At 70.6% G+C, this 57,671-nt stretch carries 47 protein-coding genes (2 of these 47 running past the window's edge); 30 read left to right on the forward strand and 17 right to left on the reverse strand.

The features are described 5' to 3' along the window. From OG870_RS16865 to rbsD, 5 genes are all read left to right on the forward strand, one after another. On the forward strand, window positions 1-664 hold the 3' portion of the coding sequence (locus tag OG870_RS16865) for a LacI family DNA-binding transcriptional regulator (RefSeq protein ID WP_266584400.1). 392 nt of this gene lie to the left of the window's left edge; only the last 664 of its 1,056 coding nucleotides appear in the window; the start codon falls outside the window, past its left edge; the stop codon is at window positions 662-664. Next, complete coding sequence (locus OG870_RS16870) at window positions 661-2,190, forward strand: sugar ABC transporter ATP-binding protein (protein WP_266584398.1); 1,530 nt, start codon at window positions 661-663, stop codon at window positions 2,188-2,190. The genes OG870_RS16865 and OG870_RS16870 overlap by 4 nt, the downstream gene beginning before the upstream one ends. Then, window positions 2,180-4,129: an ABC transporter permease/substrate-binding protein gene (locus OG870_RS16875; RefSeq protein WP_266584396.1), complete on the forward strand. Its 1,950-nt coding sequence runs from the start codon at window positions 2,180-2,182 to the stop codon at window positions 4,127-4,129. Before OG870_RS16870 ends, OG870_RS16875 begins: the two co-directional genes overlap by 11 nt. Window positions 4,130-4,305: 176 nt before the next feature. Next, window positions 4,306-5,208 (forward strand): ribokinase, encoded by a 903-nt coding sequence (locus OG870_RS16880; protein ID WP_266584394.1) that lies wholly within the window; start codon window positions 4,306-4,308, stop codon window positions 5,206-5,208. Continuing rightward, a complete protein-coding gene (rbsD, locus tag OG870_RS16885; RefSeq protein ID WP_266514844.1) occupies window positions 5,205-5,594 on the forward strand; it encodes a D-ribose pyranase in 390 nt (129 codons plus the stop codon). Before OG870_RS16880 ends, rbsD begins: the two co-directional genes overlap by 4 nt. A gap of 300 nt (window positions 5,595-5,894) precedes the next feature. On the opposite strand, the gene OG870_RS16890 is transcribed toward rbsD, so the two are convergent. Genes OG870_RS16890 through OG870_RS16900 form a run of 3 tightly spaced genes read right to left on the reverse strand, consistent with a single transcriptional unit; the run spans window position 5,895 to window position 9,027 of the window. After that, window positions 5,895-6,692, reverse strand: a complete 798-nt coding sequence (locus OG870_RS16890; protein ID WP_266927670.1) for a sugar phosphate isomerase/epimerase family protein — start codon at window positions 6,690-6,692, stop codon at window positions 5,895-5,897. A gap of 29 nt (window positions 6,693-6,721) precedes the next feature. Next, window positions 6,722-7,873: a dihydrodipicolinate synthase family protein gene (locus OG870_RS16895; protein ID WP_327691057.1), complete on the reverse strand. Its 1,152-nt coding sequence runs from the start codon at window positions 7,871-7,873 to the stop codon at window positions 6,722-6,724. After that, entirely contained in the window at window positions 7,870-9,027 is a 1,158-nt protein-coding gene (locus OG870_RS16900) for a Gfo/Idh/MocA family protein (protein ID WP_266584388.1), read from the reverse strand. Before OG870_RS16900 ends, OG870_RS16895 begins: the two co-directional genes overlap by 4 nt. Window positions 9,028-9,335: 308 nt before the next feature. Between OG870_RS16900 and OG870_RS16905 the strand changes: the two genes are divergently transcribed. The 3 genes from OG870_RS16905 (at window position 9,336) to OG870_RS16915 (ending at window position 12,464) form a co-directional block, all read left to right on the forward strand. After that, window positions 9,336-10,382, forward strand: a complete 1,047-nt coding sequence (locus OG870_RS16905; RefSeq protein WP_266514856.1) for a LacI family DNA-binding transcriptional regulator — start codon at window positions 9,336-9,338, stop codon at window positions 10,380-10,382. A 337-nt stretch (window positions 10,383-10,719) separates the two neighbouring features. Continuing rightward, window positions 10,720-11,652 (forward strand): bifunctional helix-turn-helix transcriptional regulator/GNAT family N-acetyltransferase, encoded by a 933-nt coding sequence (locus tag OG870_RS16910; protein WP_266584386.1) that lies wholly within the window; start codon window positions 10,720-10,722, stop codon window positions 11,650-11,652. Window positions 11,653-11,663: 11 nt separating this feature from the next. Further along, the gene (locus OG870_RS16915; RefSeq protein WP_266514862.1) at window positions 11,664-12,464 is read left to right on the forward strand and encodes a sugar phosphate isomerase/epimerase family protein; all 801 of its coding nucleotides are present in this window, start codon (window positions 11,664-11,666) and stop codon (window positions 12,462-12,464) included. Between the two features lie 125 nt (window positions 12,465-12,589). Here OG870_RS16915 and aroA read toward each other — a convergent pair whose 3' ends face one another. Then, a complete protein-coding gene (aroA, locus tag OG870_RS16920) occupies window positions 12,590-13,852 on the reverse strand; it encodes a 3-phosphoshikimate 1-carboxyvinyltransferase (protein ID WP_266840289.1) in 1,263 nt (420 codons plus the stop codon). Window positions 13,853-14,434: 582 nt separating this feature from the next. Here aroA and OG870_RS16930 point away from each other — a divergent pair. Continuing rightward, on the forward strand, window positions 14,435-16,228 hold the full coding sequence (locus OG870_RS16930) for a glycoside hydrolase family 3 protein (protein ID WP_266840288.1): 1,794 nt from the start codon (window positions 14,435-14,437) through the stop codon (window positions 16,226-16,228). A 140-nt stretch (window positions 16,229-16,368) separates the two neighbouring features. After that, window positions 16,369-17,004, forward strand: coding sequence for a hypothetical protein (locus OG870_RS16935; protein WP_266840286.1), 636 nt, complete (start codon window positions 16,369-16,371; stop codon window positions 17,002-17,004). Window positions 17,005-17,044: 40 nt separating this feature from the next. On the opposite strand, the gene OG870_RS16940 is transcribed toward OG870_RS16935, so the two are convergent. Beyond that, a complete protein-coding gene (locus OG870_RS16940; protein ID WP_266584378.1) occupies window positions 17,045-18,475 on the reverse strand; it encodes a S28 family serine protease in 1,431 nt (476 codons plus the stop codon). A gap of 117 nt (window positions 18,476-18,592) precedes the next feature. Continuing rightward, window positions 18,593-18,985, reverse strand: coding sequence for a hypothetical protein (locus OG870_RS16945; protein WP_266584376.1), 393 nt, complete (start codon window positions 18,983-18,985; stop codon window positions 18,593-18,595). A gap of 192 nt (window positions 18,986-19,177) precedes the next feature. Here OG870_RS16945 and OG870_RS16950 point away from each other — a divergent pair, with 192 nt between their 5' ends. Then, window positions 19,178-20,671: an eCIS core domain-containing protein gene (locus OG870_RS16950; protein ID WP_266584374.1), complete on the forward strand. Its 1,494-nt coding sequence runs from the start codon at window positions 19,178-19,180 to the stop codon at window positions 20,669-20,671. Between the two features lie 4 nt (window positions 20,672-20,675). Here OG870_RS16950 and OG870_RS16955 read toward each other — a convergent pair whose 3' ends face one another. The 3 genes from OG870_RS16955 to OG870_RS16965 form a co-directional block, all read right to left on the reverse strand. Beyond that, entirely contained in the window at window positions 20,676-24,422 is a 3,747-nt protein-coding gene (locus OG870_RS16955) for an ABC transporter ATP-binding protein (RefSeq protein ID WP_266514883.1), read from the reverse strand. Window positions 24,423-24,570: 148 nt separating this feature from the next. Continuing rightward, window positions 24,571-25,632 carry an esterase-like activity of phytase family protein gene (locus OG870_RS16960; protein WP_266840282.1) on the reverse strand — a complete coding sequence of 354 codons (1,062 nt, stop codon included), beginning with the start codon at window positions 25,630-25,632 and terminating at the stop codon, window positions 24,571-24,573. Window positions 25,633-25,685: 53 nt separating this feature from the next. Further along, window positions 25,686-26,540 (reverse strand): serine hydrolase, encoded by an 855-nt coding sequence (locus tag OG870_RS16965; protein WP_327691058.1) that lies wholly within the window; start codon window positions 26,538-26,540, stop codon window positions 25,686-25,688. 235 nt (window positions 26,541-26,775) lie between these two features. Between OG870_RS16965 and OG870_RS16970 the strand changes: the two genes are divergently transcribed. Both OG870_RS16970 and OG870_RS16975 read left to right on the forward strand, forming a co-directional pair. After that, the gene (locus tag OG870_RS16970) at window positions 26,776-29,019 is read left to right on the forward strand and encodes an ArnT family glycosyltransferase (protein ID WP_327691059.1); all 2,244 of its coding nucleotides are present in this window, start codon (window positions 26,776-26,778) and stop codon (window positions 29,017-29,019) included. A gap of 207 nt (window positions 29,020-29,226) precedes the next feature. Continuing rightward, complete coding sequence (locus OG870_RS16975; protein WP_266514895.1) at window positions 29,227-30,033, forward strand: endonuclease I family protein; 807 nt, start codon at window positions 29,227-29,229, stop codon at window positions 30,031-30,033. Window positions 30,034-30,177: 144 nt separating this feature from the next. Here OG870_RS16975 and OG870_RS16980 read toward each other — a convergent pair whose 3' ends face one another. Beyond that, window positions 30,178-30,789: an AfsR/SARP family transcriptional regulator gene (locus OG870_RS16980; protein ID WP_266924349.1), complete on the reverse strand. Its 612-nt coding sequence runs from the start codon at window positions 30,787-30,789 to the stop codon at window positions 30,178-30,180. A 374-nt stretch (window positions 30,790-31,163) separates the two neighbouring features. Here OG870_RS16980 and OG870_RS16985 point away from each other — a divergent pair, with 374 nt between their 5' ends. The 7 genes from OG870_RS16985 to OG870_RS17015 all read left to right on the forward strand — a co-directional run bounded on the left by OG870_RS16985 (window position 31,164) and on the right by OG870_RS17015 (window position 37,408). Beyond that, window positions 31,164-33,701: a S8 family serine peptidase gene (locus OG870_RS16985; RefSeq protein WP_266924351.1), complete on the forward strand. Its 2,538-nt coding sequence runs from the start codon at window positions 31,164-31,166 to the stop codon at window positions 33,699-33,701. 30 nt (window positions 33,702-33,731) lie between these two features. Continuing rightward, entirely contained in the window at window positions 33,732-33,914 is a 183-nt protein-coding gene (locus OG870_RS16990; protein ID WP_266924353.1) for a hypothetical protein, read from the forward strand. Between the two features lie 61 nt (window positions 33,915-33,975). Next, window positions 33,976-34,167, forward strand: a complete 192-nt coding sequence (locus tag OG870_RS16995) for a hypothetical protein (protein ID WP_266924355.1) — start codon at window positions 33,976-33,978, stop codon at window positions 34,165-34,167. A 114-nt stretch (window positions 34,168-34,281) separates the two neighbouring features. Next, on the forward strand, window positions 34,282-34,494 hold the full coding sequence (locus tag OG870_RS17000; protein WP_266924357.1) for a hypothetical protein: 213 nt from the start codon (window positions 34,282-34,284) through the stop codon (window positions 34,492-34,494). A 40-nt stretch (window positions 34,495-34,534) separates the two neighbouring features. Further along, a complete protein-coding gene (locus tag OG870_RS17005; protein WP_266924359.1) occupies window positions 34,535-34,732 on the forward strand; it encodes a hypothetical protein in 198 nt (65 codons plus the stop codon). Between the two features lie 68 nt (window positions 34,733-34,800). Further along, complete coding sequence (locus tag OG870_RS17010; RefSeq protein WP_327691061.1) at window positions 34,801-35,181, forward strand: hypothetical protein; 381 nt, start codon at window positions 34,801-34,803, stop codon at window positions 35,179-35,181. A gap of 73 nt (window positions 35,182-35,254) precedes the next feature. Continuing rightward, window positions 35,255-37,408: a trypsin-like serine peptidase gene (locus OG870_RS17015; RefSeq protein WP_327691062.1), complete on the forward strand. Its 2,154-nt coding sequence runs from the start codon at window positions 35,255-35,257 to the stop codon at window positions 37,406-37,408. A 30-nt stretch (window positions 37,409-37,438) separates the two neighbouring features. On the opposite strand, the gene OG870_RS17020 is transcribed toward OG870_RS17015, so the two are convergent. The 3 genes from OG870_RS17020 to OG870_RS17030 all read right to left on the reverse strand — a co-directional run bounded on the left by OG870_RS17020 (window position 37,439) and on the right by OG870_RS17030 (window position 41,628). Further along, the gene (locus OG870_RS17020) at window positions 37,439-39,124 is read right to left on the reverse strand and encodes a thiamine pyrophosphate-binding protein (protein ID WP_327691063.1); all 1,686 of its coding nucleotides are present in this window, start codon (window positions 39,122-39,124) and stop codon (window positions 37,439-37,441) included. Continuing rightward, on the reverse strand, window positions 39,121-40,101 hold the full coding sequence (speB, locus tag OG870_RS17025; RefSeq protein ID WP_327691064.1) for an agmatinase: 981 nt from the start codon (window positions 40,099-40,101) through the stop codon (window positions 39,121-39,123). Before speB ends, OG870_RS17020 begins: the two co-directional genes overlap by 4 nt. Before the next feature lie 66 nt (window positions 40,102-40,167). Next, entirely contained in the window at window positions 40,168-41,628 is a 1,461-nt protein-coding gene (locus OG870_RS17030; RefSeq protein ID WP_266514904.1) for a sodium:solute symporter, read from the reverse strand. Window positions 41,629-41,750: 122 nt separating this feature from the next. On the opposite strand from OG870_RS17030, the gene OG870_RS17035 reads away from it, so the two are divergent. Then, a complete protein-coding gene (locus tag OG870_RS17035) occupies window positions 41,751-43,214 on the forward strand; it encodes a PucR family transcriptional regulator (protein WP_266840274.1) in 1,464 nt (487 codons plus the stop codon). A 115-nt stretch (window positions 43,215-43,329) separates the two neighbouring features. Next, a complete protein-coding gene (locus OG870_RS17040) occupies window positions 43,330-44,127 on the forward strand; it encodes a phosphatase (protein ID WP_266514909.1) in 798 nt (265 codons plus the stop codon). 52 nt (window positions 44,128-44,179) lie between these two features. On the opposite strand, the gene OG870_RS17045 is transcribed toward OG870_RS17040, so the two are convergent. The 4 genes from OG870_RS17045 to OG870_RS17060 all read right to left on the reverse strand — a co-directional run bounded on the left by OG870_RS17045 (window position 44,180) and on the right by OG870_RS17060 (window position 47,749). Further along, entirely contained in the window at window positions 44,180-44,857 is a 678-nt protein-coding gene (locus OG870_RS17045) for a maleylpyruvate isomerase N-terminal domain-containing protein (protein WP_266840272.1), read from the reverse strand. 31 nt (window positions 44,858-44,888) lie between these two features. Further along, window positions 44,889-45,776, reverse strand: a complete 888-nt coding sequence (locus OG870_RS17050) for an acyl-CoA thioesterase (protein WP_266514915.1) — start codon at window positions 45,774-45,776, stop codon at window positions 44,889-44,891. A 46-nt stretch (window positions 45,777-45,822) separates the two neighbouring features. After that, window positions 45,823-46,980, reverse strand: coding sequence for an acyl-CoA dehydrogenase family protein (locus tag OG870_RS17055; protein ID WP_266514918.1), 1,158 nt, complete (start codon window positions 46,978-46,980; stop codon window positions 45,823-45,825). A gap of 172 nt (window positions 46,981-47,152) precedes the next feature. After that, window positions 47,153-47,749, reverse strand: coding sequence for an SACE_7040 family transcriptional regulator (locus tag OG870_RS17060; protein ID WP_327691065.1), 597 nt, complete (start codon window positions 47,747-47,749; stop codon window positions 47,153-47,155). Between the two features lie 95 nt (window positions 47,750-47,844). On the opposite strand from OG870_RS17060, the gene OG870_RS17065 reads away from it, so the two are divergent. From OG870_RS17065 to OG870_RS17100, 8 genes are all read left to right on the forward strand, one after another. Continuing rightward, window positions 47,845-49,476 carry a carboxyl transferase domain-containing protein gene (locus OG870_RS17065; RefSeq protein ID WP_266584352.1) on the forward strand — a complete coding sequence of 544 codons (1,632 nt, stop codon included), beginning with the start codon at window positions 47,845-47,847 and terminating at the stop codon, window positions 49,474-49,476. A gap of 10 nt (window positions 49,477-49,486) precedes the next feature. Beyond that, window positions 49,487-51,517: an acetyl/propionyl/methylcrotonyl-CoA carboxylase subunit alpha gene (locus tag OG870_RS17070; protein WP_266924369.1), complete on the forward strand. Its 2,031-nt coding sequence runs from the start codon at window positions 49,487-49,489 to the stop codon at window positions 51,515-51,517. Then, entirely contained in the window at window positions 51,514-52,485 is a 972-nt protein-coding gene (locus tag OG870_RS17075) for a hydroxymethylglutaryl-CoA lyase (protein WP_266584348.1), read from the forward strand. The genes OG870_RS17070 and OG870_RS17075 overlap by 4 nt, the downstream gene beginning before the upstream one ends. Window positions 52,486-52,490: 5 nt before the next feature. Further along, window positions 52,491-53,651: an acyl-CoA dehydrogenase family protein gene (locus OG870_RS17080; protein WP_266514931.1), complete on the forward strand. Its 1,161-nt coding sequence runs from the start codon at window positions 52,491-52,493 to the stop codon at window positions 53,649-53,651. Between the two features lie 143 nt (window positions 53,652-53,794). Further along, window positions 53,795-54,841 (forward strand): ABC transporter substrate-binding protein, encoded by a 1,047-nt coding sequence (locus OG870_RS17085; protein ID WP_266584342.1) that lies wholly within the window; start codon window positions 53,795-53,797, stop codon window positions 54,839-54,841. A 109-nt stretch (window positions 54,842-54,950) separates the two neighbouring features. Beyond that, entirely contained in the window at window positions 54,951-55,793 is an 843-nt protein-coding gene (locus tag OG870_RS17090) for a siderophore-interacting protein (protein ID WP_327691066.1), read from the forward strand. 118 nt (window positions 55,794-55,911) lie between these two features. Beyond that, window positions 55,912-57,354: a lysine decarboxylase DesA gene (desA, locus tag OG870_RS17095; RefSeq protein ID WP_266584338.1), complete on the forward strand. Its 1,443-nt coding sequence runs from the start codon at window positions 55,912-55,914 to the stop codon at window positions 57,352-57,354. Next, window positions 57,338-57,671, forward strand: partial view of a lysine N(6)-hydroxylase/L-ornithine N(5)-oxygenase family protein gene (locus OG870_RS17100; protein WP_266514938.1) — the 5' portion only. The gene runs 944 nt beyond the window's last position; only the first 334 of its 1,278 coding nucleotides appear in the window; the start codon lies at window positions 57,338-57,340; the stop codon falls past the right edge of the window. The genes desA and OG870_RS17100 overlap by 17 nt, the downstream gene beginning before the upstream one ends.

Consider the following 57,671-nt stretch of genomic DNA (forward strand, 5'->3'; position numbering starts at 1 on the left):
GCTGGACGCCGCGCGCGCCGGGACGCCCATGGTGTTCGTCGACCGGTGGATCCCGGGCTTCGACGTGCCGGTGGTGCGGGCGGACGGGCGGGCCGCCGTCCGCGACCTCGTGGCGCATCTGCACGGGCTGGGGCATCGCAGGCTCGCGATCATCGCGGGGCCCGCGGCCACCACGACCGGGCGGGAGCGCGTGGAGGCCTTCCGGGAGGCGCTCGCCGAGTACGGACTCGGGCTTCCCGACACCTACATCGGACAGGGCGACTTCCAGGCCGAGAGCGGACGGCGGGTCACCGAGGGCTTCCTCGACCTGCCCGAGCCGCCCGAGGTCGTGTTCGCCGCCGACAACCTGATGGCGTTGGGCGCCCTGGACGCCGTACGCGCGCGTGGGCTGCGTGTACCGGAGGACCTCGCGCTGGCCGCGTTCGACGACATCCCGTGGTTCGTGCACATCGATCCGCCGATCACCGCGATCGCCCAGCCCACCGGCGAACTGGGCCGGGCCGCCGTACGGGCCCTGGTCGACCGCATCGAGGGACGGACCCCGCAGTCCGTCACCCTCCCCGCCCGTCTCGTCGCACGCCGCTCGTGCGGCGAGTCACTCGCTTCGCCAGACCGGGCGGCTCCCCCCGAGCCGTCCCCCGTAAGGAAGAGGAGCCAGTCGTGAGCAACCCGGACGAGTTGCTGCGCATCGAGGGCATACGGAAGAGCTTTCCCGGAGTCGTCGCGCTCGACGGCGTCGACTTCGATCTGCACCGCGGCGAGGTGCATGTGCTCCTCGGCGAGAACGGCGCGGGCAAGAGCACGCTCATCAAGATGCTGTCGGGTGCGTACACGCCCGACGCCGGCCGGATTCTGGCCGGCGGCGAGGAAGTGCGCATCCATGGTGCGCAGGACTCCGAGCGCCTCGGGATCGCCACCATCTACCAGGAGTTCAACCTCGTACCCGACCTCACCGTCGCCGAGAACATCTTCCTGGGGCGGCAGCCGCGCCGCTTCGGGATGATCGACCGGAAGAGGATGGAGGCGGACGCCGAGGTCCTCCTCGCGCGCGTGGGCGTGAACGTGTCGCCACGCGCGCGTGTGCGCGAACTCGGCATCGCGCGCCTGCAGATGGTCGAGATCGCGAAGGCGCTGAGTCTGAACACGCGCGTGCTGATCATGGACGAGCCGACCGCCGTGCTCACCTCCGAGGAGGTCGAGAAGCTCTTCGCGATCGTGCGCAAGCTGCGCGAGGACGGCGTCGGGATCGTCTTCATCACGCACCACCTGGACGAGATCGCCGCCCTCGGCGACCGGGTGACGGTCATCCGGGACGGCAAGTCCGTCGGGCAGGTGCCCGCCTCCACGCCCGAGGACGAACTCGTACGCCTGATGGTGGGCCGCTCGATCGAGCAGCAGTACCCGCGCGAACGGGCCGACGCGGGCGCCGCGTTGCTCACCGTCGAGGGCCTGACCCGCGACGGTGTCTTCCACGACGTCAGCTTCGAGGTGCACGCCGGCGAGGTCGTCGGCATCGCCGGGCTCGTCGGAGCGGGCCGTACGGAGGTCGTACGGGCCGTGTTCGGCGCGGACCCTTACGACAAGGGGGCCGTGAAGGTCGCCGGGGCGGGCCTGAAGGGGCATGACGTCAGCGCCGCCATGGCGGCCGGTATCGGACTCGTGCCCGAGGACCGCAAGGGCCAGGGGCTGGTGCTCGACGCGTCCGTCGAGGAGAACCTCGGCCTGGTGACCATGCGGGCCGCCACGCGCGGGGGCCTCGTCGATCTCAAGGCCCAGCACGAGTCGGCCGCCCGGATCGCCGAGCAGCTCGGGGTGCGGATGGCCGGACTCGGCCAGGACGTACGGACGTTGTCCGGCGGCAACCAGCAGAAGGTCGTCATCGGCAAGTGGCTCCTCGCCGACACCAAGGTGCTGATCCTCGACGAGCCGACGCGCGGTATCGACGTCGGCGCCAAGGTCGAGATCTACCAGCTCGTCAACGAACTCACCGCGGCCGGCGCCGCCGTACTCATGATTTCCAGCGATCTGCCCGAGGTGCTCGGCATGAGCGACCGGGTGCTGGTGATGGCCCAGGGCCGGATCGCGGGCGAACTCTCGGCCGACGAGGCCACCCAGGACTCCGTGATGGCGCTCGCCGTCAGCAACCCCACGAACGAGAAGACCGGAACGGAGGCCAGCCGTGGCCACTGACACGCTCAAGAGCAGGGCGGGCGCCAAAAGCGCCACGAGCGGCCTGCGCCGTCTCCTGCTCGACAACGGCGCGCTCACCGCGCTGATCGTCCTGGTCATCGCCCTGTCGGCGCTGTCCGGGGACTTCCTGACGACCGACAACCTGCTCAACGTGGGCGTCCAGGCGGCCGTGACCGCCGTCCTCGCCTTCGGCGTCACCTTCGTGATCGTCTCGGCGGGCATCGACCTGTCGGTCGGCTCGGTGGCGGCCCTGTCGGCCACCGTCCTCGCCTGGACCGCCACCTCGCACGGCGTGCCGGTCGCCTTGGCGGTCGTGCTGTCCGTCGCCACCGGTATCGCCGCGGGTCTCGTCAACGGATTCCTGATCGCCTACGGCAAACTGCCGCCGTTCATCGCGACGCTCGCCATGCTCTCGGTGGCCCGCGGTCTGTCGCTGGTGATCTCCGAGGGCTCCCCGATCCCCTTCCCCGCCTCGGTCTCGCACCTCGGCGACACGCTGGGTGGCTGGCTGCCCGTGCCGGTGCTGGTCATGATCGTGATGGGTCTGATCGCCGCGTTCGTGCTGGGCCGGACGTACATCGGCCGCTCCATGTACGCGATCGGCGGCAACGAGGAGGCGGCCCGACTGTCGGGTCTGCGGGTGAAGAAGCAGAAGCTCGCGATCTACGCCTTCTCCGGCCTGTTCGCGGCGGTCGCGGGCATCGTGCTCGCCTCCCGCCTGTCCTCCGCGCAGCCGCAGGCCGCCGACGGCTACGAGCTGGACGCGATCGCCGCGGTCGTGATCGGCGGTGCCTCGCTGGCCGGTGGCACCGGCAAGGCGTCCGGCACCCTGATCGGCGCGCTGATCCTGGCGGTGCTGCGCAACGGCCTCAACCTCCTGAACGTCTCCGCCTTCTGGCAGCAGGTCGTCATCGGTGTCGTCATCGCGCTGGCGGTACTGCTCGACACGCTGCGCCGCAAGGCCGGGGCGACGCCGCTGGCCGCCGGCACCGGTGGCAACAGGGGCAAGCAGGCGGGGACGTACGCACTGGCGGCGGTCGTCACCGTGGCTCTCGTCGGCGCGACCTCCTTCCTCCACAACGGCGGGTCGCCGGCGACCACCCCGAAGATGGGTCTGTCCCTGTCCACCCTCAACAACCCCTTCTTCGTGCAGATCCGGGCGGGCGCCCAGGCCGAGGCGAGGAAGCTGGGCGTGGACCTGACCGTCACGGACGCCCAGAACGACGCCTCCCAGCAGGCCAACCAGCTGCAGAACTTCACCAGTTCCGGCCTCGGCGCGATCATCGTCAACCCGGTGGACTCGGACGCGGCGAGCAACTCCGTGAAGGCCGCCGACAAGGCGAGGATCCCGGTCATCGCGGTCGACCGCGGCGTCAACAAGGCGACCGTGGACGCCCTGGTGGCCTCCGACAACGTCAAGGGCGGTGAACTCGCCGCCAGGACGATCGGCGAGAAGCTGGGCGGCAAGGGCAAGATCGTGATCCTTCAGGGGCAGGCGGGCACCTCCGCGGCCCGTGAGCGCGCCGCGGGCTTCGCGGCCGGGCTCAAGGCCTACCCGGGCATCCAGGTCGTCGCCCAGCAGCCGGCCGACTTCGACCGCACCAAGGGCCTCGACGTGATGTCGAACCTGCTGCAGGCCCACCCGGACGTCCAGGGCGTCATCGCCGCCAACGACGAGATGGCCCTCGGCGCGATCAAGGCCCTCGGCTCCAAGGCCGGAAAGTCGGTCCAGGTCGTCGGCTTCGACGGCACCCCGGACGGGCTGAAGGCGGTCGAATCCGGCACTCTGTACGCATCCGTGGCACAACAGCCCTCGCAGCTGGGCAGGATCGCCGTGGACAACGCGCTGAAGGCCCTGCAGGGCAAGACGGTCGAGGAGACGGTGAAGGTGCCGGTGAAGGTGGTCACGAAGGAGAACGTGGCCGGCTTCAGCGGCTGACGACGGGAACGGGCGGGCGGTCGTCGTCCGTTGGTGACGACGACCGCCCGCCTCAAGTCATCTCTCAGAGGAGTCGTGTTGACGTACGCCGCGATGCACGACGCGATGTGCGTGGCGATGTGCGAAGCGATGTGCGTCTCGATGCACGGCTCGATGTACTACGGGGAGTCCTTTTGATGTACGACTACGACCTGCTGGTCGTGGGATCGGCCAATGCCGATCTGGTGATCGGCGTCGAGCGCCGGCCGGGCGCCGGCGAGACGGTGCTCGGTTCCGACCTGGCCGTCCACCCGGGCGGCAAGGGCGCGAACCAGGCGGTCGCGGCGTCCCGACTCGGCGCCCGTACGGCTCTGCTGGCCCGGGTCGGCGACGACTCGTACGGCAGGCTGCTGCTCGACTCGCAGCGGACCGCCGGCGTGGACACGGTGGGCGTGCTGGTCGGCGGGGCGCCGACGGGGGTGGCGCTGATCACCGTCGACCCCTCCGGGGACAACAGCATCGTGGTGTCGCCGGGAGCGAACGGGAAGCTCACGTCGGCCGACGTCCAGGCCGCGGCCTGTCTGTTCCAGGCCTCGCGTGTCGTCTCGACGCAGCTGGAGATCCCGCTGGAGACGGTCGAGGAGATCGTCCGCGGTCTGACCCCGGACAGCCGTTTCGTCCTCAACCCGTCCCCGCCACAGCCCCTGCCGCCGGAGGTGCTGGCGGCCTGCGACCCGCTGATCGTGAACGAGCACGAGGCCAAGGTCGTGCTCGGCGACGCATGCGTCTCCGACCGCCCCGAGGACTGGGCCCGGCTGCTGCTCGCCAAGGGCCCACGCTCGGTCGTGGTCACCCTGGGCGCGGAGGGGGCACTGGTGGCAGACGGGCGAGAGGTGACGCGGGTGCCTTCGGTGAAGGTGGACGCGGTCGATACGACGGGTGCGGGCGACGCGTTCACGGCGGCGCTGGCGTTCCGGCTGGGCGCGGGGGCGTCCCTCGCCGAGGCCGCGGCGTACGCGGCCCGCGTCGGCGCGGCCGCCGTCACCAAGGAGGGCGCCCAGGTGTCCTTCCCGACGGCCGAGGAGGTCGAGGCGCTGTGAAGAAGGCGGGAATCCTGAACCGTCATCTCTCCGGGGCGCTGGCCGAGCTGGGCCACGGCGACGGAGTGCTGGTGTGCGACGCGGGCATGCCGATACCCAGGGGTCCGAAGGTCGTCGACCTGGCGTTCCGCGCGGGGGTGCCGGCCTTCGAGGAGGTACTGGACGGGCTGCTGGCCGAGCTGGTGGTGGAGGGGGCTACGGCGGCGACGGAGATCCGGGGCGCGAACCCAGCGGCGTCGACCCTGTTGGACGGCCACTTCCCCACGCTGGAGCTGGTGTCGCACGAGCGGCTCAAGGAGCTGTCGGCGGGGGCACGGCTGGTGGTGCGCACGGGCGAGGCACGACCGTACGCGAACGTGCTCCTGCGGTGCGGGGTCTTCTTCTAGTACGGGTTCCAGTACCGGGTTCTGGTACCCAGTTTCTGGTACCGGGACAAATTCGAGGGGGCCCGATCCGTCGACCGGGCCCCCTCGGCTTTTCCCCTCCACCATCAGAACCCCCGCGATCCCCCCGGATCCCCCTCCGAGAAGTCCTGATGCCAAGTACGACCCGCGTAGTGGGGGAAGGGTTGTACAAGTTCTTCAGATTTTTTTCGCGAGGCCTCGGCTGCGGCGTCCGCCCAGGTCAGCGGCCACCCAGGGCTCTGATCGTCAGCTGGCGGGTCAGCCGGTGTGTCAACCGGCGGGTCAGCCGGTGTGCTCGGCGAAGCGCCGGGCCGTCTCCGTCAGTACCTCGCGGCCGTCCCGTGCCCACAGGGCGTCGTTGAACAGTTCGACCTCGATGGGGCCGGTGTAGCCGGCCGCCTCCACGTACCCCTTCCACTCCCGCATGTCGATCGAGCCGTCGCCGATCTGCCCGCGGCCGGTGAGCACGCCCTCGGGCAGCGGTGTGGTCCAGTCGGCGAGCTGGAAGGAGTGGATACGGCCGCCCGCGCCCGCCCGGGCGATCTGCGCGGGCGCGTTGTCGTCCCACCAGATGTGGTACGTGTCGACGGTGACGCCGACCTGCTGGGCCGGGAAGCGCTCCGCGAGGTCGAGCGCCTGGGCGAGCGTCGAGACCACGCAGCGGTCGGCGGCGTACATCGGGTGCAGCGGCTCGATGGCCAGGCGGACCCCGTGCGCCTCGGCGTACGGGCCCAGCTCCCCCAGCGCGTCGGCGATGCGCTCCCGGGCGCCGTGCAGGTCCTTGGAGCCGGCCGGCAGCCCGCCGGAGACCAGGACCAGGGTGTCGGTGCCCAGGGTGGCCGCCTCGTCGATCGCACGACGGTTGTCGGCGAGGGCCGCCGTGCGCTCGGCCGGGTCGATCGCCGTGAAGAAGCCGCCGCGGCACAGGGTGGTGACGGTCAGGCCCGCGTCGCGGATCAGCTTGGCCGTCGCCTCCAGGCCGTACGACTGGACCGGTTCGCGCCACAGGCCCACCCCGGGCACGCCCAACTCCAGGCAGGAGTCGACCAGTTCGGGCATCGCCAGCTGCTTGACGGTCATCTGGTTGATGCTGAAGCGTTCGAGCGCGGTCACTGGGCCACTCCGTACAGGGCGAGCAGGTTCTTCATCCGTTCCTCGGCCAGTTTCGGGTCGGGGAACAGGCCCAGGCCGTCCGCCAGTTCGTAGGCGCGGGCGAAGTGCGGGAGGGAGCGGGCCGACTGGAGGCCGCCGACCATCGTGAAGTGCGACTGATGGCCGGCCAGCCAGGCGAGGAAGACCACGCCCGTCTTGTAGAAGCGGGTGGGGGTCTGGAAGAGGTGGCGTGAGAGGTCGACCGTCGGGTCGAGCAGGGCGCGGAAGCCCGCCGTGTTCCCCGTGTCGAGGACCCGGACCGCCTCCGCCGCCAGCGGGCCCAGCGGGTCGAAGATGCCGAGCAGGGCGTGGCTGAAGCCCTGCTCGTCGCCGGCGATCAGCTCGGGGTAGTTGAAGTCGTCGCCGGTGTAGCAGCGCACGCCCTGCGGGAGCCGGCGGCGGATGTCGATCTCCCGCTGGGCGTCCAGGAGCGAGACCTTGATGCCCTCCACCTTGTCGGGGTGGGCGGCGATGACCTCCAGGAAGGTGTCCGTCGCCGTGTCGAGGTCGCTCGACCCCCAGTAGCCCTCCAGCGCCGGGTCGAACATCGGGCCCAGCCAGTGCAGGACCACCGGCTCGGCGGCCTGGCGGAGCAGGTGGCCGTAGACCTCCAGGTAGTCCTCGGGGCCCGACGCCGCGGCGGCCAGCGCCCGGGACGCCATCAGGATGGCCTGCGCGCCGGACTCCTCGACGAGGGTGAGCTGCTCCTCGTAGGCCGCCCGGACCTCCACGAGGGATCCGGCGGCGATCTGGTCGGTGCCGACGCCGCAGGCGATCCGGCCGCCGACCGCCTTGGCCTCGGCGGCGCTGCGCCGGATCAGCTCGGCCGCGCCCGCCCAGTCCAGGCCCATGCCGCGCTGGGCGGTGTCCATGGCCTCCGCGACACCGAGCCCGTGGGACCACAGGTGGCGGCGGAAGGCGAGGGTGGCGTCCCAGTCGACGGCGGCGGGCGAGTCGGGCGACACGTCCGCGTACGGGTCGGCGACGACGTGGGCCGCCGAGAAGACCGTACGCGAGGTGAAGGGGGAGCCGGTGGTGAGGGCGAGGGGCTCCGGGCGGGGGTCGTACGCCCTCAACCCGCCTTTGAAGTCGGGGAGTTGGATGGTCACAGCGCGATCTCCGGTACGTCGAGACGGAGGCCCTCGGCCGAGGACCTCAGGCCCAGGTCGGCGAGCTGGACGCCGCGGGCGCCGGCGAGGAGGTCCCAGTGGTAGGGGGCGTCGGCGTAGACGTGCTTGAGGAACAGCTCCCACTGGGCCTTGAAGCCGTTGTCGAACTCCTCGTTGTCCGGGATCTCCTGCCACTGGTCGCGGAAGGAGTAGGTGGCCGGGATGTCGGGGTTCCAGACCGGCTTGGGGGTCATGGTGCGGTGCTGGACGCGGCAGTTGCGCAGGCCGGCGACCGCGGAGCCCTCGGTGCCGTCGACCTGGAACTCGACGAGTTCGTCGCGGCCCACGCGCACGGCCCAGCTGGAGTTGATCTGGGCGATCGCGCCGCCGTCGAGCTCGAAGATGCCGTAGGCGGCGTCGTCGGCGGTGGCGTCGTAGGGCTTGCCGTTCTCGTCCCAGCGCTGCGGGATGTGGGTGGTGGCGATGGCCTGGACGGACTTCACCCGGCCGAACAGCTCGTGCAGCACGTACTCCCAGTGCGGGAACATGTCGACGACGATGCCGCCGCCGTCCTCCGCGCGGTAGTTCCAGGACGGGCGCTGGGCGGCCTGCCAGTCGCCCTCGAAGACCCAGTAGCCGAACTCGCCGCGGATGGACAGGATCCGGCCGAAGAAGCCGCCGTCGATGAGGCGCTTGAGCTTCAGCAGGCCCGGGAGGAAGAGCTTGTCCTGGACGACGCCGTGCTTGATGCCCGCGTCGTTCGCGAGGCGGGCGAGCTCCAGGGCGCCGTCGAGGCCGGTGGCGGTGGGCTTCTCGGTGTAGATGTGCTTGCCCGCCGCGATCGCCTTCTTGATCGCCTCCTCGCGGGCCGAGGTCACCTGGGCGTCGAAGTAGATGTCGACGGTCGGGTCGGCGAGTACCGCGTCCACGTCGGTGGAGATGTTCGCCGGGTCCAGGCCGTGCTGTTCGGCGAGCGCCTTGAGCGCGTGCTCACGGCGGCCGACCAGGATCGGCTCCGGCCACAGCACGGTGCCGTCACCGAGGTCGAGGCCGCCCTGTTCGCGGATGGCCAGGATGGAACGGACCAGGTGCTGGCGGTAGCCCATGCGCCCGGTCACACCGTTCATGGCGATACGCACCGTCTTGCGTGTCACGTCATTCCCTTCGCAGGCGTCGTACTCAGCGTCGTACGCGGATGCGCGCGCCGCGTCGGCCTCACTGACGAGCGTCACAGCAAGCGCTTTCTATCTATGGAGAAGCTAGCCTCTGAGCGGTGGTTCCGACAAGACCGTGACCGCTTCGAGTTGTTCGAGGGGACGAACAGCGGGGGGTTGTGGCCGTAAGGTCTGCTCGACGTGCTCGGAACCGGGGGGCCTGGGGTCGACCTGTCCACGAGGGCGTACCACGAACCGATGAGGGCGTACGACAGGTACGACGAGATGCGTGACCGGAGGACGACGAGATGACGGTGACCCTGGCGGACGTGGCGGCCCGCGCGCAGGTCTCGCCCGCGACGGTGTCGCGCGTACTGAACGGGAACTATCCCGTGGCCGCATCCACCCGTGAGCGGGTGCTGAAGGCGGTCGACGAGCTGGACTACGTGCTGAACGGGCCCGCGAGTTCGCTGGCCGCGGCCACTTCCGACCTGGTGGGGATTCTCGTCAACGACATCGCCGACCCGTTCTTCGGGATCATGGCGAGCGCGATCCAGGCGGAGATCGGGGGGCCCGGGGGCCGAGCCGGGGGCGAGCGGCTGGCGGTCGTCTGCAACACGGGGGGTTCGCCGGAGCGTGAACTGACCTATCTGACCCTGCTGCAGCGCCAGCGGGCGGCGGCGGTCGTGCTGACCGGCGGAGCCATTCAGGACGCGCCGCACGCGGCGGCGGTGGCGGCGAAACTGCGGAAGCTGACGGACGCGGGGACGCGGGTGGTGCTGTGCGGGCGGCCGCCGGCACCGGACACCGGAGCGATCGCGCTCGCCTTCGACAACCGCGGCGGCGGACAGCGGCTCACCGAGCACCTGATCGGTCTCGGGCACCGGCGGCTCGGGTACATCGCGGGGCCGGAGGAACGGACGACGACGCGGCACCGCCTTGAGGGGCACCGGGCGGCGCTGGCCGCGGCGGGGATCGAGGAGGATCCCCGGTGGACGGTGTGGGGTCGCTACGACCGGACCTCGGGGTACGAGGCGACGCTTGAGCTGCTGCGCCGGGATCCGTCCCTCACAGCGGTGGTCGCGGCGAACGACTCCGTCGCGCTGGGGGCGTGTGCCGCGCTGCGGGAGTCCGGGCTGCGGATTCCTCAGGACGTGTCGGTCGCCGGCTTCGACGATCTGCCGTTCAGCATCGACGCGGTGCCCGCTCTGACGACGGTGCGGTTGCCGTTGGCGGAGGCGGGGGCGCGGGCCGGGCGGATCGCGATGGGGCGGGAGGAGCCGCCGCCCGGGGACATCGCGACGGTTCGGGGAGAGCTGATGGTCCGGGGGTCCTCTGGGGGGCCGCGCGGCTGAAGGGTGCCGCTGAGGGGCGGCCGCGCGACTGAGGGGCGACACCGAGGGGGTGGCCGCACCGGCGCTCGGGCCGTGGTGGACGGACGGGGCCGGGCGGGGGTTCGAGCTCGTCTCCATGACGAGGGGCAGAACCGGCGTGCACTCGTCTCCATGGCGAGGGGCAGGACCGGCGTGCACTCGTCTCCACGGTCAGGGGCAAGTCCGGCGTGCAGGTGGGTGTCTGCCGGCCGGTGGGCGACGAGGGGTAGTCCCAGGGGCGTGGGTGTCCTAGTCTCGACCCGACGGTATCTCTGACTGAGTCAACTGTTCGGGGTCAACCATTCGGGGGTCGGCACTCATGACCGTCCAGGACATCCGCACCTTCAACCGCTTCTACACGAACGTCATCGGCGCTCTCGACTACAGCCGCCAGCTGTACGCCCCGTACACGCTGACCGAGTCCCGGGTGCTCTACGAACTCGCGCACTCCCCGCGTACCGACGCGGTGGATCTGCGGACCGAACTCTCCCTGGACGCCGGGTACTTGAGCCGGATCCTGAACAAGTTCGAGGACGACGGGCTGATCGAGCGCGCACCGTCCGCGCGTGATCCCCGGCGCCGCGAGGTCACCCTCACCTCGCGCGGGCGTGAGACCGCGGGCCTGCTCGCCGAGCGGGCCAACGAGTCCGTGGGCGCGCTCCTGGCCACCGTGCCCTCCGCCGACCGGCCCCGCCTGTCGGAGGCGATGCGCACGGTCCGCGAGATCCTCTCCGACGGCCGCCCGCCCCGCCGCGAGGACGTCGTCCTGCGCGAGCCCGGTCCCGGCGACCTGGGATGGATCGTCCAGCGCAACGCCGCGCTGTACGCCGCCGAGTACGGCTTCAACGCCGACTACGAGGGGCTGGTGGCCCGTATCGTCGCCGACTTCGCCGAGGACCACGACCCGCATCTGGAGCGGGTGTGGATCGCCGAGGTCGACGGCCGGCCGGTGGGATGCATCATGTGCGTACGGGACGACGCCCCGGCCACCGCTCGGCTGCGGCTGCTGCTGGTCGAGCCCGAGGCGCGGGGGCTCGGCATCGGCGACCGGCTCGTGGGGTCCGTCGTCGACTTCGCCCGCGAGGTCGGCTACCGCGACGTCGTGCTGTGGACCAACGACGTCCTCGGCGCCGCCCGCCGCATCTACCAGCGCCACGGTTTCGTCCTGGTCGCCGAGAAACCGCACCGCTCGTTCGGAAAGGACCTGACCGGCCAGGACTGGCGGCTGGACCTGCACGGCTCCCCGGGGTGACAGTAGGGACCATGAGACTGGCGTTCTCCACCCTCGGCGTCCCCGGCCTGCCCATCCCGGACGTGGTCCGGCTCGCGGCCACCCACGGCTACCACGGCGTCGAGCTGCGCGCCCACCCGGAGGAGCCGGTCCACCCGGGCATAGACCTCTCCGAACGGGCCGACGTGGCCTCCGAGTTCAAGGCGGGAGGCATCGAGATCCTGGGCCTCGCCGGGTACGTGCGCGTGGCCGCGCCCGGCGACGACGGCCCCGTGATCGAGGAGATCCGCCGCCTCCTCGACCTCGCCCGCGACCTCGGCGCCCCCTACGTCCGGGTCTTCCCCGGCGCGGACCACGAACAGACCACCGAGCGCGCCGACGCCCTGGCCGCCCGGCGGCTGGGCACGGCCGCGGAGTACGCCGCCGACCTCGGCGTACGCATCCTCCTGGAGACCCACGACTCGCATCGCAGGGCAGCCGACGCGATCCGGATCCTGGGCCCGGTCGGCCACCGTCATGTCGGCGCCCTGTGGGACGTCATGCACACCTGGCTGGGCGGCGAGCAGCCGTCGGAGTCGTACGCCGCCCTGTCGCCGTTCCTCGGCTATGTCCAGGTCAAGGACATCGCCTCCGCCGAGGACACGACCCCGCTCGCGCTCGGCGCCGGCGTCCTGCCGCTCACCGAGTGCGTGGAGGTCCTCTCCCGGCACGGCTGGGACGGCTGGCTGTGCTGGGAGTACGAGAAGCGGTGGTACGAGGAGGCGGCGCCGCTGCAGGAGCTGCTGGCGGCGGGACGGGAGCACTTGGCGCGACTGCTCAACGAGTGCGCCTGAGCGCTCCGCCGGAAGCGCGGTGATGAACCTGCGGGCCGGTGGGGGCTGGTCGCGGGGACGGCCGTACGGCGTCCCCGCCCGCCCTCGCAGTCCCCGTCGCGCCCTGTCATGCCTTCAGGAGCAGCTCACCGGCCGTACCCCAGTACGCCCCTCAGCTCCGCGAACGCCTCGTGGAAAGCGGGGAAGGTCTTCCGTACACAGCCGGGGTCGTCGAACGAGATTCCCGGTGCGCGCAGCGCGGTGACCGCGAAGGACATCACGATGCGGTGATCGCCGTAGGACTTGATCTGCGTGCCGGCCCCGGCGGGTGGGCCCGGGTGGATCTCGATCCAGTCCGGGCCCGTGGCCACCTCGACCCCCAGCCGTCGCAGGTTCTCGGCGCACGCGTCCAGTCGGTCGCACTCCTTCACGCGGGTGTTCGCGACGTTCTCGATCCGCACCGGACCGTCCGCGAACGGCGCGATCGCGGCCAGCGTCGGCATCGTGTCCGAGATGTCCCGCATGGTGACGGTGAGACCGTGGGGCACGCCCGTACCCCGGACCGTCGTGCCGTCCGGGCGCACCGAGACCTCCGCGCCCATCCTGCGCAGGACGTCGACGAAGCCGAGGTCTCCCTGCAGGGCCCCCACGCCCAGCCCCGGCACCGTCACCTCGGCGCCCGGCGTCACCGCCGCCGCCGCGAAGAAGTAGCTCGCCGTGGACGCGTCGGGCTCGATCGCGTAGGTCGTGGCACGGTAGCCGCCGGGCTGGACCACGAACACGTCGGCGTCCCGCTCCACCTCCACCTCCACCTCCGCCCCGAACGCCCGCATCATCGCGAGCGTGATCTCCACGTACGGTGCCGAGACGAGGTCGGTGACCCGGATGCGCAGGCCTTGGCGGGTCAGCGGGCCCAGGAGCAGGAGCGCTGTCAGGTACTGCGAGGACTGGCCCGCGTCCAGGACCACCTCGCCGCCCTCGACGCCCGCCGCCCGTACGGTGAGGGGGTGGTGCCCCTCGGCTTCCTCGTGCGTGAGGTCGACTCCCAGGTCGCGCAGGGCGCGGGTCAGGGGCAGCAGGGGGCGGCGGCGCATCTGCTCGGACGCGTCGAAGCGGTACGTGCCGCGGCCCGCCGCCGCGAGCGTCGGCAGGAAGCGGGCCGTCGTGGCGCCGTCCCGGCAGTACACGTCCGCCTCGGTCAGTGAAGGGCCCTGCGGGCGGCCGTCCACCTGCCAGGCGCCCGGGGTCCGGCCGACGCGATACCCGAGCCGCACCAGCCCCTCGGCGAAGCCCTCCGTGTCGTCCGAGCGCAGGGGCCGTACGAGGGTGGTGACGCCGTCGGCCGCTGCCGCCAGGAAGAGCGCGCGGGCGGTGATGGACTTGGAACCGGGGATGTCGACTACGGGCATGGCCTCATGATCGGCCGCCCGTCACCGGCGACGCTGCCGCGTCCACGGGATGGACCTCTTCCCGTCGCCCGCGTGTCACCGAAGCCGGAGAGCGGCCCGCCGCCCGCCGGGGTGGCCGGAGTTCGCCCGGACCCGGCTCCGGCAAGGCGGTCGTACGCCCTGTGGCGCAAAGGAGCCGCTCGTCGTCCGGCGATCGCAGGGACCGTACGCACACTGCAGGAGCAGTGGCCGAACATCACGCCTCATCCGGCCCTGTGACCCCTCGGTCACCAAGTTCCGGGAATCGCCCGGAACGCGGGAACCAGCCCCCCTTACGGTTCGTCCAACCCGCAAGCTGACCGGATGAGTCTCCGCCGTGCGGTGTCGGCCCTCGCTGCTGGCTGCGATCGCTGACCTACCCTCTCCGCCGTACTGCGGCCGGCAGCACGCCGCCATCGGCGCGCCCCCCTCCAACAGCGCCGATGGCGGCCCCTCTCCGGTTGCTGCGCGCTCCCTTGACTGGCAGAAACTTTCCCACTATTGCTGACTCCTTGGAAGTTTCCTTCAGTTGATCTCCAACGGATCACTCCGGAAGGAGCGCACGTGCCCTCCAGACGTACCGTTCTCGCCGCCACCGCAGGAGTCACCGCGGCCCTGGCGATCGGCACCGACGCCTACGCCGGCACACCCGACGACAAGAAGCTCCGCTCGCTCATCTCCCGCATGACCCTTCCCGAGAAGGTCGGCCAGCTCTTCGTCATGCGCGTGTACGGTCACTCCGCCACCGCGCCCGACCAGGCCGACATCGACGCCAACCTCAAGGAGATCGGCGTCCACACGGCCGCCGAGCTGATCGCCAGGTACCGCGTGGGCGGCATCATCTACTTCACCTGGGCGCACAACACCCGGGACCCCCACCAGATCGCCGGCCTCTCCAACGGCATCCAGCGCGCCTCCCTCACTCAGCCCCGCGGTCTGCCCGTCCTCGTCGCCACCGACCAGGAGCACGGCATCGTCTGCCGCGTCGGCGCACCCGCGACCCTCTTCCCGGGCGCGATGGCCATGGGCGCCGGCGGTTCACGCCGGGACGCGCACACCCTCGGCCGCATCTCCGGCGCCGAGTTGCGCGCGATCGGCATCAACCAGGACTACTCCCCCGACGCCGACGTGAACATCAACCCGGCCAACCCGGTCATCGGTGTCCGCTCCTTCGGGGCCGACCCGGACGCGGTGGCCGGTCTGGTCGCCGCCGAGGTCGCCGGGTACCAGAGCTCGTCGGTCGCCGCGACCGCCAAGCACTTCCCCGGGCACGGCGACACCGCCGTCGACAGCCACTACGGCTTCCCGGTCATCACCCACAGCCGCGAACTGTGGGAGAAGCTCGACGCCGTCCCCTTCCGTGCGGCCGTCAGGGCGGGCATCGGCTCGATCATGACCGCGCACATCCAGTTCCCGGCCCTCGACGACTCCGGCGACCCGGCCACCCTCTCCCACCCGATCCTCACCGGCATCCTGCGGGGGGAACTCGGCTACGACGGGGTCGTGGTGACGGACTCCCTGGGCATGGAGGGCGTACGGACGAAATACGGCGACGACCGCGTTCCCGTGCTGGCGCTCAAGGCCGGCGTCGACCAGCTCCTCAACCCGCCCGACCTTGCCGTCGCCTGGAACGCCGTCCTGAAGGCCGTGCAGGACGGCGAGCTGACCGAGGCGCGGCTCGACGAGTCGCTGCTGCGGATCCTGCGGCTGAAGGCACGGCTCCGGCTGTTCGAGCAGCCGTACGCCGACGGGCGCGGCGTGGACCGCATGGTCGGCACCGGGGCGCATCTCGCGGCGGCCGACCGCATCGCCGAGCGGACGACGACACTGCTGGTCAACGAGGGCAGGCTGCTGCCGCTGTCCCGCCGTACGCACAGGAAGATCCTGGTCGTGGGCGCCGATCCGGCCTCTCCTTCCGGGACGACGGGCCCGCCGACGGGCGTTCTCGCGAAGGCCCTCACCGACCTGGGATTCACCGCGACGGCCCTGTCCACCGGTACGGCCCCCTCCGCCGCCACCATCGCCAAGGCGGTCGCTGCGGCACAGGACGCGGACGCGGTGGTCGTGGCGACCTACAACGTCACGGCGGGCAACGCGCAGCAGACCCTCGCCGCGCAGCTGGTCGCGACCGGGAGGCCGGTCGTGGCGCTCGCCGTCCGCAACCCGTACGACGTGGCCCAACTCCCCTCCGTCCCCGTCCACTTGGCGTCGTACTCCTGGACCGACGTCGAACTGCGGGCGGCCGCGCGGGTGATCGCCGGGAAGGTCGCGCCGCGCGGGCGGCTGCCGGTGCCGGTGCAGAAGGCCGACGATCCGACGCAGGTGCTGTACCCCATCGGCTACGGGCTGTCGTACTAGACGGGACGTAGGGCCCGTACGTAACACACCCGGCGTACGACCACCAATTAGCCCAAAGCATCCCGCGCGTCTGGCGTGTGCCCGCTGCGGCGGGTCACGCTGGGGGCGGGTCATCTGGGGAGGTGCCCGGGGGGATCGCGATGCGTGAGAGAAGTTTTGTGGGGGTGGTCTGCACACTGCTGGTACTGGTCGCTGCCCTGACGACGGGCTGCCAGGTGCTGTCGTCCGCGTCCGGCAAGGGTGACGAGCCCAGTGCGGCACCGAGGACGACCTCGACGCAGCCCTCCGGCTACGGGTCGGTGTTCCTCGCCGTCGACGAGTGCAGTTCCTTCGGTACGACGAGCTTCACCGAGGTGCCGTGCACCAGTGAGCGGGCTTTCGCCCGGGTGGTGGCACGCCATGACGGCAAGGTGGGCGACGGCCCGCTGTGCCCGGCGACCACGGACTTCGTCCTGCACATCAGCGAGCAGAGTCCGTCCTCCGACGAGGACGGCGACGGCTCGGTGCCGCAGGGCTACGCCTGTATGCGCGATCTGGAGCCACCGCACCCCGGCGACCCGGGCGGCGGGGGCGGGCCACGCACCATCGTCGGCGACTGCGTCTACGGCTCCGGGAACGGGCAGGTCCGCGAGACGGCGTGCGACGGCAGCGGCAGGAAGAAGCCGCAGTACAAGGTGGTGGAGGCGGTGGCCAAGCGCACCCGTTGCCCCGCGGGGACGGCACTGTACGTGCAGCTGGAGGGCAGGCAGCCGGTGGGCTGTGCCCGGCCGGTGTGACGTGAGCAACGGCCGGGCACAGCAGGGGACTTGACCGGTCCTACGGTCGCAGAGCCGGTTCGCGCTCCACGTCCCGTACGTCCAGCTTCCTGTCGAACGCGGCCAGCGGCTTCGCCCGATCCGTGGAGGAGGCGGGGACACCGGCCCACTGCAGGATGCGGGCGGTGGCCAGCGCCTTCTGGTCCGCGACCAGGCCGGCCACGTTGGCGCCGTGGTTCAGCCCCGGGGCCGTGAACACGTACGAGTCCTTCGCGCCCTTGCCGACGCGGAAGCGCTCCGCGCCCCACGGGTCGTTCTGCCCGTAGACGAAGAGCATGTGGTGTGCGTGGTCCCGCACCCAGGAGTCGACGTCCCGCATCGCGTACGGCTGGAACTTCATCGGGATGTCGCGGGGTACGAAGTTCCGCGGTGCCTGGTAGCCGTAGCGGACGTACTGCTTCTCGATGTACGGGAAGTGGATGGTGGGGGCGCCGAGTTGGGTGCCCGCCTGGTAGTAGTACGGCGTGTACGGCTCCAGGCCCTGGTCCGTGTAGAAGGAGAAGCCGGAGATCGTGTCGACGGACGTCCAGATCGCGTCGTCGGTCGCCGTCTTCGCGTCCGCCGGGACCGTGGCGCAGTCGGACAGCAGGCTGTACTGCCAGAAGCCCCAGACGTAGTCGAGGACGACGGCCTCGTAGGCGCGGTCCAGACTGCCGATGGTGGTGAAGGTGTAGCCGTTCTCGGCGGCGTAGGCCGCGTACTTCTTCTCCAGCGGCTCGCGGCGCACCAGCGCCTCGCGCTGCACCGCGTTCAGCCGGTCGCGGCACTCCTTGGTGCCGACCTTGGTGAAGAAGCGGTCGTAGGCGGAGTCCTCGTTGTTCACGACGTCGTTCGGGGCGACGTACGCGACGACGCCGTCCATGTCGCGCGGGTAGAAGCGCTCGTAGTAGGTGGCGGTCATGCCGCCCTTCGAGCCGCCCGTGGAGATCCAGTTCCTGGTGTAGATCTTCTTCAGCGCCTTGAAGATACGGTGCTGGTCACTGGCCGCCTGCCAGATGTCCAGCTTGCTCCAGTCGGCCGGGGCGGGCCGGGACGGGGTGAAGAAGCGGTACTCCATGGAGACCTGGTTGCCGTCCACGATCTGGGTCGGCTCGCGGCGGCTGGGTGTCGTGGAGACGTTGTAGCCGCCGGTGTAGAAGACCGTCGGGCGGCTGACGTCCTTGTGCAGCACGGTGATCCGCTGCTGGAACGTGCCCTTGGACGGGTGGTGGTGGTCGATCGGCTGGGTGTAGTCGAGGACGAAGAAGCGGTAGCCGGTGTACGGCTTCTCCTCGATCAGGCTCATCCCCGGTATGGCGAGGAGCTGGTCCTTGATGTCGGTGGTGGCCTTGGTGGCCGTGGCCCCCGGCTCGGCGGCGGTGGCCGCCCCCGCCGTGCTCACCGTGCCTATGAGCACCGTGAGTGCCAACAGCCATCTGAGCGCCTTGCGCATGCACCCTCCCCTGTGAATCAGATGTGCGTGCGGAAGCTATCGGAGCAACTCCGGTACGCACCAGGGGAGATAGGGAAGTCCCTCGGTTTTTGGGTGGGTTCAGTGGGCTCTACGGGTTCAGTAGCGCTTCCAGCCACCGGAGTCGTAGGACCCACGGCCCACCGAGCCCTTGATCCACACCTTGCGGTGCCCGACGTAGGCCCGCACCGGTCCGGCGTGACTCGTGAACTGCCCCTTGTCGACGATGGGTTCAAAACCGCGCACCTGCATGCTGACCATCATCGGCCGCTTGGCGGCGGCACCCTTGGGGACGGTGAGGGCGCACAGGTAGTTGCCGCTCCTGTACAGCTTCACGGAGCCGGTGGAGAAGGCGAACGTCCTGATCTTGTGCCCCGAGCAGGACTGCGCGGCGGCCTGCGCCTGCCCCGGCGCCGCGACGGCCAGGAGCCCGGAAGCGGCCAGCACGGTGAGGAGCGTCGCCAACCGCCGCCGTATCGCACCACTGTCCACTGTTGTCCCTTCCCGTATCCGGCAATGAGCGTACTGGTGTACGGACGCACGACATGTGTCGGATGGTTGCACGGGCGTCGATGAGCGGGCGCCCTTCGGTCGGGCGAGCGTGCAACGGGTCTGCCCTCCCAGCTCTTGCGGCGACCCGTCGTCTCTGTGGAGATGTGAGAGGAGTCCCAAGGAGGTCCCGTAGTGCACGCCAAGGAACTGCCGGAGAAGAACACCGGTCAGCGTCGATCCCCGGCCCCGTCGTCCCAGGTGGCGGGGGTGGTGCAACCCGCTGTCGGGACACGGTCCCCGCAGTCGCTCGCCACCCTTCAGCGCACCGCCGGCAACGCCGCGGTGGCACGCATGGTCGAGGTCCAGCGGGCGCGGTCCGACCACGAGGAGCACCAGCACGATGCGGGATGCGGCCATGAGGACACCGTGCAGCGGTCGGCCGCCGACGAGGTGAGCTCCGTGGTGCGGTCCGGGGGAAGCCGGATGGCCCCCGGGTTGCAGCGGGAGATGGAGACCCGGTTCGGCGGCGAGGACTTCTCCGACGTCTCCCTCCACACCGGCACCGCGGCACGCAGTTCCAGCGAGGCCGTCGGGGCCGAGGCGTACACCACGCACACCAACCACATCGTGTTCCGCAGCGCGGTCGACAAGAAGACCCTCGCCCATGAGCTGGAGCACGTCCGCCAGCAGCGCGCCGGCGCGGTGGCCGGCACCGACAACGGCAGCGGTGTACGGATCAGCGACGAGTCCGACCCCTTCGAGAAGGCGGCGGAGCGCACGGCGCGGCAGGTGATGCGGGGCGGGGCGGACGTTCAGCGCGCCGTCGCGAAGGGGTCGACGGCCCCGGCGTCGGCCGCGGTGCAGCGCATGCCGAAGAAGAAGACCCCGAAGACCGCGCCGGCCGAGACTTCCGCGCAGGCGGCCGCTCCCGCGAAGAGCGAGGCCGAGAAGATCATCGAGTACTTCGACGCGCTCGACGAGGGGTTCAAGGCGAAGGAGCAGAACGCGAAGGAAATCATCCTGGAGAACATCGGCATCGGGACCGCGTACACCACCCTCGCCGACGTGGAAGGGGACGCCGAGCTGTCGGCCCTGTTCCACGAGGAGCTGGGGACCGCGGAGCACGAACCCGGGTTCCAGACGGCCTCCGTCGGCGGTGGCGGCAGCAGCGACTGGGCGGCGAAAGCGGTGACCAACGCGCACGCGGACATGCGGATCAGGCATCCGTTCTGGGGCGACAAGACCTCCCTCCACCACAAGATCGCCCGCACCCAACTGGACGACATCCTCGCGTCGGCGGACGCGGACGGCCCGCGGGCCTCGCCGGTCTTCATATTCCTGGACGAGATCCGGAACGTGCTCGAATCCACGGCCGGGAACAAGAAGGCGCTGCACAACATGCCCGCCAACCTGGAGATGGGGCCGGCCAGTGACACGAGGACGGGGGACCCCGGTAGCGGAACCGACTTCAACTACGACTCGGGTGCGATGACGCCTCGGTCGAGCGAGTTGAACGACGCACTGCAGCTGACGCGTGCGACGCCCGTCGACTGGCAGGCAGTCGCCGACAAGCTCCGGGAGGCGCAAAGGATCCAGGAGAAGGAGCACGGCGGCGCGATCATCTCGCCGCCGGTCCTCGCACGCTGGAAGCAGCGCGGCGCCAAGTGGGAGAAGCAGGACACCTGACCGCTCAACGCACCGCGCCCACCGGCTCCTCCGTGTCCGGCGCTCCCACGAACGTCCGCCACAGCTCGGCGTACTGCCCGTCCAGCGCGAGCAGTTCGTCGTGCGTGCCGTCCTCCACGACCCGCCCGTGGTCCATGACGACCACCCGATCGGCGCGGGCGGCCGTGGTCAGCCGGTGGGCGACCACGAGTGTCGTACGGCGGCCCGCGAGCCGGTCCGTCGCCTGGTTGACCTGGGCTTCCGTGGCCAGGTCCAGGGCGGCCGTGGCCTCGTCCAGGAGGAGGACGTCGGGGTCGACCAGTTCCGCGCGGGCCAGGGCGATCAGCTGGCGCTGGCCCGCCGAGAGGTTGCGGCCGCGTTCGGCGACCTCGTGCAGATAGCCGCCGTCGAGCGTGGCGATCATCTCGTGCGCGCCGACCGCGCGGGCCGCCGCCTCGACCTCGGCATCGGTGGCGTCCGGGCGGCCGTAGGCGATGGCGTCGCGGACCGTGCCCTGGAAGAGGTACGCCTCCTGCGGGACGACGCCGAGACGGTGCCGGTAGGAGGTGATGTCGAGGGTGCGCAGGTCCTGGCCGTCGACCGTGACCCGGCCGCTCGTGGGGTCGTAGAAGCGCGCCACGAGCTTGACGAGGGTGGACTTGCCCGCGCCGGTCTCGCCGACGAAAGCGACCGTCTGCCCGGCCGGGATGGCCAACTCGATGCCGTCGAGCGCCTCTTCCCCTTCTGCCTCGTCGGCGGCACCGTAGGCGAAGTGCAGGCCCTCGAACGCGATGTCGCCGCGCAGGGAGAGGACCTCCAGCGGTTCGTCGGCGGCCTTGGTGGAGGTCGGCTCCCGGAGCAGTTCCTGGATGCGGCCCAGGGAGACGGTGGCCTGCTGGTAGCCGTCGAAGACCTGGGAGAGCTGCTGGACCGGCGCGAAGAACAGGTCGATGTAGAGGAGGTAGGCGACCAGCGCACCCGTCGTCAGGGTGGCGGCGTCCACCCGTCCCGCGCCCGCGATCAGCACGGCCGCGGCGGCGACGGACGACAGGAGCTGCACGAAGGGGAAGTAGACGGAGATCAGGAACTGGCCGCGGATGCGCGCCTGGCGGTAGCTGTCGCTGCGCTCCGCGAACCGCCGCCCGCCGTCGACCTCGCGCCCGAAGGCCTGCACGATCCGCAGCCCGGACACCGACTCCTGAAGGTCGGCGTTGACCAACGACACACGCTCACGGGCCAGTTCGTACGCCTTCACGCTCGCCCGGCGGAAGAAGAACGTGGCGACGATCAGCGGAGGCAGCGTGGCGAACACGACGAGCGCGAGCTGCAGGTCGATCACCAGCAGGACGCCCATGATGCCGAAGAAGGTGACGACGGAGACGAAGGCGGTGACCAGGCCGGTCTGCAGGAAGGTGGAGAGGGCGTCGACGTCGGTCGTCATCCTCGTCATGATCCGGCCGGTCAACTCCCGCTCGTAGTAGTCGAGTCCGAGCCGCTGCAGCTGGGAGAAGATCTTCAGGCGCAGGGAGTACAGGACCCGCTCGCCGGTGCGCCCGGTCATCCGGGTCTCGCCGATCTGCGCCGCCCACTGGGCGAGGACGGCGAGCAGGCCCAGCAGCGCGGCCGCCCAGACCGCGCCGAGCGCCGCCGCGGTGACGCCCTGGTCGATGCCGTGCCGGATCAGGACCGGAAGGAGCAGCCCCATCCCGGCGTCGACGGCCACCAGAGACAGGCTGACCAGCAGCGGAAGGCCGAAACCCCGCAGCAGTCGGCGCAGGCCGTAGGACTCCTCGGGCGTCACCGCACGCGCCTCGTCGATCTCCGGGACGTCGGTCGCCGGCGGCAACGCGTCGACCTGGGCGAGGAGTTCGGGCGTGGCGGGCATGCCCTCCATCGCGACGTCCCTCGGGACGCGCTCGCCCGCCCAGAGCCGGGGCGTGATACCTCGCTCGGCGTCGAACTCGGCGTCCAGCTCGTCCCGTACGGACGTGTCCTCCTGCGGGCAGGCGGCCGGGGTGTGCCCCGGTGAGACTCCGCCCAGCTCGTCCGGGTCGGTGAGCAGTCGGCGGTAGAGCGCGGACCGCTCCTGCAGCTCCTCGTGGGTGCCGATGTCGGCGAGCCGGCCGGCGTCGAGGACGGCGATGCGGTCGGCGAGGTTCAGAGTGGAGCGGCGGTGGGCTATCAGCAGCGTGGTGCGGCCCTGCATGACCTGCTTCAGCGCCTCGTGGATCTCGTGCTCGACGCGGGCGTCCACGGCGGAGGTCGCGTCGTCCAGGACGAGGAGCCGCGGGTCGGTGAGGATCGCGCGGGCGAGGGCGACGCGCTGGCGCTGGCCGCCGGAGAGGGTCAGGCCGTGTTCGCCGACCTTGGTGTCGTAGCCGTCCGGGAGCTCGCTGATGAAGCGGTCGGCCTGGGCGGCGCGGGCGGCGACGAGGATCTCCTCCTCGGTCGCGTCGGGCCGGCCGTACGCGATGTTGCTGCGGACCGTGTCCGAGAAGAGGAAGGAGTCCTCGGGGACCAGCCCGATCGCCGCCCGCAGCGATTCGAGGGTGAGCTCGCGGACGTCGTGGCCGCCGACGAGGACAGCGCCGCGGGTGACGTCGTAGAAGCGCGGCAGGAGCAGCGAGACGGTGGACTTGCCGGAGCCGGAGGAGCCGACCACGGCGAGGGTCTCGCCGGGACGGATCTCGAAGCTGAGCCCGTCGAGGACGGGGCGCTCCTCGTCGTAGCCGAAGGACACGTCGTCGAACTCGACCGTGGCGGGAGCGTCGGCGGGCAGTTGCCTGGTGCCGTCCGTCATCGACGGCTGGGTGTCGATCAGCTCCAGGACGCGCTCGGTGCCCGCGCGCGCCTGCTGCCCTACCGTGAGCACCATGGCCAGCATGCGGACCGGGCCGACCAGCTGGGCGAGGTAGGTGGAGAAGGCGACGAAGGTGCCCAGGGTGATGTGCCCGCGGACCGCCAGCCAGCCGCCGAGCGCCAGCATGGCCACCTGGCCGAGGGCGGGGACGGCCTGCAGGGCAGGGGTGTACGTGCTGTTCAGCCGGATGGTGCGCAGCCGCCCGGCGAACAGCCGCCGCCCGACCTCCCGCAGCTTGCCGGTCTCCTGCTCCTCCTGCCCGAAGCCCTTCACCACGCGTACGCCGGTGACGGCGCCGTCGACCACACCCGCGACGGCGGCGGCCTGGGCCTGCGCGTACCAGGTGGCGGGGTGCAGCCTGGAGCGGCTGCGCCTGGCGATCCACCACAGGGCGGGGGCCACGGCGAGGGCGACCAGGGTCAGCGGAAGCGACAGCCAGGCCATGATCACGAGGGAGATCAGGAAGAGGAGGACGTTCCCGATGGTCATCGGGAGCATGAAGAGCAGGCCCTGGATCAGCTGGAGGTCGCTGGTCGCGCGGCCGACGACCTGGCCGGTGGACAGCTCGTCCTGGCGGCGGCCGTCGAGGCGGGTGATCGTCTCGAACATCTCGGTCCGCAGGTCGTGCTGGACGTCGAGGGCGAGCCGGCCGCCGTAGTAGCGGCGGATGTAGGTCATGACGTAGACCACCACGGCGGCGGCGATCAGGGCACCGGCCCAGGGAGCCATGTCACGGCTGTGATCGCCGATGACGTCGTCGATGATCACCTTGGTGGCGAGCGGGACCAGCGCCATGACCGCCATGCCACCGAGAGAGGAGCCGAGCGCGAGCAGGACGTCCTTCGGGTAGCGCCATGCGTACGCGGCCAGCCTGCGCGCCCAGCCTCGTGTCTCGCCCTGTTGCGCTGCCACGCGGGTGCCCTCCTTCAGACCTGATCTTCCGGAAGGCACCAACGCGTACGGGCGCGGATTTCATCCCGCCGCAACAATTCGCTCCGCTGGGATCGGCCGTTTCCCGGGTGCGGCCGAGTGGGGGCCGGTCGCGCGGTTCCCCGCGCTCCTAGGAAGCTGTGCTTACCCGCAGGTAATAGAACCGCGTGATCTGGGTGGCGTTCTGGTTGTCGTCGCTGACCAGGAGGACCTTGAGGCGGCCCTTGTCGTGGCCCGTGATCGCCATGCCCTCGATGTTGTCGAGGAGCGGGTTGGGCTGGGGCTGCTTGGCCGTGGCGCCCAGGGACGGACAGTCCGCGATGTCGGCCAGCAGCGTCTTCTTGATCAGCCGTACGCCGGCCTGCCCCGTGAGGTTCTCGATGCCGCTGGTGTTCGTCGCCCTGCGCGGGTCGGCCAGGTAGAGGCGGACCGTGTTGCCGACGCCGGAGGTGAAGCCGCGCTCCAGGACGAGCAGGCGGCCGTCGGGGGTGGCCTGCACCTCGGGGACGCCGAGGCCGGAGTCGATGGGGTAGGCGTACTGGGCGCCGAGCCGGAAGTGCCCGCCCTTCGTCCTCTCCCAGGTCTGGAAGCGGACGATGTTCGCCGAGTCGCCGGAGATCGCGTTCTCCATCGACGCCAGCAGGGTGTGGCCGCCCGGGAGGCGGGTCAGGCCCTCGAAGGTCTGGTTGGACGTGGCGCGTCCGGCGGGGGCGACGAGGAGCGAGGAGGGGACCGGGAGGCGGTCGAGGATCCTGCCGTCGCGGGAGTAGCGGCGGACCGACGGCTCGGTCTCCGAGGTGATCAGCCGGGTGCCGTCCCGGTCGATGACGAGGCCCTCGCTGTCGAGCGCGGCGCCGTTCTCGTCGGCCAGCGGGACGACGCGCTTCGGCTGGAGCGTCTTCGCGTCGAGACCGAAGAGGGAGGAGCGGTCCTCCAGGGCCGCGATCGAACCGTCACGGTCGACCGCGAGCGCGGAGAAGTTGCCGACGAAGGTGCCCTGGTACGTCGTCTTGTCGAGCGCGTCGGAGAAGCGGTCGATGGAGACGGAGGGCGAACAGGCGTGGGCGGCGGAGGAGTTGGCCGCGTACGAGTTGGCCGCAGGCGGGTTGGCCGCGGCGGGCCCGGCGGCGGTCACAGTGGTGGCCGCCGCCAGGGCTGCGGTGACGGTCGCGAGTACGGTTCTCAGGCGCATGCGCGTCACCGTAGGGCGGGACGGTGACGCACGGGAGACCGACGCTTGAAGCGTCAGCTTGCGGCCAGATCCTTGTGAATTGCCTTCGAGACGCCCTGGATGGTCGAAATGCCGTAGTTCATGGTGCTGTTGCCCCAGGTGAGGACCGTGATCATGTAGTCGTGGCCGCCCCCGTTGAAGGTGCCGACGCTGTGCACCCGCCAGCCGTGCGTGGAGCGCTGCAGCCAGCCGTTCTTGACGTGCCAGGAGACCCCGGACGGGGCGCCGTAGGGCGTGCCCCAGCGCTGCGAGGAGATGACCTGGCCCATCAACTTCAGGATGTAGGCACGGGAGTTGTCGCTCAGCACCGAGTTCTGCGCGGTGACCAGCTTGAGCAGCTTCTGCTCGTCGGTGACGTTGATCTGGGTCAGGCCCCAGTAGTTGTTGGCGCCGGGGACGGTCTTCGTCATGCCGGCGGCGCTCAGGAAGCCCTTGATCTTCGTCATGCCGAGCTGCTTCCAGAGCTTGCTGGTCGCGTCGTTGTCCGACTTGGTGATCATGGCCTTGGCAAGCGAGTTCTCGGTGTCGGTGAGATACCGGTTGTGCTTCTTCGCGTCCCACAGCAGCGTGGCGAGGACGGTGACCTTGACGACGCTCGCGGAGTCGTAGGAACTGGTGGCGCGCAGCGAGCAAGTGGTGTTGGTGGAACGGTCGTAGAGGCCCACCGCGATGGTGCCCTTGCGGTCCGTGAGCGCCGCGCTGATGTCCTTCTTGAGCTTGGTGGCGAGGCCCGCCTTGGCGGACGTGCAGCTGACGGCCGGGGTCGTGGCGGCCGCCGCGGGCGCGGCTGCGGCCACGCAGGGTATGAGGATGCCGGCCGCGAGGCCCGCACCGAGTACACGGGCACGTCTGGACACGTGCTGAGTCATGGAGATCCCCCGTCATTCTGAAATGGTGACGAGCGCACCCTAGGCGCACTCGCCTCTCTTGACTCACATGGATATCCGAAAGTTGTACGTACGTTCCCCATGCGGGAGTTCAGCCGTCGGGGCGAATCCGCCCCAACCGCCCGCCCCTCGCCCGTCACCGCGCCCTGCGCGTTTTCACAGCCGGGGGCCAGGTTCGCCACAGCGCGCACCCACCCGCGGTCCCCACGATGCGGGGGTGACATCTGCCACCGATCCACTCCCCCACACCGAGACCGTGTCCGCCGACCGGCCGCCGTCCGCCCCAGCGGCGACGCCGCCGGACAAGGCCCCACGCTGGTCGCTGCCCGCGCTGATCGCGGTCCTGGCCCTGGCCACGGTCCTCTACGCCTGGAACCTGTCCGGCTCCGGCATGAACACCTTCTACAGCGGCGCCGTCTGGGCCGGCACGCAGAGCTGGAAGGCCTGGTTCTTCGGTTCGCTGGATCCGGGCAACTTCCTGACCGTCGACAAACCGCCGTTCGCGCTCATGGTCATGGGCCTGTCCTGCCGTGTCCTCGGCTTCGGCACCTGGCAGATGATGGCGCCGCAGATCGTGGCGGGCGTTGCCACGATCTGGATCCTGCACTCGTCCGTGAAGCGGATCTGGGGCCATGTCGCGGCGACCGTCGCCGCGCTGGTGCTGGCGCTGACCCCGATCACCGTCGCCATCAACCGCGACAACAACCCCGACACGCTGCTGGTGTTCCTCATGGTGTCGGGCGCGGCGCTCGCGATGCGCGCCACCCGTGACGAGAGGCTGCTGCCACTGCTCGGTTCGGCGGCCTGCTTCGGCCTCGCCTTCAACACCAAGCTGCTCGCGGGCTACATCGCACTCCCGGCCGTCTTCGCGCTCTACCTATACGCGTCGAGGGCACCCTGGGTGAAACGGATCGTCAATCTGCTGCTCGCCGCGGTCGTTCTGGCGGTCTCCAGCTTCTGGTGGGCCATCGCCGTCTCCCTGGTACCGGCCTCGGACCGGCCGTACATCGGCGGCTCGACGGACGGCTCCGCCTGGGACCTGATCATGGGCTACGACGGTCTCGGCCGCGTCTTCGGCGGCGAGGGCAACGGCGGGGGCGGCCGAGGCGGAGGCGGAGGCTTCTCCGGCTCCGCGGGCCTGGGCCGGATGTTCAACGACATCCTCGGCGGCCAGATCTCCTGGCTGCTGCCCTTCTCGGCGATCGCGCTGATCGGCGGCCTTGTGCTGTGCGGGCGCGCCCCGCGCACCGATCCGAGGCGGATGGGGCTGGTGCTGTGGGGCGGGTGGACGCTGCTGCACTACGTGATCTTCGCGACGGCCCAGGGCACCATGCACCCCTACTACACGACCGCGCTCGCCCCTGGCATCGCGGCGTTGTGCGGCGGCGGTGGCGTGATGCTGCTGGACGCCCTGCGCGCGGACAGGCAGTGGGCGTGGGTGCTGCCGCTCGCCTTCGGCGTCACCGGCATCTGGGCGATCGTGCTGCTGCGCCGGGCCTCCGGCTGGAACACCTGGTTGTGGCCGGCCGTCGGCGCGGTCATGGCCCTCGCGATCGTGGGCGTGCTCGTCTTCCGGTCCGGCAACAAGGCACGTCTGCTCACCGCGTCCGTCGCCGCGGCGGTCGTGGCGTCCCTCGCGGGCCCGACGGCGTACGCCGCCTCGCCGGCCTTCGGTTCGACGACCGGCATGATGGGCGGCACCAACCCGACGGCCGGCCCCTCGACGGGCGGCGGCATGGGCGGCGGACCCGGCGGTGGCGGCGGCAGCCGCAGCGGCTTCCCGGGTGGCGGCGAGATGCCGGGCGGCACCCGACAGAACGGCCAGAACAGCCAGAACAACCAGGCCGGCGGCCAGGCGGAGGGCGGCGTCCCAGGCGTCCCGGGCGGCCCGGGCGGCCCCGGCGGCCAGCAGGGCCAGAACGGCCAGGCTGCCGGCGGCAGGGGCGCGATGGGCGATACGGCCCGACAGCGCGGCGGCTTCGGTGGTGGTGGCATGGGCGGCGGTATGGGCGGCGCGAGCAGCGAGCTCATCTCGTACCTGGAGAAGCACCGGAACGGCGCCGAGTGGCTGCTCGCGGTGTCCAATTCGCAGAGCGCCGCGCAGATCGAGCTGAGCGCCAGGCAGCCGGTGATCTCGATGTGGGGCTTCACCGGCTCCGACAACGCGATGACGGTCGCCAAGCTCAAGGAGCTCGTGAAGAAGGGCGAGCTGCACTACATCCAGATCAGCACAAGCGGCGGCGGCATGGGCGGCGGCCCCGGCGGCGGCAACAGCCTCAGCGCCGAGGTGGCCACCTGGGTGAAGAAGCACGGCACGGCGGTCAAGGAGAGCGCGTACAGCAAGAGTTCGACGTCCGACGCGACGTCCAACTCGACCGCCGGTACCACCACCGGCACAAACTCCTCACCCCAGTCCAACCAGTCCTCGCTCTACCGCCTGGACCCGTCGGACGTCAGCTGACCGACACAGGCGCAGTCGGCCCCCGACCACCCGCCCGGTCGGTCGGGGGCCGTCTTCGGATGTCGATCTCGCCAACTCGTGTAGACACGGGGCAGATTGTCGGTTCCGGTCACCTGATGGACACGTTCAGTTTATTTACAGGACCGCATGTCCATGCCACGCTCCCGTCTGCCGCCTTCATTCAACCCGCGTAGATGGGACCCCCACATGCCGGCGACACGTATACGCCGCTGGAAATCGGTGGCCCTGGCCACCTCCGCCGTCCTGGTCGGCCTCACCGCCCCGGCCCTGACCGCGACTTCGGCCGCGGCCACGACGACCGACTACGACTCGACGTACTACAAGAACGCGGTAGGCAAGACAGGTACGAGCCTGAAGTCGTCCCTGCACACGATCATCAGCGCCAACGTCTCGAAGATCTCGTACTCCGACGTCTGGAACGCGCTGAAGGTCACCGACCAGGATCCGAACAACAGCAACAACGTGATCCTGCTCTACAGCGGCGTCTCCCGCGCCAAGTCCCTCAGCGGCGGTGACACGGGCGACTGGAACCGGGAGCACGTGTGGGCCAAGTCCCACGGCGACTTCGGCGAGGTGACCGGGCCCGGCACCGACCTGCACCACCTGCGCCCCGCGGACGTGACGGTCAACAGCGTCCGTGGCAACAAGGACTTCGACAACGGCGGCAGCACCGTCAGCAACGGGGGCGGCAGCCTCACCGACTCCGACTCCTTCGAGCCGCGCGACGCGGACAAGGGCGACGTGGCCCGCATGATCCTCTACATGGCGGTGCGCTACGACGGCGGCGACGGCTTCGCCGACCTGGAGCCCAACGAGAAGGTCAACAACGGCACCAACCCCTTCATCGGCAAGCTCTCCGTCCTCAAGGAGTGGAGCGACGAGGACCCGCCGAGCGCCTTCGAGGAGCACCGCAACCAGGTCATCTACGACACCTACCAGCACAACCGCAACCCGTTCATCGACCACCCGGAGTGGGTGGACGCGATCTGGTAGACCGCGACCGGCCGACGCACGAGAGCACACCACTGAGCCCTCCCGGTACCCCCAAGCCGGGAGGGCTTTGCGTATCCGTTGAACTCCGACGCCGATCAGGGCACCGCGCCGCGGCCAGGACGGGCCCGGTTCACCGCTGTGCGGCTACGCGGTGGTCAGGTCCCGTATCAGTTCGGTCATCCGGGAGGACGGCGACACCCTCAACTCCCGCTGGAGCAGCCTTCGGTACTCCAGGTAGTGCTTGACCGCACAGGCGATGTTGCCCTCCGCCGCGTGGACCTCGATGGCGATACGGTGAGCGGTCTCACGGTAGGGGTCGACGGTGGTGGCGGCCAGCGCCGCCTGATGTGCCGCCAAGTAACGCCCGACGGCGAGAAAGTGCTGGGCCAGGCCCTCCAGCGCGTACAGCCGCATCTGGTCCCAGCGCTCGCGTTCGAGTATCAGCCATTCGTCGCCCCAGCCCGGCAGCAGCGGCCGGACCAGGTTCTCGACGAGTCGGTCGAGGTCGTCCGGATCCGCTTCCGTCCCGCCCCCTCCCTCCAGGAGCCGGCAGGCCGACCGCCAGGCCTCCCGGTAGTCAACGGAAATGCACGCCGACAGCGCGAGGCGCTGCCCCTCGCTGTCGACGACGGCCTTGGGCCCCGACTTCCGGCACTGACACAGGGCAGATCTGAGGTTGGCCGCCGCCCGCAGCGAGGGGCACTCGGGCCAAAGCTGGTCTGCGGCGGCCCTCCGGTGAATCCCGTCGCCGCGCACCGCCAGAAGGGCGAGCAGACGCTGAGCCCCCGCCGGAACCGCGGCCCTTCGCCCACCGCGGATTAATTCAAATGGACCCAGGATTTCGATCCGCAATGCGTTCATCACAGCTAACACTGTGCTCGGGGCGTTTATCGGCTGCAACCGGTGTGACCCCATCGGACCAGGCACACCCTCACCCGGACAACGTTCAACAAAACACTCTTCCGCATGCCGAAAACTCTCTTCCCGACATATTGGAAACGCCCCTTAAACGCTCCAATAACGCATCCGAGATGCCCCATGAATGGAATTTTTACATTCCACGGAACACGGGCGTGGGAAACCTGATGTGTATCCGAAAAGGCCCTGCGGTCGGGAAATGGGAGGCTCGTATGGACGTCCGCTCGGTACTGCGTGGGCTCCCTGGGAAAGCCGGGCTTCTCGGCGACCGGGCGGTCCGCGTCGCCGTGCTCGACGGGCCGGCCGACTTCACGCATCCCTGTTTCGCGGGAGCGGATCTCACCCGGCTGACAACCCTCGTGACGGACCCCGTCGGTACCGGCCCGATGTCATTGCACGGCACGCATGTCACGAGCCTGCTCTTCGGACAGCCCGGATCTCCGGTGGCGGGACTCGTGCCGCACTGCCGCGGCCTCCTCCTCCCGGTGTTCCGGGACTCCCCGGACGGACGTCTGTCCCGTGTGCCCCAACTCGACCTCGCACGAGCCGTCGAACAGGCCGTGGAGGCAGGAGCGCACGTCATCAACATCAGCGGCGGTGAGCGCACCGCGGACGGCAAGGCGGAGGCCATGCTGGCGCGGGCACTGCGCCTCTGCGCGGACAAGGGTGTCCTCGTGGTGGCGGCGGTCGGCAACGACGGCTGCGACTGTCTGCAGGCTCCCGCCGCCACGCCATCCGTGCTCGCCGTCGGAGCGACCGACAGCGAGGGGGGACCACTGGACATCAACAACTGGGGGGCCGCCTACCGCGCGAACGGGATCCTGGCCCCCGGCCGGGACATCGAGGGCGCTGCCCCCGGCGGCCAACTCGTCGCGCTGACGGGCACCAGCTTCGCCACCCCCGTCGTCACCGGCGTCGCTGCGCTGCTCGTGGCGCAGCAGATCGCCGAGGGGCGCAAACCCGATCCGCTCGCAGCCGGCCGCGCCATCCTCGCCTCCGCGAACCGACCGGTGTGCGGTCCGGACGACGCGCCGCACTGCCGTCGGCTCCTCGGCGGCCGTCTCGACGCCGCGGCGGCCTTCGAACTCATCAGCCGGGGGAGCTCGGTCGCCCGGGCGGTGCGGGGCGACACCGTGAACACCGCAGGCGAGCCTCTGGCACTGCGAACGACGCCCGCCGAACCGAAAGGAAGAGTCATCGCCATGGACACGAACGCCGTACAAGCGCAAGCCGGGGAAACGGCGGAGGGCCTCCCCGCCGCCGCAGCCCCGCCCTCTGACGCCACCGGAACAGCGTCCACCGCATCGAGCCCGGCACCGCCGCTTCCGCCGATGCCTCAGACGGCTCCCTCCATGACTCCGCCACCGGTCGAAGCGTCGAGCGCGGCCCCGCCGGCACCTCCCCTCGGGCCCGACTCCGTGGCACAGACACCGCCGCAGCCCGTGCCGCAGGGCTTCCAACAAGCCGTCCCCCAGGCCGGGGTGCACACCGCCGGGTACGCCGGGCAGCCGATGGGGCAGGCCATGACACAGGCGGTGGCCCAGCCGGCGCCGCAGCCAGTGGTCCAGCAGGTCCCACCGACCCCTGCCCAGACCCTCACACCGGTCGCTGCCGCCCCGGTGGAACAGGGGGTGCGTCCCTCCTGCCCGGACTGTGGCGGCACCTGTGGCGGACGCCCGAGCGGCGGCACCGCGCCGAGCGGCGGGGGACGTCAGCTCGTCTTCGCGGTCGGCACGATCGGCTTCGACTACCAGACCGAGGCGCGCAGGGACAGCTTCCGCCAGCAGATGCCCCCCGTGACCAATCCACCCGGGGGCGGCCGTCCGGAACAGGAGGTCCAGCCGAACATCTACGACCCCCAACAGCTCCACGACTATCTGGCGAAGAACCCCTGGGCGTCCGACAAACTCACCTGGACGCTGAACATGGACGCCACCCCGATCTACGCCCTTGAGGCGGAGACGTCCGTGGGCATGGACTGGACGAAGCCAGTCATCACCGACCGCACGGCATCGTCCGCGGAAGTGCGAGCCGCCGCCGAGAAGGCCGTCCGGGAACGGGGCGACGCCTTGACGGACTTCGTCGAGTCCCTCTCGTATCCGCCTGTCTCGACCGTCCACCGGACCTTCCGGGACGCGATCGTCGGGCAGATCCAGGACTCGAAGAGCGACGTCTACGTCTCGCGGGTCTCCATACCGGGCGTCCTGACCGGCCGCACGGTGCGCCTGTTCTCCGGTCAGGTCGTCCCCGTGGTCGAGGTGAAGAGCCGCGGGCTCTACACCTGGAACGAGAACGTCTTCGTCGAGAACCTGCTGACGGCGCTCGCGGCGAGCAAGGACCCCGCCGGGAACAGCCCCGACCGGGAGAAGCTGAGGAGCATCCTCTACGCCGTCCTGGACAAGATCTACTACCAGCTCCGCAACCTCGGGCAGAGCTCCGCGGACCGTGCGCTCAACTTCGCCGGCACCAACGCCTTCCTCGTCGGGAAGGAGATCCGGGACGCCATAGCCCCCACCGGTCTGATGGACCACCCGGGCAGGGACGCCGGCAACCCCTACGCCCTGGACACCATCCGGGTCTCCAAGAGCCCGTTCTGCCGTCCCGGTTCCGACTGCCAGGACGTCGTCTTCACCTTCTTCGACCCGGAGAACGACCGCAGGGCGAACCTGTCGCTGCTGTTCACCTGCGATGTCAGCGACGAACTCCCCGTGACTCTCGCGCAGGTCCACCACTTCATCGGCGGATCCTGACCGCCCACCCCCACGCATCAGGGAGATGTCATGCCCGAGAAACCGAACAGTCCCCAGCTCACCGCTCCCGTCCAGGCCCCGCCGGTCCACCGCGACCGGGGCACCGAACCGGGCGACCAGGACACGGAACACGGCGCGGAAGCGGCCAAGTCCGCCTGCGCGGACCTGCCCGGGCCCGCCCGCAGCATGTGCCGGGCCCTGCAGAGCGGCTGAGCGGTCAGACGTCCGGCGGCAACCGTTCGCCGGCCCACCGCAGAGGTGAAAGGAGAGAACGATGAAGGACACGGCATTCACCCGCGAGGAGAGGTCCCCGCGGCCCGTGGCACTGCAGACGCCGTTCCAGACGCCTGCGATCGACCGGAACCCCACCGCGGCGCGGGGCACCGACGGAGCCGACGCCGACGGCGTCGAGGCCAACATCAACGTCGGCGACATCCTGGGCACGGTGGCGAAGTTCCTGTTCTGAGGCACCTCACCACGGCACCTCGCGCGTCGGTGGTGGGATAACTCGCCCCGCCACCGACGGGCGGATCCGAAAGGACTCCGAAGAGACCCCAAAAGGACCCGAAAGGACATCGACATGACGGAGAAGATCACGCGTCTTGGGGGCACGCCGGTAGCGGCCACCGCGCTGCGAACGCCCTACCAGACGCCCGCCGTCGACCGGAACCCCGCCGCCTCGCACACCGGCCGCAACGGCGCCGAAGGCGTCGAGGCCGACCTGAGCTGGTCGGACATCCCCTGGCGGAGCCTGGGCCAGGCAGCCAAGGGCGCGCTGGACGCCGTGCTGTAGGGCCGGCGCACAGCCAGGAGCGCGCGGAAAGGACATTGCCATGAACGAACTCACACCGCGGGGCCCGGGTCCCGAACCGGTCACCGCACTGCGGACGCCCTTCCAGACGCCCGCCGTCGACCGGAACCCCGCCGCCCGTCAGGGGTACGGGGGCGACAACAGCGGCGTCGAGGCCGACTTCGGCTTCCTGCCCCTGCTCAGCCTGGCCGGAAAGGCAATCGGCGCACTGGCCGGTTGAGACCGCGTACCGGCGGCGCGGCCGACACCGGCCCGCCGCCGGTGCGGCGGTGCTGAAAGGAGATCAGGATGAACGACACGTCCAGCCAGAAGAAGCCACCCGCCCGACGCGGGACGGCCTCCCGGTCCACCACCCGGGGCGAGACCTCCGCCGGTGGCGACCGGGGCAAGGCCGATGAGCCCACGACCGTGCCAGGCCACCAGCTCGATCTCCCCATCCAGGGAACGGCCGTCGAACGCAGGGGCGGGTTCTACCAGCCGTATCTGCAGAAGTCGGGCGAGTACGACGTCGTCGGCAAGCCAGACGAGAAGGGTGAGTACATGGACGAGCCGCCGCCCGCAGAAGGGTACGGCTCAGACGTAGGAGACCCCGCCCCGTCGGCCGGACGGGACACGCGCGGCTGGAGCTGCCCGCCGGACGGCCCCTGCGAATGGGACGGCCTCGTCTGAGGTACCGCACCCGCCCCGGCCCACTCCCCGTTCCGTACGCGCAGTCCGAGAGCACCGCGAAGAGGTGGGAACCATGGCCACAGTAGATACGCCGGCAGCAGCCGAGACAGCGGGCGGGACGCCGCACGACCTGCGGCAGCGTCACGCTAAGGCCGCCGCGCAGCGCTACCGGGAATCGGCCGGGGTACGGGAGCGTGCCGAAGCGCGGGCGGCGGACGGAGTGCCGTACCCCGACACGGACCAGGCGCTGGCCGCCCGGGCCGAACGCATCCTCACCCGGGCCGGTATACCGCCCGGCGCCGTCGTCGCCGACATTCACGCCGAGCCCCTGGATCTGCCCCAGGTCCACGAACGGATCATCGGTCTCGCGAACGATCTGCAGGCCGTGAGCTTTCTGCCCCGCGGGGTCCGGGCGGCGGCCGCGGTCGCCCGGATCTCCCTCCGCCAGAACGGGCGCGAACTGCCGCTCGGAACGGGCTTCCTGGTGTCGCCCCGGCTGCTGATGACCAATCACCATGTGCTGCCCGACGTCGGCTTCGCCCGGTCCTGCTTCGTCGAATTCAACGCCCAGGTCACCGTGGACAACGTGCCCGCCACGGTCGTCCGTACGGAACTCGCCCCCGACGCGCTCTTCGTCGCACACGAGCCGCTGGACTTCGCCCTGGTGGCTCTCGCCCCGGTCGACGGGAAGGCTCTGCCCGGCGAGGTCTTCGGCTGGAACCGGCTCAGTGCTCAGTCCGGCAAGCTGGTGGTCGGTGAGCTGGTGAACATCGTGGGGCATCCGAGCGGCCGTCTGAAGGAGATCGCCCTCCGCGACAACAAGCTTCTGGCGCGGCTGGACGACTTCCTGCACTACCAGACCGACACGGAACCGGGTAACTCCGGCTCTCCGGTCTTCAACGATCAGTGGGAGGTCGTGGCCCTCCATCACAGCGGGGTACCAGAGACCGATCCGCAAGGGCACGTGCTGCGCAAGGACGGCAACGTCTGGCAGCCGAGCGACGGAGAAGACGCCGTCTCCTGGATCGCCAACGAAGGAGTCCGTATCAGCTCCGTGCTGCGTCGGCTGGCGTCCCTTCAGCCGTCCCCTGCCGAGCGTTCCCTGCTTGCGGACATGGGGCCGGAGTCAGGTCTTGGCAACCAGCTGCCCCACGACGGCATGACACAAGCACCCGAACGCTACCCGGGGACCGGGCTGCGTCCGCCCCCTGTGGAATCCACTGAAGCCACAACGCCCGCCACCAAGCCCACAGCGCCTCCCACAACTCCGGCAGCACCACACGTCCGGACCGGGCTGCGGGGCCGGCCCGGCGCCTTCGGTGGCCACCGCAACATGGTGTTCCTGCACGGCAGGAGCCAGCAGGGCAAGGACCCCGAGGCGCTTCGCCGTGAGTGGACGGCGGGCTTGAACACGGGCCTCACCCGGGCCGGAACGGCGACAGTCGAACCCGCCGACGTCTGGTTCCCGTACTACGGCGACCGGCTGGCCGAGCTCATGGGCAAGGAAGCAGCCGTCTCCGCCGGTACCGCGCTGCTCGGAGCGACCATCCCTTCGGCCGCCGAGGCAGCGGGGCGGTTCGCCGCCGAATCAGCCCAGGATTCGGACGCGTACGGGCAACTGCTCCTCGAGGCAGCGGCCAAGGTGGGCATGCAGGAGGAACCGGGCGCGTCGGACGGGCTGGTGGTGCCCCTGGAGGGACTGGACCAACTCGTGGGGACGTTCCAGCACGCTCTCACATGGCTGGCGGCCACCACAGACGTCGACGAGTGGACCATCGCCACCGTCTTCGGGGACGTGAGCCGCTACCTGAGCGTCCCCGGTGTCCGCGACGCAGTGCTGGACACGGTCCTCGAAACCATGCCGGACCAGGATGAACTGATTCTGGTCACGCACAGTCTCGGCACCGTCGTCGGCGTGGACCTGCTCAGTCGGCTGCCGGCCGGGATCGACCGCGTCCTGCTGGTCACTGTGGGCAGCCCCCTGGGCATGGACGCGGTCAACGGCCGACTCCTGGCCGGCGGACCGCATCCGCCCCCGGGCGTGCATCAGTGGGTGAACGCCTGGTGCCCGACGGACGCGGTCGCCATCGGCTGTCCGCTCAAGGATCCGAGGTGGGGCGGGCCCACTCAGCCGGGCGTCACCAACGCGCAGGGCAAGGCGCACAACATCACCGAGTACCTCGCCCACGCGAACGTCGCCGGGCCCATAGGCCGAGCGCTCGCCTGACGGCACAGCGGGTGCCGGTGACCGACGAGTTCACTCCAGATGCGTCGCCGCGAACATCCGCAGCACCGCCGGGAGTACGACCACGGAGGGCCCCGCCTGCGACAGCGCCTTCGCCAGGTCCGTCTCCAGCGTCCGCGCAGTCGTACGCACCCCCGGGACGCCGAAGGACTCCGCGAGGGCCACGTAGTCCGGGCGTGTCAGTTCCGTCGCGGTGGGCTGACCGAACGCGTCCGTCATGTACTCGCGCAGGATGCCGTAGCCGCCGTCGTCCACGATCAGCCAGGTGACGTTCAGGTCGTACTGGCGGGCCGTCGCCAGCTCGGCGATCGAGTACAGGGCACCGCCGTCGCCGGACACCGCCAGGACCGGGCGGGTCGGGTCCGCCGCCGCCGCTCCCAGCGCCGCCGGGAAGCCGTAGCCGAGGCCGCCGGCGCCCTGGGCGGAGTGCAGGAGGTTGGGACCCTTGGCGTCGAAGGCCGACCAGGCCCAGTAGGCCAGGATGGTCATGTCCCAGAAGGACGGGGAGTCGGCGGGGAGGGCCCGGCGGACGGACGCCAACACGTCCTGTTCCAGGGTGAGTTCCTGAGCGGCGATGCGGTCGGCGACCTTCGCCAGCACCTCGCGCACCCGCTCCGGGGCAGCAGGGTCCGAGCGCTCCTCCACCGTCTCCAGCAGCGCCTGCAGCGCGAGGCGCGCGTCCGCGTGAATGCCCAACGCAGGGTGGTTGGACTCCAGCTTGCCGAGGTCGGCCTCGATCTGGATGACGCGTCCGCTTGGCTTGAACGTGTGGTAATTCGAGGAGAGTTCGCCCAGCCCCGAGCCGACCACCAGGACTACGTCCGCGTCCTGAAGAAACTCCGTGGTGTGCCGGTCCTCGATCCAGGACTGGAGCGAGAGCGGGTGCTTCCAGGGGAAGGCCCCCTTACCACCGGGAGTCGTGACGACCGGCGCCTGCAGCCGCTCCGCCAGCTGCTTCAGCTTCCCTGACGCGTCCGCCCGTACCACTCCCCCGCCGGCGATGATCGCCGGACGCGCGGCCTTCGACAGCAGGTCGGCTGCCACGGCGGTGAGTTCGGGACGCGGAGGCAGCTGCTCGGGAAACGCGTCGCCACCCGTCACCACCGGGATCGACGTCCGGTCCAGCAGCACGTCCTGCGGGAGCTCCACCCAGACCGGGCCGTGCGGAGCGGTCAGCGCGGACTTCCAGGCCTCCGCGATCGCGGACGGGATCTGGGACTGGGCGCGGACGGTGTGGACGGACTTCACCACGCCTCTGAACGAGGCAGCCTGGTCCGGGAGTTCGTGCAGATAGCCGTGCCTGCCACCGCCCAGGCCCGCCGTCGGGATCTGGCTGCTGATCGCCAGTACGGGGGCGGAGGCGGCGCGCGCCTCCTGCAGCGCCGCGAGGGAGGTCAGCGCACCCGGGCCCGTGGAGAGCAGGAGAGGGGCGGCCTCTCCGGTGATCCTGCCGTACGCGTCCGCCGCGAACCCCGCGTTGTTCTCCACCCGCAGGCCGATGTAGCGGAGCGAGGAGCGGCGCAGCGCGTCGAACATGCCGAGCGCGTGCTGGCCGGGCAGCCCGAACACGGTGGTCGCGCCGAGCCCGGCCAGCGTCTCCACGACCAGGTCCCCGCCGTTGCGGCCCGGAGGAGGATTCAGTGCCGCCTCCGTCTGGGCGGCCGTCGGGCGGAGTTCCAGGTCGTGGTCGTGGGTCACTTGCCCTCGTTCTCCTTGCGGGACTCGGCAATCTGGCGGGACATGATCGTGGTCAGTTCGTACGCTGTGTGGGACGCGGCCACCGACGTGATCTCCGCGTGATCGTACGCGGGCGCCACCTCGACGACGTCGGCCGATACGAGGTTGCAGGATGCCAGGCCGCGCAGGATCTCCAGGAGCTCGCGCGAGGTCATGCCGCCGGCCTCGGGCGTGCCCGTGCCGGGCGCGTGCGCCGGGTCCAGGCAGTCGATGTCGATGGAGATGTACAGCGGGCGGTCGCCGATGCGCTGGCGGAGCTGGTCGGCGACCTCGTCGGCGCCCCGGCGGTAGATGTCCGCGGAGGTGACGATGCCGAAGCCCATCTTCTCGTCGTCGGTGAGGTCCTGCTTGCCGTAGAGCGGGCCGCGGGTGCCCACGTGGGACAGCGCCTCCGTGTCGAGGATGCCCTCCTCCACCGCGCGGCGGAACGGCGTGCCGTGGGTGTACTCGGCGCCGAAGTAGGTGTCCCAGGTGTCGAGGTGGGCGTCGAAGTGGAGCAGGGCGACCGGGCCGTGCTTCCTCGCCACCGAGCGGAGCAGCGGGAGGGCGATCGTGTGGTCGCCGCCCAGGGTCATCAGGCGGGCGCCCGTGCCCAGCAGCTCGTCCGCGGCCGCCTCGATGGTGTCGACGGCCTCGTTGATGTTGAACGGGTTCGCCGCGATGTCACCGGCGTCCGCCACCTGCGCCAGCGCGAACGGGGATGCGTCCTGCGCCGGGTTGTAGGGCCGCAGCAGCCGGGACGCCTCGCGGATCGCGTTGCCGCCGAAGCGGGCGCCCGGCCGGTACGAGACGCCGGAGTCGAACGGCACGCCCACGACGGCGACGTCGGCGCGGCCGACCTCGTCGAGGCGGGGCAGCCGGGCGAAGGTCGCGGGTCCGGCGTACCGCGGGATGCGGGAGGAGTCGACGGGGCCGCGGGGCGTCTCGTTGCTGCTCATGGGGTGATGCCTTCTTTCCTACGCTTCATCGCGTATCAAGCGATTTGTAGTACTTAAGTTACGACTCTACTGGGGCGCCGGGACCGGCTCGGAGACGGCTTCGGGGGCCCGCCCGGCAAGACGCTCGCGCCAGGCGGCGAGTACGGCCGCGTCGGTCGCGGGGGTGGCGAGGGAGACGGCCACGTAGGCGACGAGGGACGACAGCAGGCCGTAGTACACGGGCTCGTTGGCGAGGATGCCGTAGCCCGCCATCAGGCCGACGACCGCGAGGCCGCCGACGACGACCGAGGCGAGGGCGCCCTGCGCGGTGCCGCGCTTCCAGAGCAGCCCGCCGAGGATGGGGACGAGGAGTCCGCCGACGAGGAGGTTGTAGGCGACCGTCAGCGCCTCGACGACGTTGTTGAGCGCGATGGCCGTGCCGATCACGCCGAGGCCCATGATCAGGATGAAGACGCGGTTCCCCCTGACCTCGTCGTGCTCCTCCTCCGACCTCCGCACGGCTCCCCGCAGCCGTGACCAGATGTCGTTGTTGGCGACGGTCGCGCAGGCGATCAGCGCGCCGGAGGACGTGGACATCACGGCGGCGAGCGCGGCGGCCAGCACCACTCCCCTGACCCCGACCGGGAGTTCGTCCTTGACGATGGTCGCGAAGGCGTCGTCGGGGCTGCCGAGCTTGGGGTACAGCACCTTGGCCGCCGTACCGATGACGGCGCCGGCGAGGGCGTACACGAGGCAGTAGGTGCCTGCGACCGTGCCGCCCCACTTGGCGGTCCTGTCGCTTCCGGCCGTGAAGACGCGCTGCCAGATGTCCTGCCCGATGAGCATGCCGAAGGTGTAGATCAGCAGGTAGGTGAAGATCGTCTCGCCGCCGATGCCCAGCGGGTCGAAGTACCCGGTGGGCAGCTTGGCCTTCATCTCGCTGAAGCCGCCGGCCTTGACGACGGCGATGGGCAGCAGGAGCAGCAGCACACCGATCGTCTTCACCACGAACTGCACCATGTCGGTGAGGGTGATGGACCACATGCCGCCGAGCGTCGAGTAGGCGACGACGATCGAGCCGCCGAGGATGATCGCGACGGTCCGGTTCATGTCGAAGAGGACGTCGAAGATCGTGGCGTAGGCGATGGTCGAGGTGACCGCGAGCATCAGGGTGTACGCCCACATGACCACGCCGGAGATGAGGCCCGCGCGGCCGCCGTAGCGGAGGTCGAGCATCTCGGAGACGGTGTAGACCTTCAGGCGGGCGATGCGGGCGGAGAAGAAGACGGACAGGGCGAGCAGGCCGAGGCCGATGGTGAAGACCATCCAGGCGCCGGAGAGGCCGTACTGGTAGCCGAGGCCGACCCCGCCGATGGTGGACGCGCCGCCGAGGACGATCGCCGCCATGGTGCCGGAGTACATGGCGGGCCCGAGGCGGCGCCCCGCGACCAGGAACTCGCTCTTCGACTTGGCGCGGCGCATGCCCCACCAGCCCATGGCCAGCATGCCGGCCAGGTAGATGACGATGACGGTGTAGTCGACGGCCACAGGAGCCTCCTTCGCTCGGTCTCGCCGGCGGGTGATGAGCACCGACATTAGGTGGCCGGAAAGCGACTGCGAAGTGTACGTTTCATCCATTCGATCCGTCTTGGATGGAGGGAACGCACACCATGCCGGATCCCGCTGTTCCCCCTACTCCCCCGGTGCCCCTCGCGTCCCTCCTGGCCCGTGAGGACCTGGCCCTGCGGCGGATCGCGGGTCCCTCCGATGCGGACATCGTGATCCACTGGGCGCACACCTCGGAGATGGCCGACCCGTACCCGTATCTGCTGGGCGGGGAACTGCTGCTGACGGCGGGTGTCCACATCCCGGAGGCGGCGGGCTCGGGCACCTACTTCGACGATTACGTGTCGAGGATCGTCGCGGCGGGCGGGGCCGCTCTCGGCTTCGGCCTGGCTCCCGTGCACGACACGGTGCCGCGCGCTCTGGTGGCGGCGTGCGACGCGCATGGGCTGCCCCTGCTGGAGGTGCCGCCGCAGACCACGTTCTCGGGGGTGGCCCGCGCGGTCTGGCAGCTGATGGCCCAGGCCCGCCTCGCGGAACTCCGCCGGGTCACCGACGCCCAGCAGAGCCTCGCCGCGGCGGCGTCCCGCCCGGACCCGGTGCCGTCGGTGCTGCGGCAACTGGCCCAGCGGGTGGGGGGCCGGGCGGTGCTGTACGGGCCGGAAGGAGCGGAGATCGCGTCCGCGGGGCGCACGGCGGGCACCGGGGCCGGGGAGGCGCTCGCCGAGCTCGCGCAGGTCGTCCGCCCGTCGGGTGCGGGGACGCCCACCTCCGCCACCGACAACAAGTCCGGCACCCATCTCGCCGCCTACGCCCTCGGTGCAGGTCAGGGCTTTGTCCTCGGGGTGGCCGCGCCGCGGCGGGATCCCGGTGACCACACCATCGCCTCCGTCGCCGCCGTCCTGCTGTCCCTGCTCACCGGCGAGCACCAGAGCGGCACGGGTGCGGCCCGGTCGTCGGCGCTGGTACGGCTGCTGCTGGGGGCGCCGCCGGCCGACGTGGCCCCGCTCCTGGGGTCCGGCAGGTGGCTCGTGGTGCATGCCCGGCCGGACGCGCAGGCTCCCGACCCGGTCGCCGCCTCCGCGCTGGGCGCGGCCCTCGGGTCGCCGCTGGTCGACCTCGCGCAGGACGTCGTACGCGTCCTCGTGCCGGCCGACCGCGAACCGGCCGCGCAGCCCGGCTGGACGCTGGGCGTCAGCGCCGCCGCGGCCCCCTCGGCGTGGCCGTCCGCCGACACGCAGGCCGCCCGTGCGCTGGCCCGGGCCCGCGCCACCCGTACCGCCCTGGTCCGTCACGGCGAGCACGCGGGCCTCGCCGACCTGGTACCGGCCCGGGAGGCCGAGGCCCACGCCCGGATGCTCCTCGCCCCGGTCGCGGACCCGCCCGCGCTGGCCGAGACGCTGCGCACCTGGCTGTCCCTGCATGGCAGTTGGGACCGTACGGCGGTCGCCCTGTCCGTCCACCGCAACACGGTCCGCCAGCGCATCGCCCGCTGCGCCGCGCTCCTCGACACGGACCTGGACGACCCGGACGTACGCATGGAGCTGTGGTTCGCGCTGCGGCAGGGGTAGTGCGCGGCAGCGGGCGGCAATAGGTACCGCGGCTCATGAGAATGAGTACGTGACCCACGTCCCAGCGCTCGGGACGCCAGGGACTCGTACAGTCGCCTGCCTCACAATGGGATCCATGCCGATACCCGGGACACCCAGCCGCGCCGAGCTCGTCGACCACCTCGTACGGACCCGCATCGCGGGCGACGTCGCGACGCCCCGCGAGAACAACCTCAGCCACTACCGCAAGCTGGCGAACGGCGACCGCCACTACTGGCTCGGCCTGGAGCTCGGCGACCGCTGGAAGGACGAGCAGGACGTGCTCGCGGTGATGGCGGAGCGGGTGGGCGTGAACGACGATCCCGAGTACCGGTACGGCCAGGACACCATCGACCCCGAGCTGACCGTCGACGGCCTGGAGCGGATGGCGGCCCGGCTGCGCAAGGCGGCCGACGGGCAGCAGCGGGTGCTGTTCGCGACCGGCCACCCGGGCGGTCTGCTCGACGTGCACCGCGCCACGGCCGCCGCGCTGCGTGCGGCGGGCTGCGAGATCGTCGTGATCCCGGACGGGCTGCAGACCGAGGAGGGCTACGTCTGGCAGCTCGCGGACGTCGCGGTCCTGGAGCACGGCGCCACCCTGTGGCACACCCACTCCGGTGAGCCGATGCGGGCCATCCTCACGGCACTTGAGCACAGGGAGCGTCCGCTGCCCGACCTGGTGGTGGCCGACCACGGCTGGGCGGGCTACGCGGGCCGGCACGGCGTCGACTCCGTCGGCTACGCGGACTGCAACGACCCGGCGCTCTTCCTGGCGGAGGCGGAGGGCACCGTGCAGGTCGTGGTCCCGCTGGACGACCACGTCGTCAACCCGCGCTACTACGACCCGATGACGGCGTATCTGCTGGCGGAGGCGGGGCTGACCCAGGGGGCCTAGTGCCGCGGCAGGGAACGTCTGCGCGACGGGGCGAACGTTGCCTGTTGCGGTACTAGATCCCGGCGATCGACGTGGGGGCACGCTCGGCGCGGGCGAGCCCCCGTACGACATCCACGACGCCGTGGCGACGGACCGCGAGGCGGGCGAGCAGCTCGACGACCGGTGCGGTCACGTGGTCCGGGAACCGCGGGGTCGGCAGGCCCACGCTGAACGCCAAGTCGTCGGCGTGGACGACGAGTTCCATGAGCCGGGTGAGCAGGAAGTCGTCGAGTTCGAGGGACCAGTCGCCCCAGGAGGGCATGCGGATCGGCCGCTGTGCGGGTGCGGCCGTGAGATCCGGACGCAGCCGGCCGACCGTGTCCCGCACGCGCACGAGGAGCGCCTCGTGGCCCTCCGCGCCGGTGGCCTCACCGCCCTTGCGGATACGGATGTTGACGGCTCCGTCGACACCGGCGTCCAGCCAGGTCACCCGCTCCAGGTAGTACTCCCGCAGGGACACCACCGGCTGTACGGGCACCGGCTCGGCGAGCAGCTCCGGCAGCGCGAGTTCCTGATGTGCGGTGTGCCCCGCGAGGCCGCCGACGCTGAAGTCCCGCAGGGCGCTGGGTTTTTCCCAGGCGGCGGCGACGGCGGGATCCGCGATCAGCTCGGCGACGATCCCGGAGGCGTCCAGGAACGCTTCCCGGATGCGGCCGCCGCGCCAGTTCCACGACTCTTCTGTCACAGTCATGGGCCCATCCCAGCGCGGTGGCAGCGCCGTCTCAACCGAGTTTCCGCCGAGGGGCTCGGACCACGCCTTCCTGGATGACCGAGATGGCCAGTTGCCCGTCCTGCGTGTAGATCCGGGCCTGGCCGAGACCGCGGCCGCCATGTGCCGACGGCGACTCCTGGTCGTACAGGAGCCATTCGTCGGCGCGGAACGGGCGGTGGAACCACATCGCGTGGTCCAGCGAGGCCCCGACGACGTCCCCGACGGCCCAGCCGCCGCGGCCGTGCGCGAGGAGGATCGAGTCGAGCAGGGTCATGTCGGAGACGTAGGTGGCGAGGACGACGTGCAGCAGCGGTTCGTCGACGGCACCCTCGAGCTTGCCGTTGGTGCGGAACCACACCTGGGAGTGCGGCTCGCGCGACTCGCCGAACTTTCCGAACGGCGGTTCGTCGACGTAGCGCAGGTCGATCGACTCGCGCGCCTCCAGGAACTTCTCCACCACCGCCGGGGCGAGGTGGTCGTAGCCGCGCAGCCGCTCCTCGGATGTGGGCAGCGTGGCCGGGTCGGGCGCGGACGGCATCGGCGCCTGGTGCTCGAAGCCCTCCTCGTACCGCTGGAAGGAGGCGGAGAGGGCGAAGATCGGCTGCCCGTGCTGGACCGCGATGACGCGGCGAGCGGTGAAGGAGCGGCCGTCGTTCATGCGCTCGACGGTGTAGACGATGGGCGCGCCAGGGTCGCCCGGGCGCAGGAAGTACGCGTGCAGGGAGTGGGCGTGCCGGTCAGCGGGGACCGTACGCCCGGCGGCGACGAGCGCCTGGGCCGCGACCTGTCCGCCGAAGACGCGTGGGACGACGGCGGACCGGGACTGGCCGCGGAAGATGTTCTCCTCGATCTGCTCCAGGTCGAGCAGATCGAGGAGATCCTGTAGTGCCTGGCTCATGGCAGACAGTTGTACCCGCCAGTAATTTCTTGAGGTTTCGTGGCCCTTACAGGCCCATGTCCTTGGCGATGATCGTCTTCATGATCTCGCTGGTGCCACCGTAGATGCGGTTGACGCGGTTGTCCGCGTACAGGCGGGCGATCGGGTACTCGTTCATGAAGCCGTAGCCGCCGTGCAGCTGGAGGCAGCGGTCGATGACGCGGTGCGCGACCTCGGTGCAGAACAGCTTGGCGCTGGCGGCCTCGGCAGGCGTCAGCTCACCGGCGTCGAGGGCTTCGAGCGCACGGTCGGCGACCGCTTCCGCCGCGTCGACCTCGGCCTGGCAGGCGGCCAGCTCGAACTTGGTGTTCTGGAAGGAGGCGACGGGCTTGCCGAAGACGGTGCGCTCCTGCACGTACTCCTTGGCGAACCGGACGGCGGCCTTGGCCTGCGCATAGGCGCCGAAGGCGATGCCCCAGCGCTCGGAGGCGAGGTTGTGGCCGAGGTAGTAGAAGCCCTTGTTCTCCTCGCCGAGGAGGTCCTCGACGGGCACCTTGACGTCGACGAAGGCGAGTTCGGCGGTGTCGGAGGTCTTCAGGCCGAGCTTGTCGAGCTTGCGGCCGATGGAGTAGCCCTCGGACTTGGTGTCGACGGCGAAGAGGGAGATGCCGTGGCGGCGGTCCTCGGCGGTCGGCGCCGCGGTGCGGGCGCAGACGATCACACGGTCGGCGTGCACGCCGCCGGTGATGAAGGTCTTGGAGCCGTTGAGGACGTAGTGCGTGCCGTCCTCGCTCAGCTTGGCGGTGGTCTTCATGCCCGCGAGGTCGGAGCCGGTGCCCGGCTCGGTCATCGCCAGGGCCCACATCTCCTCGGCGGAGACGAACTTCGGCAGGAAGCGCTTCTTCTGCTCGTCGGTGGCGAGCATCTTGATGTACGGCAGGCCGAGCAGCACGTGCACGCCGGAGCCGCCGAACTGGACGCCCGCGCGGGACGTCTCCTCGTACATCACGGCCTCGAACTTGTACGAGTCGATGCCGGCGCCGCCGAACTCCTCGTCGACGCGGATGCCGAAGACGCCGAGCTCGGCGAGCTTGTAGTAGAAGTCGCGCGGCGCCTGGCCAGCTGCGAACCACTCGTCGTAGACCGGAACGACCTCGGCCTCGATGAAGGCCCGCAGGGTCTCCCGGAACGCCTCGTGGTCCTCGTTGAACACCGTACGGCGCACCGCCGCCACCGCCCTTCTCTGCGCCTGAACCGGCGCCGCTCTCGCGGATGTGGTTGCTCGCCGTCGGGGTTCCTCAATGGGTGGTTGCGGATCCGATGGCTAAGCGCTTGCTCAGAACATCACGGTACCGGCGGGTAGGTAGAGGCGTCCAGAGGTGATCCCGTAACGCTCGTCACTCCGTCCCGGCCGCCGCGAAGGCCCCCCTCGCCATCCGGTGCAGCAGCTCCGCCGTCGTCCCGCGGCCCGGCAGCGAACCGGGGCGGCCCAGGTGCGGGGTCGAGTTCAGGAGTCCGAAGACGGAGTGGACGGCCGAGCGGGCGGCGGGCTCGGACAGGCCGGGGTAGACCTCGCGCAGGATCTCCACCCACAGCTCGACGTACTGCCGCTGCAGCTGCCGCACCAGCTTGCGGTCGCTGTCCCGCAGGCGGTCCAGCTCGCGGTCGTGCAGGGTGATCAGGGGGCGGTCGTCGAGCGCGAAGTCGATGTGCCCCTCGATGAGCGAGTCGAGGATCACCTCGGGCGCCGTCCCGTCGGCCTCCTTCAGGCGCCGCTTCGCGCCGGTCAGGAGCTGGCCGCTGATCCCCACGAGCAGTTCGGCGAGCATCGCGTCCTTGCCCGCGAAGTGGCGGTACAGGCCCGGCCCGCTGATGCCGACCGCGGCACCTATCTCGTCGACTCCGACCCCGTGGAAACCGCGCTCGGCGAACAGCCGCGCGGCCTCCTTGAGGATCTGCTCACGGCGGGCGGGGGCGTCGGTTCTGGTGGCCATGGAAGCAATTCTAGACAGGGAGGTTAGCGGTCGTTAACCTGAAGGAAATGGTTAACGCTCATTAACAGTCGACCACTGGGTGAGGGGACCGCAGGATGCAAGAGGCACCGGAGCTGACGAGCGCGGCAGATCCCGCGTCGGAGGCCTGGCAAGCCAATGAGGCGGCGCACCGGGCGCTCGTCGAGGAGCTGCGCGGCAAGCTGGCCGCGGCCCGGCTCGGCGGCGGCGAGAAGGCGCGGGCCAGGCACACCGCGCGCGGCAAGCTGCTGCCGCGCGACCGGGTGGACACGCTGCTCGACCCGGGCTCGCCGTTCCTGGAGCTGGCACCCCTCGCGGCCGACGGCATGTACGACGGGGCGGCCCCGGCGGCCGGTGTGATCGCCGGGATCGGGCGGGTGAGCGGCCGCGAGTGCGTGATCGTCGCCAACGACGCCACGGTCAAGGGCGGCACGTACTACCCGATGACGGTGAAGAAGCACCTGCGCGCCCAGGAGGTGGCCCTGGAGAACCGCCTCCCGTGCATCTACCTGGTCGACTCCGGGGGCGCCTTCCTGCCCATGCAGGACGAGGTCTTCCCGGACCGGGAGCACTTCGGGCGGATCTTCTACAACCAGGCGCGGATGTCCGGGGCCGGCATCCCGCAGATCGCCGCCGTCCTCGGCTCGTGCACGGCCGGCGGTGCGTATGTCCCGGCCATGAGCGACGAGGCCGTCATCGTCCGCAACCAGGGCACCATCTTCCTGGGCGGTCCTCCCCTGGTGAAGGCCGCCACCGGTGAGGTGGTGACCGCCGAGGAGCTGGGCGGCGGCGAGGTCCACTCCCGGGTCTCCGGCGTGACGGACCACCTCGCCGAGGACGACGCGCACGCACTGCGGATCGTCCGGAACATCGCCGCGACACTCCCCGCGCGCGGGGCGCTGCCCTGGGAGGTGCGGCCCGGCGTCGAGCCGAAGGTGGATCCCTACGGTCTGTACGGCGCGGTCCCCGTCGACCCCCGCACCCCCTACGACGTACGCGAGGTCATCGCGCGCGTGGTCGACGGCTCCCGTTTCGCCGAGTTCAAGGCCGAGTTCGGGCAGACGCTGGTCACCGGGTTCGCCCGGATCCACGGCCACCCGGTCGGCATCGTCGCCAACAACGGCATCCTGTTCTCCGAGTCCGCCCAGAAGGGCGCCCACTTCATCGAGCTGTGCGACCAGCGCGGCATCCCGCTGGTGTTCCTGCAGAACATCTCCGGGTTCATGGTCGGCAAGGACTACGAGGCGGGCGGCATCGCCAAGCACGGCGCCAAGATGGTCACGGCGGTGGCCTGCACCCGCGTGCCGAAGCTGACGGTCGTGGTCGGCGGTTCGTACGGCGCGGGCAACTACTCGATGTGCGGCCGGGCCTACTCCCCCCGCTTCCTGTGGATGTGGCCGGGCGCCAAGATCTCCGTCATGGGCGGCGAGCAGGCCGCCTCCGTCCTCGCGACCGTCAAGCGGGACCAGCTGGAGGCGCGCGGCGAATCCTGGCCCGCGGACGAGGAAGAGGCCTTCAAGGCGCCGATCCGGCAGCAGTACGAGCGCCAGGGCAGCGCCTATTACGCCACCGCCCGCCTCTGGGACGACGGCGTGATCGACCCGCTGGAGACCCGCCAGGTGCTGGGTCTCGCGCTGACCGCCTGCGCCAACGCGCCACTTTCCCAAAGGGACTACACAGCGCCCCAGTTCGGCGTCTTCCGGATGTGAGGAGGGACCCATGTTCGACACAGTGCTCGTGGCCAACCGGGGCGAGATCGCCGTCCGCGTGATCCGTACGCTCCGTTCGCTGGGCGTGCGCTCGGTGGCCGTCTTCTCCGACGCCGACGCGGACTCACGGCACGTCCGGGAGGCCGACACGGCGGTACGGATCGGTCCGGCGCCGGCCGCCGAGAGCTATCTGTCGGTGGAGCGGCTGCTGGAGGCCGCCGCCCGCACCGGCGCACAGGCCGTACACCCCGGATACGGCTTCCTCGCGGAGAACGCGGCCTTCGCGCGCGCGTGCACCGACGCCGGGCTGGTGTTCATCGGCCCGACGGCGGAGTCCATCGCGTTGATGGGCGACAAGATCCGGGCCAAGGAGACGGTGCAGGCGGCCGGGGTGCCGGTCGTTCCCGGATCGAGCGGCAGCGGCCTGTCCGACACCCACCTCGCCGACGCCGCCCGCGAGATCGGCATGCCGGTGCTGCTGAAACCGTCGGCCGGCGGGGGCGGCAAGGGCATGCGGCTGGTGCGGGACGCCGCCGTGCTGGGCGACGAGATCGCCGCCGCCCGCCGCGAGGCTCGCGCCTCCTTCGGCGACGACACACTTCTGGTCGAGCGGTGGGTGGACCGGCCGCGGCACATCGAGATCCAGGTGCTGGCCGACGGCCACGGGAACGTGGTGCATCTGGGCGAGCGCGAGTGCTCACTGCAGCGGCGCCACCAGAAGCTCATCGAGGAGGCGCCGTCCGTCCTGCTGGACGAGGCCACGCGCGCGGCCATGGGCGAGGCCGCCGTCCAGGCGGCCCGCTCCTGCGCCTACCGGGGCGCGGGCACGGTGGAGTTCATCGTCCCCGGCGGCGACCCTTCGTCGTACTACTTCATGGAGATGAACACCCGGCTCCAGGTGGAGCACCCGGTGACCGAGCTGATCACGGGCCTGGACCTGGTGGAGTGGCAGCTGCGGGTGGCGGCGGGCGAGCGACTGCCGTACGGGCAGGGCGACATCCGGTTCACCGGGCACGCGATCGAGGCCCGGGTGTGTGCCGAGACCGTCTCCGTCAAGGAGGGGGCACGCGGGTTCCTGCCGTCCGGCGGCACGGTGCTACGGCTGCACGAGCCCCGGGGCGACGGCATCCGCACCGACTCCGGACTCAGCGAGGGCACCGAGGTCGGCTCGCTGTACGACCCGATGCTGTCCAAGGTGATCGCCTACGGACCCGACCGGGAGACCGCGCTCAGGAAGCTGCGCAAGGCCCTCGCCGAGACGGTGACGCTGGGTGTGCAGACCAATGCCGGGTTCCTTCGTCGGCTGCTGGCCCATCCGGCCGTGGTGGCGGGCGAGTTGGACACGGGGCTGGTCGAGCGGGAAGTGGACGCACTCGTGGTGGAGGACGTGCCCGAGGAGGTCTACGCGGCGGCGGCGCTGACACGCCGGGCCGCGCTCACGCCCGCCGACGGACCGGGCTGGACCGACCCGTTCGCCGCTGCGGACGGCTGGCGCCTTGGCGGCGAGTGGGCATGGACGCCGTACCACCTGCGGGTCCCCGGCCACGAGCCGGTCGTCGTGCGCGTGCGCAGCACGCCGGCCGGCACGACGGAGCTGCTGCTGCCCGGGGCGGACAAGCCTCTTCGGGGGTCCGGGGGCGTGCCCCCTCGGCCTGGCGCCGAGCACCGGTTCGCCTTCCGGCTCGACGGCGTCTGCCACACCTTCGCCGCCCTGCCGGACGGCACCTGGCTGGGCCGCGACGGCGACGCCTGGCAGGTGCGCGACCACGACCCGGTCGCCGCGTCCCTCACGGGCGCGGGGCATGCGGGCGCCGACTCGCTCACCGCGCCCATGCCCGGGACGGTCACCGTCGTGAAGGTCGCCGTCGGGGACGAGGTGAGCGCCGGTCAGAGCCTGCTGGTCGTGGAGGCGATGAAGATGGAGCACGTCATCTCCGCCCCGCACGCCGGCACGGTCGCCGAACTGGACGTCACGCCGGGCACCACGGTCGCCATGGATCAGGTGCTGGCCGTCATCACCCCGGCCCAGGAGGAGAAATGACCGTCGAAGGTCTCCCCATGGTCGTCCCGGCTCCGGATCTGCCCCAGCGGGTCAGGATCCACGAGGTCGGCGCCCGTGACGGCCTGCAGAACGAGAAGTCGGCGGTGCCCACCGAGGTGAAGGCGGAGTTCGTCCGCCGCCTGGCCGACGCGGGGCTGACGACGATCGAGGCGACGAGCTTCGTACACCCGAAGTGGGTGCCCCAACTGGCCGACGCCGAGCAGCTGTTCCCGCTGGTGCGGGATCTCAAGGGCGTGCACCTGCCCGTCCTCGTCCCCAACCGGCGCGGCCTCGACCGCGCCCTCGCGTTCGGCGCGGACCGGGTCGCCGTCTTCGCCAGCGCCACCGAGTCCTTCGCGAAGGCCAACCTCAACCGCACGATGGACGAGTCGCTGGCCGTGTTCGAGCCCGTCGTCAAACACGCCAAGGACGAGGGCGCCCATGTCCGCGGCTATGTCTCCATGTGCTTCGGTGACCCCTGGGAGGGCGCGGTCTCGCTGCACCAGGTCGCGGGCGTCTGCAAGGCGCTGATGGACATGGGCTGCGACGAGCTGAGCCTGGGCGACACCATCGGCGTCGCGACACCGGGACACGTGCTCGAACTGCTCTCCCTGCTGGGCGAGGAGGGCGTGCCGGCCAACGTCATCGGCGTCCATTTCCACGACACCTACGGCCAGGCCCTCGCCAACACCCTGGCCGCCCTCCAGCACGGCGTCACCACGGTCGACGCCTCCGCCGGCGGCCTCGGCGGCTGCCCGTACGCCAAGTCCGCCACCGGCAATCTCGCCACCGAAGACCTCGTGTGGATGCTTCAGGGTCTCGGCATCGACACCGGGGTCGACCTCGGCCGTCTCGTCGCCACCAGCGCGTGGATGGCCGGCCAACTGGGCCGACCCAGCCCGTCCCGCACCGTCCGAGCCCTGTCCCACAAGGACACCGAGGCCGCCGAGGCCACTGAGGAGCAGTGACCGTCATGGACTTCCGTCTCTCCCCCGAGCTCGAAGAACTCCGCCGCACCGTCGAGGCGTTCGCGCACGACGTCGTGGCACCCAAGATCGGCGAGTTCTACGAGCACCACGAGTTCCCCTACGAGATCGTCCGCGAGATGGGCCGCATGGGCCTGTTCGGGCTGCCGTTCCCCGAGGAGTACGGCGGCATGGGCGGTGACTACCTGGCCCTGGGCGTGGCCCTGGAGGAACTGGCCCGTGTGGACTCGTCGGTGGCCATCACCCTCGAAGCCGGCGTCTCCCTCGGCGCCATGCCCCTGCACCTGTTCGGCACGGACGCCCAGAAGCGGGAGTGGCTGCCGCGCCTGTGCTCGGGCGAGATGCTCGGTGCCTTCGGCCTGACGGAGCCCGACGGCGGCTCGGACGCGGGCGCCACGCGCACGACGGCCCGGCTCGACGAGTCGACGAACGAGTGGGTGATCAACGGCACCAAGTGCTTCATCACCAACTCCGGCACGGACATCACGGGCCTGGTCACGGTCACGGCGGTCACCGGCCGCAAGCCGGACGGCAAGCCGCTGATCTCGTCGATCATCGTCCCGTCCGGTACGCCGGGCTTCACGGTCGCGGCACCGTACTCGAAGGTCGGCTGGAACGCCTCGGACACCCGTGAGCTGTCCTTCTCCGACGTCCGCGTCCCGGCCGCCAACCTGCTGGGCGAACTGGGCCGCGGATACGCCCAGTTCCTGCGGATCCTCGACGAGGGCCGGGTCGCCATCGCGGCTCTGGCGACCGGACTCGCCCAGGGCTGCGTGGACGAGTCGGTGAAGTACGCGAAGGAACGCCACGCCTTCGGCCGCCCCATCGGCGCCAACCAGGCCATCCAGTTCAAGATCGCCGACATGGAGATGAAGGCCCACACGGCCCGCCTGGCCTGGCGCGACGCGGCGGCCCGCCTGGTGACCGGCGCCCCGTTCAAGAAGGAGGCCGCCCTCGCCAAGCTCCACTCCTCCACGGTCGCCGTGGACAACGCGCGCGACGCCACCCAGATCCACGGCGGCTACGGCTTCATGAACGAGTACCCGGTGGCCCGTATGTGGCGCGACTCCAAGATCCTGGAGATCGGCGAGGGCACGAGCGAGGTGCAACGGATGCTGATCGCACGGGAGTTGGGGCTGGTGGGCTGACCCGACCGGAGAGACGCGGCACACGGGGCTGCCGCAGGTTCGGGCTCGGGACGCCCGCACCCCTGGACATCTAGTGAGGTTAGGCTAACCTACATTCGACGTGTCCGGCGGGCGTTCCGCCCCGTTCGAAAGCAGCCATATCCATGCCCCATGCCCGTGCCACGCACTTCACCCGCCGCGGCATCCTCGCCGCCGGCGGCGCCCTCGGTCTCGGGGCCGCGCTCGCGGCCTGCGGGGACGACGACGCGAAAAGCGGAGCCTCGGGCAAGGACACGGCCGCCGCCAGGTCCGGTTCGTGGTCCTTCAAGGACGACCGCGGCACGACCGTGAAGCTCGACAAGGTGCCGGCGAACATCGTCGCGTTCACCGGTGTCGGTGCCGCGCTCCACGACTACGGCATCAGCGTCAAGGGCGTCTTCGGCCCCACGAAGACCACGGACGGCAAGGCCGACGTCCAGGCCGGCGACATGGACATCAGCAAGGTCACGATCCTCGGCAACACCTGGGACCAGTTCAACGTCGAGAAGTACGCGGCCCTCGCGCCCGACGTGCTCATCACCACGATGTTCGACGACGCCGGCACCCTCTGGTACGTCCCCGAGGCCTCCAAGGACAAGATCGCCCAGCTGGCTCCCAGCGTCGGCATCTCCGTCTACGACCGCCAGTTGACCGAGCCGCTGCAGCGCATGTGGGCGCTGGCCGAGTCGCTCGGCGCGGACATGAAGGCGGCGAAGGTCACGGACGCCAAGAAGAAGTTCGAGCAGGCCGCCGCCCGGCTGCGCAAGGCGGCGAAGGCCAAGCCCGGCATCAAGGTGATGGCCGGTTCCGCGAGCGACGCGCTCTTCTACGTCTCCGGCACGGACCTCTCCGTCGACCTGGAGTACTTCAAGGCGCTCGGCGTGAACCTCGTCGAGCCCCCGGCGAAGGCGAAGGCCAAGGGCGGCGGCTGGTACGAGTCGCTGAGCTGGGAGAACGTCGACAAGTACGCGGCGGACATCATCATGATGGACGACCGGTCCTCCGCGATCCAGCCGGCCGACATCACCAAGGCCACCTGGAAGAAGCTGCCCGCGGTCAAGGCCGGGCAGGTCATCTCCCGCTCACCCGAGCCGATCCTGTCCTACGACAAGTGCGTTCCGCTTCTCACGAGCCTCGCCGAGGCGCTGGAGAACGCGAAGAAGGTCAGCTGAATCAGGGTGGCTCGGGTCGTGGGTGAGCTGCGGGCCCCGCTGTGGCTGGTCGCGCAGTTCCCCGCGCCCCTGAAAGACGCTGCCCTCCCCGACGTTTCAGGGAGCCCGCATGACTGCGGCCGTCGCCGCCCCCTTCCGGTTCTTCTCCCTCCGTGTCGTGCGGACGAGGCGGCTCGGACCGTCTCTGGTGCGCGTCACCTTCGGCGGGGACGATCTGCACGCGTTCCAATCCGACGGGTGCGACCAGTCCCTGTCCCTCTTCCTGCCGCACCCGGGGCAGCGTGAGCCCGCCGTGCCCTGCGAACTCGGCGAGAGCTGGTGGCAGGGCTGGCGTGAACTCCCGGACGGAGTACGGGCGGTGATGCGGTCGTACACCCTGCGCGCCCTGCGCCGTGAGCCCGACGAACCCGACGAGATCGACATCGATTTCGTGCTGCACACCCCGGCCGGCCCCGCCTCCGCGTGGGCCGCCCGGGCCGCCGCCGGTGACCGTGTCGTCCTGCTCGGCCCGGCGATCGCGGACAACCGGGCGATCCGCTTCCGGCCGCCCGAGGACACCGATCTGACGCTGATCTGGGGTGACGAGACCGCTCTGCCCGCCGTCTCGGCGATCCTGGAGTCGCTGCCGGCCGGTGCCCGCGCCCGGGTGTGGCTGGAGGTGCCCGACTCCGGGGACATCCAGGACCTGCCGACGGGGGCGGACGCGGAGATCACCTGGCTGGTCCGGGACGCGAGCGGCGCCGAGGGGTCCCCCATGGCCCTCGGCGCCCTTCGCGGCGCCCAACTGCCGCCCGCCGAGCACCCGTACGTCTGGATCGCCGGCGAGTCCGGGTGCGTGAAGGCACTGCGGCGGCACTTCGTCGGGGAGCGGGGGATCGATCGACGGCGGGTGACGTTCGTCGGTTACTGGCGGCGCGGAATGTCCGAGGAAGAACTGCGCGCCGCCGAATAGTCACCACCGAGGCCGGAGTGATCACGGTCACGGTCGGTGCTGCCCAAACACAGCGTTACTAAGGTTAGCCTTACCTAAGTTGCCACCCTCACGTTGCAGCCCCAGGAGGACACCCCACATGCGCTCGCACCTGCTCAATGACACGACCGCGGAGCAGTACCGCCGCTCCGTGACGGACGGCGTCGAGCGGGTGGCGGCCAAACTCGCCGCCACCAAGCGCCCGTTCACCGGCGTCACGGTCGACGCCCTCGCTCCCCGTATCGAGCGGATCGACCTCGACGCCCCGCTCCACGACACCGCGGCGGTGCTCGACGAGTTGGAGGAGGTCTACCTCCGCGACGCGGTCTACTTCCACCACCCCCGCTACCTCGCCCACCTCAACTGCCCGGTCGTCATCCCGGCGGTGCTCGGCGAGGCCGTCCTGTCCGCCGTCAACTCCTCCCTCGACACCTGGGACCAGTCGGCCGGCGGCACCCTGATCGAGCGCAGGCTCATCGACTGGACGACGGCCCGCATCGGTCTGGGCCCGGCCGCCGACGGCGTGTTCACCTCGGGCGGCACCCAGTCCAACCTCCAGGCGCTGCTGCTGGCCCGCGAGGAGTCCAAGACCGACAGCCTCGCCGACCTGCGCATCTTCGCCTCCGAGGTCAGCCACTTCAGCGTGAAGAAGTCCGCGAAACTGCTCGGGCTCGGCCCGGACGCCGTCGTCTCGGTCCCCGTCGACCGGGACAAGCGCATGCAGACCGTCGCGCTCGCCCGTGAGCTGGAGCGCTGCAGGAAGGACGGCCTGGTCCCCATGGCCGTCGTCGCCACCGCGGGCACCACCGACTTCGGGTCCATCGACCCGCTGCCCGGGATCGCCGAGCTGTGCGGCCAGTACGACACCTGGCTGCACGTCGACGCGGCCTACGGCTGCGGGCTGCTCGCCTCCCTCAGGTACCGGGACCGCATCGACGGCATCGAACGCGCCGACTCGGTCACCGTGGACTACCACAAGTCCTTCTTCCAGCCGGTGAGTTCGTCCGCCGTGCTGGTCCGGGACGCCTCGACGCTGCGCCACGCGACCTACCACGCGGAGTACCTCAACCCGCGCCGCATGGTCACCGAACGCATCCCCAACCAGGTCGACAAGTCCCTGCAGACCACTCGCCGCTTCGACGCCCTCAAACTGTGGATGACGCTGCGGGTGATGGGCGCCGACGGCATCGGCGAACTCTTCGACGAGGTCTGCGAGCTGGCCGCCGAGGGCTTCGGTCTGCTCGCCGCCGACCCACGCTTCGACGTCGTCGTGGAGCCCACGCTCTCCACCCTCGTCTTCCGCTACATCCCGGCCGCCGTCACCGACCCGGCCGAGATCGACCGCGCCAACCTGTACGCCCGGGGTGCCCTGTTCGCCTCCGGCGACGCGGTGGTCGCGGGCACCAAGGTGGGCGGCCGCCACTACCTCAAGTTCACCCTCCTCAACCCCGAGACCACGACGGCCGACATCACCGCCGTCCTCGACCTGATCGCCGGCCACGCCGAGCAGTACCTGGGAGAGTCCCTTGACCGCGCGTCCTGAAAATCCGGCCACCACCCATGACTTCGTGGGGATCGGGCTCGGCCCGTTCAACCTCGGCCTGGCCTGTCTCACCGAGCCGATCGACGAACTCGACGGCGTCTTCCTGGAGTCGAAGCCGGACTTCGAGTGGCACGCGGGCATGTTCCTGGACGGCGCCCACCTCCAGACCCCGTTCATGTCGGACCTGGTCACCCTCGCCGACCCGACCTCGCCGTACTCCTTCCTCAGCTACCTGAAGGAGCGGGGCCGGCTGTACTCGTTCTACATCCGCGAGAACTTCTACCCGTTGCGGGTCGAGTACGACGACTACTGCCGCT

Source organism: Streptomyces sp. NBC_00461, assembly GCF_036013935.1.
Classification (GTDB): Bacteria; Actinomycetota; Actinomycetes; order Streptomycetales; family Streptomycetaceae; genus Streptomyces.

What these genes read in the sequence shown, in the direction of transcription:
- OG870_RS16880 (WP_266584394.1), top strand. Translation starts at nt 4,306, where the DNA reads ATGTACGACTACGACCTGCTGGTCGTGGGATCGGCCAATGCCGATCTG.
- OG870_RS16890 (WP_266927670.1), bottom strand. Translation starts at nt 6,692, where the DNA reads ATGACCGTCAAGCAGCTGGCGATGCCCGAACTGGTCGACTCCTGCCTG.
- OG870_RS16905 (WP_266514856.1), top strand. Translation starts at nt 9,336, where the DNA reads ATGACGGTGACCCTGGCGGACGTGGCGGCCCGCGCGCAGGTCTCGCCC.
- OG870_RS16910 (WP_266584386.1), top strand. Translation starts at nt 10,720, where the DNA reads ATGACCGTCCAGGACATCCGCACCTTCAACCGCTTCTACACGAACGTC.
- OG870_RS16915 (WP_266514862.1), top strand. Translation starts at nt 11,664, where the DNA reads ATGAGACTGGCGTTCTCCACCCTCGGCGTCCCCGGCCTGCCCATCCCG.
- aroA (WP_266840289.1), bottom strand. Translation starts at nt 13,852, where the DNA reads ATGCCCGTAGTCGACATCCCCGGTTCCAAGTCCATCACCGCCCGCGCG.
- OG870_RS16935 (WP_266840286.1), top strand. Translation starts at nt 16,369, where the DNA reads ATGCGTGAGAGAAGTTTTGTGGGGGTGGTCTGCACACTGCTGGTACTG.
- OG870_RS16940 (WP_266584378.1), bottom strand. Translation starts at nt 18,475, where the DNA reads ATGCGCAAGGCGCTCAGATGGCTGTTGGCACTCACGGTGCTCATAGGC.
- OG870_RS16960 (WP_266840282.1), bottom strand. Translation starts at nt 25,632, where the DNA reads ATGCGCCTGAGAACCGTACTCGCGACCGTCACCGCAGCCCTGGCGGCG.
- OG870_RS16965 (WP_327691058.1), bottom strand. Translation starts at nt 26,540, where the DNA reads ATGACTCAGCACGTGTCCAGACGTGCCCGTGTACTCGGTGCGGGCCTC.
- OG870_RS16975 (WP_266514895.1), top strand. Translation starts at nt 29,227, where the DNA reads ATGCCGGCGACACGTATACGCCGCTGGAAATCGGTGGCCCTGGCCACC.
- OG870_RS16985 (WP_266924351.1), top strand. Translation starts at nt 31,164, where the DNA reads ATGGACGTCCGCTCGGTACTGCGTGGGCTCCCTGGGAAAGCCGGGCTT.
- OG870_RS16990 (WP_266924353.1), top strand. Translation starts at nt 33,732, where the DNA reads ATGCCCGAGAAACCGAACAGTCCCCAGCTCACCGCTCCCGTCCAGGCC.
- OG870_RS16995 (WP_266924355.1), top strand. Translation starts at nt 33,976, where the DNA reads ATGAAGGACACGGCATTCACCCGCGAGGAGAGGTCCCCGCGGCCCGTG.
- OG870_RS17000 (WP_266924357.1), top strand. Translation starts at nt 34,282, where the DNA reads ATGACGGAGAAGATCACGCGTCTTGGGGGCACGCCGGTAGCGGCCACC.
- OG870_RS17005 (WP_266924359.1), top strand. Translation starts at nt 34,535, where the DNA reads ATGAACGAACTCACACCGCGGGGCCCGGGTCCCGAACCGGTCACCGCA.
- OG870_RS17010 (WP_327691061.1), top strand. Translation starts at nt 34,801, where the DNA reads ATGAACGACACGTCCAGCCAGAAGAAGCCACCCGCCCGACGCGGGACG.
- OG870_RS17015 (WP_327691062.1), top strand. Translation starts at nt 35,255, where the DNA reads ATGGCCACAGTAGATACGCCGGCAGCAGCCGAGACAGCGGGCGGGACG.
- speB (WP_327691064.1), bottom strand. Translation starts at nt 40,101, where the DNA reads ATGAGCAGCAACGAGACGCCCCGCGGCCCCGTCGACTCCTCCCGCATC.
- OG870_RS17035 (WP_266840274.1), top strand. Translation starts at nt 41,751, where the DNA reads ATGCCGGATCCCGCTGTTCCCCCTACTCCCCCGGTGCCCCTCGCGTCC.
- OG870_RS17040 (WP_266514909.1), top strand. Translation starts at nt 43,330, where the DNA reads ATGCCGATACCCGGGACACCCAGCCGCGCCGAGCTCGTCGACCACCTC.
- OG870_RS17045 (WP_266840272.1), bottom strand. Translation starts at nt 44,857, where the DNA reads ATGACTGTGACAGAAGAGTCGTGGAACTGGCGCGGCGGCCGCATCCGG.
- OG870_RS17050 (WP_266514915.1), bottom strand. Translation starts at nt 45,776, where the DNA reads ATGAGCCAGGCACTACAGGATCTCCTCGATCTGCTCGACCTGGAGCAG.
- OG870_RS17060 (WP_327691065.1), bottom strand. Translation starts at nt 47,749, where the DNA reads ATGGCCACCAGAACCGACGCCCCCGCCCGCCGTGAGCAGATCCTCAAG.
- OG870_RS17065 (WP_266584352.1), top strand. Translation starts at nt 47,845, where the DNA reads ATGCAAGAGGCACCGGAGCTGACGAGCGCGGCAGATCCCGCGTCGGAG.
- OG870_RS17070 (WP_266924369.1), top strand. Translation starts at nt 49,487, where the DNA reads ATGTTCGACACAGTGCTCGTGGCCAACCGGGGCGAGATCGCCGTCCGC.
- OG870_RS17075 (WP_266584348.1), top strand. Translation starts at nt 51,514, where the DNA reads ATGACCGTCGAAGGTCTCCCCATGGTCGTCCCGGCTCCGGATCTGCCC.
- OG870_RS17080 (WP_266514931.1), top strand. Translation starts at nt 52,491, where the DNA reads ATGGACTTCCGTCTCTCCCCCGAGCTCGAAGAACTCCGCCGCACCGTC.
- OG870_RS17085 (WP_266584342.1), top strand. Translation starts at nt 53,795, where the DNA reads ATGCCCCATGCCCGTGCCACGCACTTCACCCGCCGCGGCATCCTCGCC.
- OG870_RS17090 (WP_327691066.1), top strand. Translation starts at nt 54,951, where the DNA reads ATGACTGCGGCCGTCGCCGCCCCCTTCCGGTTCTTCTCCCTCCGTGTC.
- desA (WP_266584338.1), top strand. Translation starts at nt 55,912, where the DNA reads ATGCGCTCGCACCTGCTCAATGACACGACCGCGGAGCAGTACCGCCGC.